At 50.4% G+C, this 48,400-nt stretch carries 51 protein-coding genes; 45 read left to right on the plus strand and 6 right to left on the minus strand.

What is annotated here, in order from left to right; translation table 11 throughout:
- Positions 1–352 precede the first annotated feature (352 nt).
- The 12 genes from ahpC (at position 353) to dhaM (ending at position 10,694) form a co-directional block, all read left to right on the plus strand.
- Complete coding sequence (gene ahpC, locus LIZ87_RS17460) at positions 353–919, plus strand: alkyl hydroperoxide reductase subunit C (protein ID WP_227148643.1); 567 nt, start codon at positions 353–355, stop codon at positions 917–919.
- A 19-nt stretch (positions 920–938) separates the two neighbouring features.
- Entirely contained in the window at positions 939–1,598 is a 660-nt protein-coding gene (locus LIZ87_RS17465) for a thioredoxin family protein (RefSeq protein WP_178317098.1), read from the plus strand.
- A gap of 401 nt (positions 1,599–1,999) precedes the next feature.
- Positions 2,000–2,569: a glycerol-3-phosphate responsive antiterminator gene (locus tag LIZ87_RS17470; protein WP_227148644.1), complete on the plus strand. Its 570-nt coding sequence runs from the start codon at positions 2,000–2,002 to the stop codon at positions 2,567–2,569.
- Positions 2,570–2,658: 89 nt separating this feature from the next.
- On the plus strand, positions 2,659–4,155 hold the full coding sequence (gene glpK, locus LIZ87_RS17475; RefSeq protein WP_178315978.1) for a glycerol kinase GlpK: 1,497 nt from the start codon (positions 2,659–2,661) through the stop codon (positions 4,153–4,155).
- Positions 4,156–4,290: 135 nt separating this feature from the next.
- Entirely contained in the window at positions 4,291–5,004 is a 714-nt protein-coding gene (locus tag LIZ87_RS17480; RefSeq protein WP_227148645.1) for an MIP/aquaporin family protein, read from the plus strand.
- 104 nt (positions 5,005–5,108) lie between these two features.
- Positions 5,109–6,548 carry an NAD(P)/FAD-dependent oxidoreductase gene (locus LIZ87_RS17485; RefSeq protein WP_227148646.1) on the plus strand — a complete coding sequence of 480 codons (1,440 nt, stop codon included), beginning with the start codon at positions 5,109–5,111 and terminating at the stop codon, positions 6,546–6,548.
- A 20-nt stretch (positions 6,549–6,568) separates the two neighbouring features.
- The gene (locus LIZ87_RS17490; RefSeq protein ID WP_227148647.1) at positions 6,569–7,831 is read left to right on the plus strand and encodes an NAD(P)/FAD-dependent oxidoreductase; all 1,263 of its coding nucleotides are present in this window, start codon (positions 6,569–6,571) and stop codon (positions 7,829–7,831) included.
- A gap of 3 nt (positions 7,832–7,834) precedes the next feature.
- On the plus strand, positions 7,835–8,191 hold the full coding sequence (locus LIZ87_RS17495; RefSeq protein WP_178316547.1) for a DUF1667 domain-containing protein: 357 nt from the start codon (positions 7,835–7,837) through the stop codon (positions 8,189–8,191).
- 202 nt (positions 8,192–8,393) lie between these two features.
- Positions 8,394–8,585 (plus strand): hypothetical protein, encoded by a 192-nt coding sequence (locus LIZ87_RS17500; RefSeq protein WP_178316548.1) that lies wholly within the window; start codon positions 8,394–8,396, stop codon positions 8,583–8,585.
- Positions 8,586–8,667: 82 nt separating this feature from the next.
- On the plus strand, positions 8,668–9,654 hold the full coding sequence (dhaK, locus tag LIZ87_RS17505; RefSeq protein WP_227148648.1) for a dihydroxyacetone kinase subunit DhaK: 987 nt from the start codon (positions 8,668–8,670) through the stop codon (positions 9,652–9,654).
- A 32-nt stretch (positions 9,655–9,686) separates the two neighbouring features.
- Positions 9,687–10,310: a dihydroxyacetone kinase subunit DhaL gene (gene dhaL, locus LIZ87_RS17510; protein ID WP_227148649.1), complete on the plus strand. Its 624-nt coding sequence runs from the start codon at positions 9,687–9,689 to the stop codon at positions 10,308–10,310.
- Between the two features lie 3 nt (positions 10,311–10,313).
- Positions 10,314–10,694 (plus strand): dihydroxyacetone kinase phosphoryl donor subunit DhaM, encoded by a 381-nt coding sequence (dhaM, locus tag LIZ87_RS17515; protein WP_227148650.1) that lies wholly within the window; start codon positions 10,314–10,316, stop codon positions 10,692–10,694.
- A 314-nt stretch (positions 10,695–11,008) separates the two neighbouring features.
- Here the strand turns inward: dhaM and LIZ87_RS17520 are convergent, their stop codons facing one another.
- The 3 genes from LIZ87_RS17520 to LIZ87_RS17530 all read right to left on the minus strand — a co-directional run bounded on the left by LIZ87_RS17520 (position 11,009) and on the right by LIZ87_RS17530 (position 12,666).
- Entirely contained in the window at positions 11,009–11,323 is a 315-nt protein-coding gene (locus tag LIZ87_RS17520) for an AzlD domain-containing protein (protein ID WP_178315190.1), read from the minus strand.
- On the minus strand, positions 11,316–12,032 hold the full coding sequence (locus LIZ87_RS17525; RefSeq protein ID WP_178315192.1) for an AzlC family ABC transporter permease: 717 nt from the start codon (positions 12,030–12,032) through the stop codon (positions 11,316–11,318). The genes LIZ87_RS17520 and LIZ87_RS17525 overlap by 8 nt, the downstream gene beginning before the upstream one ends.
- A gap of 109 nt (positions 12,033–12,141) precedes the next feature.
- Entirely contained in the window at positions 12,142–12,666 is a 525-nt protein-coding gene (locus LIZ87_RS17530; protein ID WP_178315194.1) for an ECF transporter S component, read from the minus strand.
- 266 nt (positions 12,667–12,932) lie between these two features.
- Here LIZ87_RS17530 and LIZ87_RS17535 point away from each other — a divergent pair, with 266 nt between their 5' ends.
- Positions 12,933–13,877, plus strand: a complete 945-nt coding sequence (locus LIZ87_RS17535; protein ID WP_178315196.1) for an AEC family transporter — start codon at positions 12,933–12,935, stop codon at positions 13,875–13,877.
- 93 nt (positions 13,878–13,970) lie between these two features.
- Here the strand turns inward: LIZ87_RS17535 and LIZ87_RS17540 are convergent, their stop codons facing one another.
- Positions 13,971–14,978: an asparaginase gene (locus LIZ87_RS17540; protein ID WP_227148651.1), complete on the minus strand. Its 1,008-nt coding sequence runs from the start codon at positions 14,976–14,978 to the stop codon at positions 13,971–13,973.
- A 279-nt stretch (positions 14,979–15,257) separates the two neighbouring features.
- Between LIZ87_RS17540 and LIZ87_RS17545 the strand changes: the two genes are divergently transcribed.
- The 8 genes from LIZ87_RS17545 to ilvC all read left to right on the plus strand — a co-directional run bounded on the left by LIZ87_RS17545 (position 15,258) and on the right by ilvC (position 22,029).
- Entirely contained in the window at positions 15,258–15,680 is a 423-nt protein-coding gene (locus LIZ87_RS17545) for an NfeD family protein (protein WP_178315361.1), read from the plus strand.
- 60 nt (positions 15,681–15,740) lie between these two features.
- A complete protein-coding gene (locus tag LIZ87_RS17550) occupies positions 15,741–16,691 on the plus strand; it encodes an SPFH domain-containing protein (RefSeq protein ID WP_178315363.1) in 951 nt (316 codons plus the stop codon).
- Between the two features lie 158 nt (positions 16,692–16,849).
- Positions 16,850–18,235, plus strand: coding sequence for an MATE family efflux transporter (locus tag LIZ87_RS17555; RefSeq protein WP_227148652.1), 1,386 nt, complete (start codon positions 16,850–16,852; stop codon positions 18,233–18,235).
- A 76-nt stretch (positions 18,236–18,311) separates the two neighbouring features.
- Complete coding sequence (locus tag LIZ87_RS17560; protein ID WP_178317100.1) at positions 18,312–18,494, plus strand: HPr family phosphocarrier protein; 183 nt, start codon at positions 18,312–18,314, stop codon at positions 18,492–18,494.
- A 252-nt stretch (positions 18,495–18,746) separates the two neighbouring features.
- Positions 18,747–19,580 (plus strand): NAD(+) diphosphatase, encoded by an 834-nt coding sequence (gene nudC / locus LIZ87_RS17565; RefSeq protein ID WP_227148667.1) that lies wholly within the window; start codon positions 18,747–18,749, stop codon positions 19,578–19,580.
- 30 nt (positions 19,581–19,610) lie between these two features.
- A complete protein-coding gene (locus LIZ87_RS17570; RefSeq protein ID WP_178314451.1) occupies positions 19,611–20,279 on the plus strand; it encodes an HAD family hydrolase in 669 nt (222 codons plus the stop codon).
- Between the two features lie 104 nt (positions 20,280–20,383).
- Positions 20,384–20,887 carry an acetolactate synthase small subunit gene (gene ilvN, locus LIZ87_RS17575; RefSeq protein WP_178314463.1) on the plus strand — a complete coding sequence of 168 codons (504 nt, stop codon included), beginning with the start codon at positions 20,384–20,386 and terminating at the stop codon, positions 20,885–20,887.
- A gap of 122 nt (positions 20,888–21,009) precedes the next feature.
- Entirely contained in the window at positions 21,010–22,029 is a 1,020-nt protein-coding gene (gene ilvC, locus LIZ87_RS17580; RefSeq protein ID WP_178314465.1) for a ketol-acid reductoisomerase, read from the plus strand.
- A 136-nt stretch (positions 22,030–22,165) separates the two neighbouring features.
- Here the strand turns inward: ilvC and LIZ87_RS17585 are convergent, their stop codons facing one another.
- On the minus strand, positions 22,166–23,047 hold the full coding sequence (locus LIZ87_RS17585) for a LysR family transcriptional regulator (protein WP_178314467.1): 882 nt from the start codon (positions 23,045–23,047) through the stop codon (positions 22,166–22,168).
- A gap of 176 nt (positions 23,048–23,223) precedes the next feature.
- Between LIZ87_RS17585 and leuC the strand changes: the two genes are divergently transcribed.
- The gene (gene leuC / locus LIZ87_RS17590) at positions 23,224–24,486 is read left to right on the plus strand and encodes a 3-isopropylmalate dehydratase large subunit (protein WP_227148653.1); all 1,263 of its coding nucleotides are present in this window, start codon (positions 23,224–23,226) and stop codon (positions 24,484–24,486) included.
- A gap of 207 nt (positions 24,487–24,693) precedes the next feature.
- Entirely contained in the window at positions 24,694–25,191 is a 498-nt protein-coding gene (gene leuD, locus LIZ87_RS17595; protein ID WP_178315932.1) for a 3-isopropylmalate dehydratase small subunit, read from the plus strand.
- Here the strand turns inward: leuD and LIZ87_RS17600 are convergent.
- Positions 25,166–26,047, minus strand: a complete 882-nt coding sequence (locus LIZ87_RS17600) for a LysR family transcriptional regulator (protein ID WP_227148654.1) — start codon at positions 26,045–26,047, stop codon at positions 25,166–25,168. The genes leuD and LIZ87_RS17600 overlap by 26 nt on opposite strands.
- A gap of 151 nt (positions 26,048–26,198) precedes the next feature.
- Here LIZ87_RS17600 and LIZ87_RS17605 point away from each other — a divergent pair, with 151 nt between their 5' ends.
- From LIZ87_RS17605 to LIZ87_RS17710, 22 genes are all read left to right on the plus strand, one after another.
- Positions 26,199–27,476, plus strand: coding sequence for an L-cysteine desulfidase family protein (locus tag LIZ87_RS17605; protein WP_227148655.1), 1,278 nt, complete (start codon positions 26,199–26,201; stop codon positions 27,474–27,476).
- 329 nt (positions 27,477–27,805) lie between these two features.
- The gene (gene hydF, locus LIZ87_RS17610; RefSeq protein ID WP_227148656.1) at positions 27,806–29,095 is read left to right on the plus strand and encodes a [FeFe] hydrogenase H-cluster maturation GTPase HydF; all 1,290 of its coding nucleotides are present in this window, start codon (positions 27,806–27,808) and stop codon (positions 29,093–29,095) included.
- Positions 29,096–29,353: 258 nt separating this feature from the next.
- Positions 29,354–30,493: an N-acetylglucosamine-6-phosphate deacetylase gene (gene nagA, locus LIZ87_RS17615; protein WP_227148657.1), complete on the plus strand. Its 1,140-nt coding sequence runs from the start codon at positions 29,354–29,356 to the stop codon at positions 30,491–30,493.
- 259 nt (positions 30,494–30,752) lie between these two features.
- Positions 30,753–31,220: a ribosome maturation factor RimP gene (gene rimP, locus LIZ87_RS17620; RefSeq protein ID WP_178313142.1), complete on the plus strand. Its 468-nt coding sequence runs from the start codon at positions 30,753–30,755 to the stop codon at positions 31,218–31,220.
- Positions 31,221–31,265: 45 nt separating this feature from the next.
- Positions 31,266–32,426, plus strand: a complete 1,161-nt coding sequence (gene nusA, locus LIZ87_RS17625) for a transcription termination factor NusA (protein WP_178313143.1) — start codon at positions 31,266–31,268, stop codon at positions 32,424–32,426.
- A gap of 36 nt (positions 32,427–32,462) precedes the next feature.
- Positions 32,463–32,735: an RNase P modulator RnpM gene (rnpM, locus tag LIZ87_RS17630; RefSeq protein WP_178313144.1), complete on the plus strand. Its 273-nt coding sequence runs from the start codon at positions 32,463–32,465 to the stop codon at positions 32,733–32,735.
- A complete protein-coding gene (locus tag LIZ87_RS17635; protein WP_442912246.1) occupies positions 32,695–33,060 on the plus strand; it encodes a L7Ae/L30e/S12e/Gadd45 family ribosomal protein in 366 nt (121 codons plus the stop codon). Before rnpM ends, LIZ87_RS17635 begins: the two co-directional genes overlap by 41 nt.
- Entirely contained in the window at positions 33,047–36,184 is a 3,138-nt protein-coding gene (gene infB, locus LIZ87_RS17640) for a translation initiation factor IF-2 (RefSeq protein ID WP_227148659.1), read from the plus strand. Before LIZ87_RS17635 ends, infB begins: the two co-directional genes overlap by 14 nt.
- Before the next feature lie 55 nt (positions 36,185–36,239).
- Positions 36,240–36,623, plus strand: coding sequence for a 30S ribosome-binding factor RbfA (rbfA, locus tag LIZ87_RS17645; RefSeq protein ID WP_178313288.1), 384 nt, complete (start codon positions 36,240–36,242; stop codon positions 36,621–36,623).
- Entirely contained in the window at positions 36,620–37,585 is a 966-nt protein-coding gene (locus tag LIZ87_RS17650; protein WP_227148660.1) for a DHH family phosphoesterase, read from the plus strand. Before rbfA ends, LIZ87_RS17650 begins: the two co-directional genes overlap by 4 nt.
- A 152-nt stretch (positions 37,586–37,737) precedes the next feature.
- Positions 37,738–38,739, plus strand: a complete 1,002-nt coding sequence (truB, locus tag LIZ87_RS17655; protein WP_227148661.1) for a tRNA pseudouridine(55) synthase TruB — start codon at positions 37,738–37,740, stop codon at positions 38,737–38,739.
- Between the two features lie 38 nt (positions 38,740–38,777).
- A complete protein-coding gene (locus LIZ87_RS17660; protein ID WP_227148662.1) occupies positions 38,778–39,737 on the plus strand; it encodes a bifunctional riboflavin kinase/FAD synthetase in 960 nt (319 codons plus the stop codon).
- Between the two features lie 389 nt (positions 39,738–40,126).
- Positions 40,127–40,960: a carbohydrate ABC transporter permease gene (locus tag LIZ87_RS17665; protein WP_178316770.1), complete on the plus strand. Its 834-nt coding sequence runs from the start codon at positions 40,127–40,129 to the stop codon at positions 40,958–40,960.
- A gap of 50 nt (positions 40,961–41,010) precedes the next feature.
- Positions 41,011–42,312: an extracellular solute-binding protein gene (locus tag LIZ87_RS17670; RefSeq protein WP_227148663.1), complete on the plus strand. Its 1,302-nt coding sequence runs from the start codon at positions 41,011–41,013 to the stop codon at positions 42,310–42,312.
- Positions 42,313–42,475: 163 nt separating this feature from the next.
- Positions 42,476–43,372: a carbohydrate ABC transporter permease gene (locus tag LIZ87_RS17675; RefSeq protein WP_178316771.1), complete on the plus strand. Its 897-nt coding sequence runs from the start codon at positions 42,476–42,478 to the stop codon at positions 43,370–43,372.
- Between the two features lie 8 nt (positions 43,373–43,380).
- Positions 43,381–44,058: an RraA family protein gene (locus LIZ87_RS17680; RefSeq protein WP_178316768.1), complete on the plus strand. Its 678-nt coding sequence runs from the start codon at positions 43,381–43,383 to the stop codon at positions 44,056–44,058.
- A 21-nt stretch (positions 44,059–44,079) separates the two neighbouring features.
- Complete coding sequence (locus LIZ87_RS17685) at positions 44,080–44,739, plus strand: RraA family protein (protein WP_178316767.1); 660 nt, start codon at positions 44,080–44,082, stop codon at positions 44,737–44,739.
- A gap of 34 nt (positions 44,740–44,773) precedes the next feature.
- Complete coding sequence (locus LIZ87_RS17690) at positions 44,774–45,409, plus strand: RpiB/LacA/LacB family sugar-phosphate isomerase (RefSeq protein WP_178316766.1); 636 nt, start codon at positions 44,774–44,776, stop codon at positions 45,407–45,409.
- A gap of 23 nt (positions 45,410–45,432) precedes the next feature.
- Positions 45,433–46,242 (plus strand): transketolase, encoded by an 810-nt coding sequence (locus LIZ87_RS17695; protein WP_178316765.1) that lies wholly within the window; start codon positions 45,433–45,435, stop codon positions 46,240–46,242.
- Between the two features lie 2 nt (positions 46,243–46,244).
- Positions 46,245–47,180 carry a transketolase family protein gene (locus LIZ87_RS17700; RefSeq protein WP_227148664.1) on the plus strand — a complete coding sequence of 312 codons (936 nt, stop codon included), beginning with the start codon at positions 46,245–46,247 and terminating at the stop codon, positions 47,178–47,180.
- A gap of 27 nt (positions 47,181–47,207) precedes the next feature.
- Positions 47,208–47,906: a FadR/GntR family transcriptional regulator gene (locus LIZ87_RS17705; RefSeq protein WP_227148665.1), complete on the plus strand. Its 699-nt coding sequence runs from the start codon at positions 47,208–47,210 to the stop codon at positions 47,904–47,906.
- Between the two features lie 184 nt (positions 47,907–48,090).
- On the plus strand, positions 48,091–48,309 hold the full coding sequence (locus LIZ87_RS17710) for a helix-turn-helix domain-containing protein (protein WP_227148666.1): 219 nt from the start codon (positions 48,091–48,093) through the stop codon (positions 48,307–48,309).
- Positions 48,310–48,400 lie beyond the last annotated feature (91 nt).

Genomic DNA, 48,400 nt, shown 5'->3' on the forward strand with positions numbered 1-48,400 from the left:
GCAGCATCTCTGCTTTTTAATTATTCAGTTGTAACACATGTATTGTAATCCTACACCGTGCCATGAAGCGCAGGTAGAATCCTGTTGTCTTATCAGAAAACATGTGCTACAATCGAATTAATTCAGAAAATACCACACCCCACAGCAAGCTTTTCTACATGAATACAGCCGCACAGCGGCATAGAGACAAGGCAGGCTGAGGGGTATGTCATTTTACTATGCAAGTCCCGCCGCCGGATAGGCGGCACTAAGTTCAGGTATGCCCAATGTGCCCACCAGACTTTCATGGTGCGGTGGCGCGTGTGCCTGCTGGGCGCATGCAGGCTTACCATCTCAGGAAAGGAGCGTTTCTATGGAGAATCTTATTAACAAAATGGTAGAGGATTTTAAAGTACAGGCATACCACAAGGGCAGCTTTGTGGAAGTGACCCGTGAGAATATTCTGGGACACTGGTCTGTATTTTTCTTTTATCCTGCTGACTTTACCTTTGTATGTCCAACGGAGCTGGGAGATCTGGAGGACTTCTACCAGGAGTTCAAGGAGCATGACTGTGAGATCTATTCCGTGTCAGAGGACACCCATTTTGTCCACAAGGCCTGGGCAGATGCGTCAGATACGATCAAGAAAATCGAGTACCCCATGCTGGGAGACCCGGCAGGAAAGCTGGCAAGGCAGTTCGGCGTCCTGGTGGAGGAAGAGGGACAGGCCCTTCGGGGAACCTTCATTGTGAATCCGGAGGGGAAGATCAAAGCTTATGAGATCCACGATATGGGGATCGGAAGAAATGCCGAGGAGCTTCTGCGCAAGGTACAGGCAGCGAAATTTGTGGAGGAGCACGGAGATCAGGTATGTCCGGCAAAGTGGAAGCCGGGAGAGGAGACGCTGACACCCAGCCTGGACTTAGTAGGCCTTTTGTAGGGCAGGAGAAGGAGGTACTATGATTGATCTTATGACCATTCCCGGAGAAAGCAGTCTGATCGATGAAGCATTAAAATCCCAGCTTTCCGGCATTTTCGGGAAAATGGAGGGACAGGTGGCAATAAAAGCCATTGTGGATTTGTCCAGAGAAAAGGACAGCCAGATGGCGGCATTTTTAAACACCATTGCTGCCTTAAGCCCGAAGCTTGAGCTCACTCTCTATGGACCGGAGGATGAGGACAGGCCCATGGAGCTTGATGCTTCCCATCTGCCTGTAACAGGGCTTTATAAGGATGGAGCTTATGGCCGCGTTTCCTTCCACGGCATCCCTGGAGGCAAGGAGATGAATGCTTTTGTGCTGGCAGTCTACAATCTGGCAGGCCCTGGGCAGGAGGTGCCAAAGGGCGTGAGAAAGAAGATTGACCGTTTAAAGAAAAGGACAAATATCAAGGTCTGCGTCTCTCTGGCCTGCCATCACTGTGCAGGAGTGGTTGCGGCCTGCCAGCAGATAGCGATCCTGAATCCCAATATTGAGGCGGAGATGATCGATGCAGCTCTCTATGAAGACCTGATAGCCCAATATAAGATCGAACGGGTTCCCATGATCATTTTTAATGACAAAGAGATCCATATGGGAGGCAAGACCATAGAAGAAATACTGGCTTTGTTAAAAAAATAACAAAAATACGTGCAAAAATAAAGCATTTTTATAAAAAATGTACAATAATGTTCAAAAATGTAAACCAATATTTGTCATAAATACAAGAAAAATATTTGACCTATTGAAAAAACCTGTGCAATATGCTATATTGGTTACAGATGAATAAGAGTGCTGAGAGAAAGAGAGCATAGTTGGACGGCAGAGATGTTGATTTAAAACTATGCTCTTTTTGTATATTTAAAAAGTGTACTCTCGAAATCTCTTTGTGCCCGATTTTGTGAGATGATTTTTTGTCAGCTGTGCTCAAATTTATGAGGCGTACGTTGATTAAATTTGGGTGCAGCTGGCGGAAAATCAGCCGTAAAAGCGGGGGCAAGGGAGATTCCGAGAGTACGCCAAACCGGTAAAGGAGGATATTCATGGATCAGAGGTTTTATGATCTGATGGAAGCAAATCCGGTGATTGCTGCGGTAAAGGATATGGAAGGACTTGCGGCCTGCTGTGAGAGAGAGGAGATCAAGATCGTTTTTGTCCTTTTTGGGGATATCTGTAATATCAGCTCCATTGTAAAGAGGATCAAAGATGCAGGAAAGATTTCCATGGTCCACATTGATCTGATCACAGGCTTAAGCGGCAAGGAGGTTGCAGTTGATTTTATCAAGGAGAACACAAGAGCGGATGGCATCATTTCCACAAAGCCGGCCCTGATCAAACGGGCAAGGGAGCTGTCCCTCTACACGACGCTTCGCGTGTTCGTGCTGGACTCCATGGCTTTTGAGAATATTGAAAAGCAGATGAGCGTTGCCAGGCCGGATGTGATCGAGATCCTGCCGGGGCTGATGCCAAAGGTTATAAAACGTGTGTGTAAGCTGGTAAGGGTGCCAGTGATCGCAGGCGGGCTCATATCGGATAAGGAGGATGTGATGGCAGCCCTGTCAGCCGGGGCCATATCCGTATCTACAACGAATCCAAAGGTATGGCTGATGTAAACGGTACTGACTGTCTCGAAAGGGGTACTGAGGCAGGCGAAATAAATGATACATATGGAGTGTATCAACAATCAAAAGGAGGGTTTTATATGGCGAAGTATGTAATGGCACTGGACGCGGGAACAACAAGTAACAGGTGTATCCTTTTTAACGAGAAAGGTGAGATGTGCAGCGTTGCCCAGAAGGAGTTTACCCAGTATTTTCCAAAGCCAGGCTGGGTAGAGCATGATGCAAATGAGATCTGGTCCACACAGCTGGGCGTTGCAGTGGAGGCAATGTCAAAGATCGGGGCTTCTGCAGAGGACATTGCAGCCATCGGTATCACCAACCAGCGTGAGACCACCATTGTATGGGATAAGGAGACAGGGGAGCCTGTATACCATGCGATCGTATGGCAGTGCCGCAGAACATCCGAATATTGCGACAGCTTAAAGGAAAAGGGACTGGTGGATACCTACCGCGCAAAGACAGGTCTTGTGATCGACGCCTATTTCTCAGGAACAAAGTTAAAATGGATCCTTGACAATGTAGAGGGCGTGAGAGAGCGCGCAGAGAGAGGCGAGCTGCTGTTCGGAACAGTGGAGACATGGCTGATCTGGCGGCTGACAAAGGGCCGCGCTCATGTGACAGATTACTCCAACGCATCCCGCACCATGCTGTTCAATATCAATACCTTAGAGTGGGATGATGAGATCCTGGCAGAGCTGAACATTCCGAAATGCATGCTGCCGGAGGCAAAGCCATCCAGCTGTGTATACGGCGAGACAGATCCCCAGTTCTTCGGAAGCCCGATCCCGATCGGAGGAGCGGCAGGAGACCAGCAGGCAGCACTCTTCGGCCAGACATGTTTTGAGCCAGGCGAGGCAAAGAACACCTACGGAACAGGCTGCTTCATGCTGATGAACACAGGTGAGAAGCCCGTATTTTCCAAGAATGGCCTTGTTACCACCATTGCATGGGGACTGGAAGGAAAGGTTACATACGCATTAGAGGGCTCCATCTTCGTTGCAGGCGCAGCGATCCAGTGGCTCCGCGATGAGATGCGGCTGATCGACTCTGCACCGGACTCTGATTACATGGCAAGAAAGGTAAAGGACACCAATGGATGCTATGTGGTTCCTGCATTTACAGGATTGGGCGCACCTCACTGGGATCAGTATGCAAGAGGCGCTATCGTGGGCATCACCAGAGGCGTGAACAAGTACCACATTATCCGTGCAACCCTGGATTCCCTGTGCTACCAGACAAACGATGTACTTCAGGCTATGAAGGCTGATTCCGGCATTGAGCTGGCAGCTCTGAAGGTAGACGGCGGTGCCAGCGCCAACAATTATCTGATGCAGACACAGGCCGATATCATCAATGCTCCTGTAAACCGTCCGCAGTGCGTAGAGACCACCGCAATGGGAGCTGCCTATCTGGCAGGCCTTGCAGTAGGCTACTGGTCAAGCAAGGAAGATGTTATCAAGAACTGGGCGATCGACCGCACCTTCACACCGGAGATCAGCGAGGACAAGAGAGAAGAGATGGTAGGCGGCTGGAACAAGGCTGTGAAATGCTCCTACGGCTGGGCAAAGGAAGATTAGGGCCTGGAGAAGGTAAGAAAAAGGAACGAAGCAGATCAATCAACAGGCAGCCTGGATGAGGCAGGATACGGCCTCGGAAAAAGTCTTGGGGAAAGCGTTTGAGGCTGCCTGATCTTTAAGACAAGGGGGTATTATATGTTACCGTATATAGCTGAATTTTTAGGGACAATGTTACTGATCATCTTAGGCGATGGCGTTGTGGCAAACGTGACACTGAACAAATCAGGCATGAAGGGAGCTGGCTCCATCCAGATCACCTTTGCATGGGGCCTTGCGGTTATGATCCCGGCATGTATCTTCGGAGCAGCCTCCGGCGCATCCTTTAACCCGGCTCTTACCATTGCACTGGCTGTAGAGGGGAGCTTTGCATGGGCACAGGTTCCGGGCTATATTGTGGCTCAGTTTGCAGGAGCATTTGTGGGAGCTTGTATCGTATATGCACTGTTTAAGGATCAGTTTGACGCAACCGATTCACCGGCTACAAAGCTGGGCGTATTCTCCACAGGCCCATCTGTTCCCAATATGGGACGCAATATTTTAAGTGAAGCGATCGGAACATTTGTACTTGTATTTGCGATCAAGGGCATTGGCCAGGTTCCAGGACTTGTGGCAGGCCTTGACAAATTCATTGTTTTCGGAATCATCGTATCTATCGGTATGTCCCTTGGCGGCCTGACCGGTTATGCCATTAACCCGGCCCGTGACTTAGGTCCCCGTCTGGCCCACTCGATCCTTCCGATCAAGGGAAAAGGCGATTCCAACTGGGGCTATGCACCCGTTGTCATCATTGGACCTATTGTAGGTGCAGTTGCAGCAGTTCTGCTGTACAATGCGATTCCATGGGCATAAGGCTGGTCTCAATTTAATATAGATTGCGAGAGCGGAGCGGGGCAGAAAAGGTATGGGGATATACCGCGTCTGTCCCGCATCTTTATAGGAAAGGATTGAAAAATATGTATGATGTAATCATTATCGGGGCAGGTGTGTCCGGAGCAGCCGCAGCCCGTGAATTGTCCCGGTATCACGTAAATGCCTGTGTTCTTGAGAGGGAGGAGGATGTTTGCTGCGGTACATCCAAGGCGAACAGCGCCATCGTACATGCAGGCTTTGATGCAGCGGAAGGTTCCCTTATGGCAAAGCTCAACGTGGAGGGCAACCAGATGATGCCGGAGCTTTCAAAGGAGTTGGATTTTCCTTTTAAACAATGCGGTTCCTTTGTGGTATGTCTCGATGAGGAATCCCTGCCGGGTCTCTACGCTCTCTATGAGCGCGGTGTGAAGAACGGTGTAAAGGATATGGAGGTTATCACAGATAAAGCCAGGATACATGAGATGGAGCCCAATCTGGCAGATGAGGTAGTGGCAGTCCTCTATGCACCTACGGCCGGAATCGTATGCCCCTTCCATTTAAATATTGCTCTGGCAGAGAATGCTTATACCAATGGCATTGATTTTAAGTTCCATACAGAGGTCCGGACCATTGAGAAGATGGAGGGCGGCTGGCGCCTTCAGACCAGCCAGGGAACATACGAGACAAGGTATGTGGTAAATGCAGCCGGCGTTCATGCAGATAAGTTTCACAACATGGTAAGTGCAGAGAAAATCCATATCACCCCGCGCCGCGGAGACTACTGCCTGCTGGACAAGAGCGCAGGAAGCCATGTGTCACGTACCATATTTGCCCTCCCCGGCAAGTACGGCAAAGGTGTCCTTGTGTCCCCCACTGTCCATGGTAATCTGATCGTAGGGCCCACAGCCATTGACATCGAGGATAAGGAGGCCACGGCTACCACGAGAGCCGGACTGGATGAGGTGATCACAAAGGCCGGAATGAACGTAAAGGATCTGCCCATGCGTCAGGTCATCACCTCCTTTGCAGGCTTGAGAGCCCATGAGGACAACCATGAATTTATCATCAAAGAGCTGCCGGATGCTCCCGGCTTTGTAGACTGTGCGGGAATTGAATCCCCGGGCCTTACCAGCTGCCCGGCGATCGGAAAAATGGTGGCGGAGATCCTGAGAGAAAAGCTTTCGCTCACGCCAAATCCTGACTTTAAGGGAGAGAGAAAGGGGCTTCTTGACCCGGATACCCTGACAAAAGAGGAGAGGGCAGAGCTCATCAGGAAGGATCCGGCCTACGGCAATATCATCTGCCGCTGTGAGATGGTGACAGAGGGAGAGATCCTGGATGCTATCCACAGACCATTAGGCGCAAAGTCCTTGGACGGCATCAAGCGGAGGACGAGAGCGGGCATGGGACGGTGCCAGGCAGGCTTCTGCAGCCCCAGGAGCATGGAGCTCCTTCACAGGGAGTTAGGCATTCCCATGACGGAGATCACAAAGAGCGGCGGGGCTTCAAAGATTGCAGTTGGAACCAACAAGGACAGGATATAGAAAGGGGCGGCGGATTTCAGATGAGAGAATATGATATCGTCATAATCGGCGGCGGTCCTGCGGGTCTCGCTGCGGCAGTTGCAGCCAGGGATAATGGGATCGAGAGTATTTTGATCCTGGAGCGCGACAAGGAGTTAGGAGGGATCTTAAACCAGTGTATCCACAATGGTTTTGGACTCCACACATTTAAAGAAGAGCTGACCGGGCCTGAATATGCAGCGCGTTTTGCTGCCCAGGTATTTGCGAGGAACATTGAATACAAGCTGAACACCATGGTAATGGACATCAGTCCCCAGAAGGTGGTGACAGCCATGAATCGGGAGGAGGGCCTGTTTGAGATCCAGGCAAAGGCCGTGATCCTGGCAATGGGATGCAGGGAGCGTTCCAGAGGAGCACTTAACATCCCAGGCTACCGTCCGGCAGGCATCTTTTCAGCCGGAACAGCACAGCGTCTGGTAAATATGGAGGGCTACATGCCAGGCAGGGAGGTCGTGATCCTGGGATCAGGCGATATTGGCCTGATCATGGCAAGGCGCATGACGCTGGAGGGCGCAAAGGTGAAGGTAGTGGCAGAGCTCATGCCTTACTCCGGCGGACTTAAGAGAAATATCGTCCAGTGTCTGGATGACTACGGCATCCCGTTAAAGCTGAGTCACACGGTGGTGGATATCCGCGGAAAGGAGAGGCTGACCGGGATCACCCTGGCAGCTGTGGATGAAAAGGGAAGGCCCATACCGGGCACAGAGGAGGATTATGACTGTGACACCCTGCTTCTGTCTGTTGGATTGATCCCTGAAAATGAGCTTTCAAACGGCATGGGCGTGGAAATGAGCCGCGTGACCTCCGGTCCGGTTGTAAATGAGAGCCTGGAGACAAGCGTGGAGGGCGTCTTTGCCTGCGGCAACGTGCTCCATGTACATGACCTGGTGGATTTTGTTTCAGAGGAGGCAGCAGCAGCCGGAAAGAACGCAGCCAAATATGTGAAGGGGGCAGGCACAGGCAGCGGTCATGTGATAGAGTTAAAGGCTGTGGACGGCGTGCGCTATACCGTTCCCTGCACCATTGACCCGGAGCGGATGGAGGATACTCAGATCGTGCGCTTCCGTGTTGGCAATGTGTTTAAGAACTGTGCGATCGGCGTATACTTTGACGATGAGCAGGTCATGAAGAGAAAGCGTCCCGTTATGGCTCCCGGAGAGATGGAGGAGATCAAGCTGGAAAAAGGAAAATTACAGTTGCATCCCGGACTTAAGACAATTACAATAAAGGTAGAGGAGGTATAGGCCATGGAGAAACGAGAGCTTATTTGCATTGGCTGCCCAATGGGCTGTCCCCTGACAGTGGAGTTGGAAAATGGGGAGATAGTGAGCGTTTCAGGCTATACCTGCAAGCGGGGGGATGTATACGCGAGAAAGGAAGTTACCAACCCCACCAGGATCGTGACCTCCACCGTGATGGTGGAAGGCGGACGGGCGGACATGGTATCAGTGAAGACAAAAGAGGATATTCCGAAGGATAAGATCTTTGCGTGTGTGAAGGCCTTAAAGGGAATCACCGTGAAGGCGCCTGTCCATATCGGAGATGTGATCCTTAAGGATGTAGCAGGAACAGGAGTAGATATTGTGGCCACAAAGGATGTATGATGCGCCGCAGTGTGTAGGCAGATAGAAGGCTGGCAGCCGTTTTCGGGGCCCGGCGCCTTGTCAGGCTCAGAGCGTGTTTGGGAATTGTTTTCCGTCATATGCGCCCTGGTGAGCCGGGGCGCATAAGGCTTCGGCGGCGGCCGGCTTCCTGTGGTTAGACCTGCATGCGCCCATCGGTTGATGTAAAAAAGGAGGCATTTTTATGGAGAAGAAGCTGGATATCAACAATATGAATGGTATGACAGAGGATGAAGACAGAACCTGCGGCTTAAATGACATGAACTGTGTCAGTGAGAACGAGGAAAAGACCTGTGGTTTAAATGACATGAACTGTGTTGGCGAGGAGGAGGAGAAGACCTGCGGCTTAAATGATATGAACTGTCTGGGAGAATGAAATATCCCGCAGCAGGCATGACGCCTGGCTCTCTGCTTTCAGGAGATCACAGAAACATAAATAAGGAAGGGGGTTCTATATTATGAAGAAATTTATCAATGACGTAGCGCTGGTGGAGGATCAGATGATACAGGGTATGGTTAAGGCTTATCCGGGTTATCTGAAGAAGCTGGACTGCGGCAACGTGGTAGTGCGCGCTAAGAAAAAGGAGGGAAAGGTTGCACTGATCAGCGGCGGCGGAAGCGGTCATGAGCCGGCTCACGGGGGCTACGTGGGGACAGGCATGCTGGATGCTGCTGTGGCAGGAGCGGTATTCACCTCCCCGACGCCGGACCAGATCTACGAGGGCATCAAGGCCATTGCCACAGACGCAGGCGTGCTCATGGTGGTGAAGAACTATACCGGCGATGTCATGAATTTTGAGATGGCTGCGGAGATGGCAGAGATGGAAGGCATTTCCGTAAAATATGTGGTGACAAATGACGATGTGGCAGTGAAGGACAGCCTCTATACCGTAGGCCGCCGGGGAGTGGCAGGTACTGTATTTGTACACAAGATCGCAGGCGCAAAGGCAGAGGAGGGAGCTTCCTTAGAGGAGGTCCAGGCAGTTGCACAGAAGGTCATTGACAATGTAAGGAGCATGGGAGCTGCCATCGAGCCCTGTACGGTTCCGGCAGCAGGAAAGCCCGGCTTTGAGCTGTCTGACGAGGAGATGGAGGTTGGCATCGGCATCCACGGAGAGCCGGGAACCCACAGAGAACCCATGAAGACCGCAGACGAGACCGCGGATATGCTTCTGGCACAGATACTGGCCGACATTGACTATTCCGGCAGAGAGGTGGCTGTGATGATCAACGGAGCAGGCGCAACGCCTCTTATGGAGCTGTTCATCATCAACAACCGTGTGGCAGATGTACTGGCAGAAAAGGGCATCCATGTGTACAAGACGTTCGTGGGCGAGTATATGACTTCCATTGAGATGCAGGGCTTTTCCATTTCCCTGCTGCGCCTGGACGAGGAGCTGAAGGCCCTTCTGGACGCTCCTGCGGATACACCGGCCTGGAAGTAACAAGCTGTAATTGAAAAGGAGAGGGAAACATCATGGCAGACAGCAAAAAAGTATTGGAGATCATAAAAGCGATCGGGCTTGAAATGGAGGCCCATAAGGGCTATCTCACAGAGCTGGACCAGCCCATCGGAGACAGTGACCATGGCATTAACCTGGCAAGAGGTTTTGGAGCAGTGGAGCAGAAGCTGCCATCCCTGGAGGGAAAAGACATTGGAACCATTCTGAAAACCGTTGGCATGACCCTGGTATCTACGGTGGGAGGCGCTTCCGGCCCTCTCTACGGCACTGCCTATATGAAAGCAGGCATGGCTGTGGCAGGAAAGCTGGAGGTGGACAAGGCAGATTTCCTGACCCTCATGGATGCCGCCATCCAGGGCGTGGCCCAGCGAGGAAAGGCAGAGACTGGGGAAGCCACAATGTTAGATGCCATGGTGCCCTCCCTGAAGGCCATGAAGGAAGCTGACGCCCAGGGAAAAGACGTGAAGGAAATGCTTGCAGCAGGCATAGAGGCAGCCTGGGCAGGAGCAGAGTCCACCAAGGACATGATAGCAACCAAGGGCCGTGCAAGCTATGTGGGAGAGCGCGGACTGGGCCACCAGGATCCGGGGGCTACCTCTTATTCCTACATGCTGCAGGTGATCGGAGAAAGGATATAACAAATGGTAGGTTTTGTGATCGTATCCCACAGTGAACAGCTGGCCCGGAGTGTGGTGGAACTCACCGCCCTCATGGCTCCGGATGCCAGGATCGCTCCTGCAGGAGGACTGGAGGACGGAGGCTTTGGCACCAGCTTTGAGAAGATACAGGCAGCCATTGAGTCCGTATATTCAGATGACGGGGTGCTGGTGCTGATGGACATGGGAAGTGCAGTTATGACAACAGAGATGGTGATCGAAACCTTTGAGGGCCAGAAGGTAGAGATGGTGGACTGCCCCTTAGTGGAAGGCGCGGTAGTGGCCACCATTGATGCGGTGGGCGGCATGAACTTTGAGGAGATCAAGGCGGCCTTGGCTTTGGTGGGGACACAGAAGAAGTTTTGATCCTGCGTAGCAAATAGTTGTGCGCAAGAGCCTGAGAGACCGGCTCTAATATCGAACAGGGAGCACAGGCATCTGCCATAGACGGCAGGCCTGGCTCCCTGTTTTTGCTGCCAGACGTAACTACTCAGCCTGCGGCTGTGTAGTTACGGAATCCGGCTCATTTTAAGTTCACCTACGGTGAAGGAGCCGGATTCTTCTCGCCCACAACTCATTCTTACGGTCTTTGCAGTAAATGCAAAGACCTACACTGAGCGTTACCGCCAGACTGCTGTGGATACAGTCTGACAGCAGGCTTTTGCAGTGTGGTACAGCAGCTAGACGATCACCAGCTCCAGAAGGAATACCACCCCGCAGGCAGCCAGGGAAACCTGGAACAGGCTTTTTTTCATGTAAGCCAGAACTGCCGCAACAGCCAATGCCGCTGCCCCGGACCAGACAGAGGACGTGGCATAGAGAACAGCCGGAAAGGTCATGACGGAAAGGGTGACATAGGGGACATAATATAGGAAGGATTTTATGTAAGTATTTTTGATCTCCTTCTTGATCAATGTCAGAGGCAGCAGGCGGATAAGATAGGTGACGGCTGCCATCACGAATATATAGAGATAGATGCGAAGGGAATCATGCATGGTCTTCTTCCTCCTTTACCGGGAATGCATAAGCGGCAGCTCCTGCAACGAGAACCGTCAGGAGGATGATCTTGAAGCCTGAGGATATGCCGTTTAACAGGGGTACCACCGTAAACAGGAGGCTTAAGGCCATGGAAACCAGTATCACGCCTGTCAGTACCCTGTTTTCTTTGGCCGGAGGGATCACCACCGCCAGGAACATGCCATAGAGCGCTACATTCAGAGCGCTTAAAAGACGGTCAGGCAGGAGGCTTCCGGAGACTGCTCCCAAAAGGGTACCCAGGGTCCATCCCGGTACTGCCGCACATATAAGACCATAGCTGTAAAATGGGCTTAAGGTTCCCTCACGGCATACAGATACACCGAATATCTCATCCGTTACTCCATAGGAGATGAGAAAACGGTGAAAAAATGGCATATTGTGGTCCAGCTTCTGGGAAAGAGAGCAGGACATCAGGCAGTAACGCAGGTTGATGACCAGCTGGGCCGCCGCCATTTCAAAAAAAGGCGCACGGGCAGCAATGATGCCCAGGGCCGCAAACTGGCCTGCACTGGTAAGATTGGTAAAAGACATAGCCACAGATTCCAGGGCAGTGAGCCCGGCGCCTGCGGCCATGATGCCAAAGGTGAAGGATACGGCCAGATATCCCAGTCCAATGGGGATCCCGTCCTTCAGTCCGTTTTGAAATTGGATTCTCTTGTCGTTCATTGTTACCTTCTCCATAGATAAAGTGCGGCCTTAAAAGGCGCATATCCCATTATAGCAGGAAATTCAGTATTGTAAACGGCAAATCGAAAAATAAAGCTGTGGGCAGCTGCTACCTGCTGCTTCCCATTGCCATGGCCATGGGACGGCTTAAAAGGGGATACAGGGCGCAGGAGATCACAAGTCCGCTGATGCCCTGGATGATATTGGCAGGAACGCTTGCAAGGGCGGCTCCCAATCCATAGAGAAAGATCTCACACAGGCAGTAACCTCCGGCAACCACAATGATGTCGATCACGCCGCAGGCCGCTACAGCAGCAAACGCATTTTTGCCATTGGACATAAGGCTTCTGAACAGGTGGGCTCCCAGCCATGCAATGATGCCCTTGATGGCAAAGGTAATGGGAACATAGATAAAATAACCGCCCAGAAGATCCGCCATACAGGAGCCGATACCGGCTGCCAGAAATGCAGTAACAGGGTCAAGAAAAATGCCGCAGAGAATGACAATGGCATCTCCGGGATGGATGTAACCTCCTGTTCCGGGGGTGGGAATACGAATGGACATGGTAGCAACACAGGCTAAGGCGGCAAACAATGCAGCCAGGACTAATTTTTTTGTAGATAAACGCTCCATATGGAAGTCTCCTTTCTGATTTTATGTGATGCATGTTGTATCACATACTATATAGGAAAAATGGACCGAATAAAATAGCCAGTTGAGTAAAATGTAACCAGTCCAGCCGTATTGTGCCTGCCGGGAAGACGATGGGAAGCGATGGCGGAAAAATGCAGAAACTCAAGAACAAAGAATCTTGACAAATAAAAGCAGAAGCGTATAGTGAAAGATAGTCTGGCCTGGGGACAGGTCCGGGAATGGAAGAGATAAGGGGAGATCAAACAATGGAGAATCTGATATTCAGTCTGAATGCCACAATGCCCGTATTCCTGCTCATGGTGCTGGGAGCATTTTTCCGAAGGGTGGGGCTGATCGACGGCAAATTTGTAAACGGCATGAACCGCTTTGTGTTCAACGCCTCCCTTCCGGTGCTGCTGTTTGAGGATCTGTCCACCTCTGATTTCGCCGAGGTGTGGGATGGCCGGTTTGTGCTGTTCTGCTTTGGAGCCACCCTGCTGGGAATCGGCCTTGCGGCGCTTCTTTCCATGGGCCTTAAGGAGAAGGCCATCAGAGGGGAATTTATCCAGGCATCCTACCGGAGCAGTGCGGCGATCCTGGGTATTGCCTTTATCAAGAATATATACGGAAATGCAGGTATGGCCCCTCTTATGATCATAGGAAGTGTCCCTCTCTACAATGTGATGGCTGTGGTGGTACTGTCCTTTACCAGGCCGGACAGCGGGGCACTGAATGCAGATACATTAAAGAAGACCCTGAAGGGGATCGCGGCCAACCCGATCATACTGGGGATCCTGGCCGGGCTGGCCTGGTCTCTTATGGGGATCCCGCAGCCTGCCATTATGACAAAGACCATATCCAGCCTGGCAAATGTGGCAACGCCCCTGGGCCTTATGGCGATGGGAGCCGCCTTTGACTGGAAGCAGGCCGGGGCAAAAGTAAAGCCGGCTCTGGGGGCCAGCTTTTTAAAGCTTGTATGCTTCTGCGGTATCTTTCTTCCGGCGGCAATTGCCTTCGGCTTCCGGGAAGAGCAGCTGGTGGCGATCCTGGTGATGCTGGGTTCGGCTACCACCGTGAGCTGCTATATCATGGCGCGCAACATGGGCCACGAGGGCGTGCTCACCTCCAGCGTAGTGGCTCTCACCACCTGCGGGAGTGCCTTTACCCTGACTTTCTGGCTGTTCCTGATAAAGAGCCTGGGGCTGATCTGAAGCTGATCTGGACCGCAGGCCTGAGTTTTCGCCTGCTGCACGATGTTCCGGCTGTTTTCCCGCCGGATGCAGCGCAGGGCCGGAAAAGGGTGCTTAAGTGTTCTTCCAAAGGACATCCCGGTTGATGGTCTGATAGAACAGGGAACGGATCTTTTCCGGATCCCTCGTCTGGCCCAGGATCCACATGGTCTTTGTGACTGCGGCCTCCAGAGTCATGTCGTAGGCCTCCAGCAGGCCGAACTCCTGCTTGATATTTTTACCCACCTCATACACAGACATGTTGCTGCCTTCGTTTGTCACCTGGGTAGTCATGACAACGGTCTTGCCCAGGCTGGTCCAGCGGGAGATGGCCCGGTAATAATCCCCTTTCTCATAAGAGGGCAGCCCGCCCACGCCGAAGGACTCAATGATGACAGCGTCGTAGTGCTCTGCCATGTAGTCTAACAGGGAGGCGTCGGTGGAGGGGATCAGCTTTAAGAGCCCCACATTGGGATTTAGGTCATGGTAGAAGGCCACAGGCTCTGTCACCCGGTCCTTGTCGTCCAGATAGAATAAAATGTGGTCCTCCTGTATCATGGCAATATAGGGGAAGTTGATGCTGGAAAATGCATTATAGCTCTTTGTGCGCTCCTTTTTCCCGCGCGTTCCCGCAATGGCCTTTCCGTCAAACACGAGATTGATCCCATGGGCCCTGCCGCAGGAGGCAAAACGCAGGCTGTCTGCCAGATTGGTGCGCGCATCGGTATTTTCCATATCAATGGGCTTCTGGGCACCGGTGATGACAATGGGCTTTTTGGAGTTCTGGATCAGGTAGGAGAGAGCCGCAGCCGTGTAAGCCATGGTGTCTGTGCCGTGGGTGATCACAAAGCCGTCGTACTCCTCATAATGCTCCTCAATAGCTCCTGCCATGGAAAGCCAGTGGGCAGGCTGTATATTGGTGCTGTCAATATTGAGGATCTGAATGCTGTCAATCTCACAAAATTCCCGGCTTCCGGGTACATAGGAAATGATCTCGTCCGAGGTGATGACAGGCTTTAAGCCGTTTTCCGTGCGCTTGCAGGCAATGGTGCCGCCTGTACCCAACAGGAGTATTTTTTTCATAAATTCCAGTTTCCTTTCTTTTCCAATTTATTCTACTGCATATACAATTTGCTTTTGCTTACAATTATATTAAGAACTTTCTAAGTTTTCAATCCCTTCATTGGTTTTTACAGATAAGTATGATAGAATAATGAGTAAGAATGAATACCTATAAAACCTACATGTGCCCGGCGGATCTACGCGCTGCCACACCATAAAAGACTGGCGGGCACATTTGGCATACCTGAACACATGCCGCCTGACAGCGGCGGGATTGTCAGAGAAAAGGAGGGAAAGACTATGCTCATACTGTGGCTTGCTGCGTTTGTGGTATTTCTTGCGGCGGAGGCGCTTACGGTGTCTCTGACGAGTATCTGGTTTGCAGGAGGAGCCCTTGCCGCGCTGGTGGTGGAGGTCTGCGGAGGCGGATATAGGCCTCAGCTTGCGGTGTTTGTGGCGGTGTCCTTTCTTCTGTTCATGCTGGTGCGGCCCTATGCCGCCAGATATGTAAAGGCCAGGAAGACAGACACGAATGTGGACAGTCTCATAGGACGCAAGGCTGTCGTGAAGGAGCGGGTGGACGCGGGAAGCGGCACCGCTATCCTGGCAGGAGAGACATGGCTTGCGCGGGCTGCCAAGGAGGGTGATGTCTTTGAGCCTAACACGGTAGTGCGCATCAAGGCGGTGAGCGGCGCAAAGCTTTTAGTGGAAAAGGAAGGGTGATGCCGCCCTCAGGCGACATTTCCGTTTAGAAAGAAAACAAAAGGAGGATATTATATGAACATATTTGCTGCAATCGGAGGTTTTATGGCATTTATCATTGTCGCTGTCATTATCCTGGTGATCCTTTCAAGCTGTATCAGGGTGGTTCCCCAGGCACAGGCTCTGGTGGTGGAACGTCTGGGAGCTTATCTGGGCACCTACAGCGTGGGGATCCATTTCCTGATCCCCTTTATTGACAGGGTGGCAAAGAAGGTGAATTTAAAGGAGCAGGTGGAAGATTTCCCGCCGCAGCCCGTGATCACAAAGGATAATGTTACCATGCAGATCGACACTGTGGTCTTCTTCTTTATCACGGACCCCAAGATGTATGCTTACGGCGTGGAGCGTCCACTTCTCGCCATTGAGAACCTGACAGCCACAACACTGAGAAATATCATCGGCGACCTGGAGCTGGATGAAACGCTGACCTCCAGGGAGACCATCAATGCGAAAATGCAGGAATCCCTTGATATTGCCACTGACCCATGGGGCATCAAGGTGACAAGAGTAGAGCTTAAGAACATCATTCCTCCGGCTGCCATCCAGGAGGCCATGGAGAAGCAGATGAAGGCAGAGCGCGAGCGCCGTGAAGCCATCCTTCGGGCAGAGGGCGAGAAGAAGTCTATGATCCTGGTGGCAGAGGGCAACAAGGAGTCTGCTGTGCTGAATGCAGAGGCGGAAAAGGAAGCAGCCATCCTTCGGGCAGAGGCGGAGAAGGAGAAGCAGATCAAGGAGGCCCAGGGCCAGGCAGAAGCCATCCGCACTGTGCAGAAGGCGGCAGCAGACGGTATCCGCTACATCAAGGAGGCAGGGGCAGACGAGGCTGTGCTCCATTTAAAGAGCCTGGAGGCCTTCCAGGCAGCGGCAGACGGAAAGGCAACAAAGATCATCATCCCCTCTGATATCCAGGGACTGGCAGGCATGGTGAAATCCATCGCTGAGATCGCAGCAAAGGATGAGGGCAAGAGGTAGAGCCGGCACAGAGGAAAAGTCAGAGAGAAATCCTCTGGACAAACAGAACAGAATGATATAGGATAAAATGAGAGAGAACGGTGCTCATCGGAAACATGCTTCCGATGAGTGCCTTTTGTTCCTATAAAGAAATTTACAGCAGATGTGAGGGAGTGGACATGGAACAGGAAAAGGCAAAGGTTAACCGCATTACGGAAGGCAGCATTTTTGGACAGCTCCTCTTGTTTTTCTTTCCAATATTGTTCGGAACTTTTTTTCAGCAGCTCTACAATACCGCAGACGCCATGGTGGTCGGCCGTTTTGTGGGAAAGCAGGCTCTGGCCGCAGTAGGGGGTACTACCAGTACGCTGATCAACCTTTTAGTGGGCTTTTTTGTAGGCCTGTCCAGCGGTGCAACAGTCGTTATTTCTCAGTTTTACGGGGCGAAAAAAAGTGATAAGGTCCACTGGGCAGTGCACACCTCCATTACCTTTTCTGTCATAGGCGGCATTGTGTTCATGCTGATCGGGATCATCGGCTCCCCCTTTGCCCTGCGGGCCATGAAGACGCCGGAGGATGTGCTGGGCCATGCGATGATCTACATACGGATCTATTTTCTGGGGATGACTGCCAATCTCCTGTACAATATGGGAGCCGGTATCCTGAGGGCAGTGGGAGATTCCAAGCGGCCCCTGTATTTTCTGATCACCAGCTGTCTGATCAACATTGTCCTGGACGTGCTCTTAGTAGCAGTGCTGCGGCTGGGAGTGGCAGGAGCTGCCATCGCCACCATTTCCTCCCAGCTTGTGAGTGCGGTTCTGGTGATGACAGCCCTTATGAGAACAGATGATATGTACAGGCTGGAGTGGAGAAAGCTCCGCATTGATAAGCGGATGCTGGGGCGGATCGTTCGGATCGGCGTTCCGGCGGGGATGCAGTCTGTCATGTACAATATTTCCAATATCATCATCCAGGCCGGGGTGAATACCCTGGGCACGGACAATGTGACTGCCTGGGCCACCTACGGGAAGGTGGACGGCCTCTACTGGATGATGATCAATGCCCTGGGGATATCGGTCACCACCTTTGTGGGGCAGAACTATGGGGCAGGACGCATTGACAGGGTGAGAAAGGGAGCGGGAGCCTGTATGGTGATCGGTGTGGTGCTGACAGGGATCGTAGGAAGCGCCCTTTACTGCTGGGGCCATTTGCTGGTAAGCCTGTTTACCACAGATGCCCAGGTGCAGTCTATCTGCATCAAGCTGATCAATTTTATGGTTCCCACCTTCTTTACCTATATTACGATCGAGATCCTCTCCGGTACCCTGCGCGGGGTGGGGGATGCCTGGATGCCTCTGATCATCACAGGGATCGGCATTTGTGCTGTGCGCGTGCTCTGGATCACCTTTGCCCTGCCGCATTTCCACCATATCCTGGGGGCGGCCTTCTGCTATCCGCTGACCTGGAGCCTGACAACGGTGGCATTTATCATTTATTACCAGTGCTTCAGCAGTCTGAAACGCATAAGGCTGAAATCAATATTGAGGTATTGCCTCGGAAGATGAGGGTTCAGAAAGCAGCATGTATAAACCCTGAAAAAATGGCAAGACTCCGTGTATGAGAATAACAGGAGGTATTGCGATGACAACGAGGGAAGTTACATTTGGTTCCGTGGAGGAGATCAAGAGATTTGTAAACCAGGCGGAAAAGTACCATGAGGATGTGGATGTTTGCTGCGGAAGCTGCATGGTAGATGGAAAATCCCTGCTGGGTGTGATGAGTCTTGGGATCGGGAAAAAGCTGAATGTAGTGATACATGACTGAAAACAGAAAATCAAGAAAATATGTTGGCTCTTCAGGCGATATTGTGATATAATTTCCGCAAATGTGAACCTGTATTGGGGCCTGACAGACGGTGCAGCAAAATGCCTGGCCCTGAGCAGCGGCCAGGTATTTTGCTGCCAGGAAAGCCAGGAGAGCCTGTCCGGCACGTCAAGGCCAACGCACTTATTTTTCCGCATGCTGCACCGCAGATTCCGGGCGGCAGGATGGCATGATAGAAAGGATGACAGAAAGATGATACAGGATATTGCTCCCCATACATACGACCCCATGTACCACGATCAGACACCGAAGGAGGAGGACTACCTCCTGCATTATGAATACAACAAGGTCATGCTCTTAAGAGAAGGAGATGGCTGCAGGCTTCCAACCTTCCGGGATCTGAGGGGGGAAGGTGATTTTGACCAGTCGGCTTATTATCTGTTCTCCATTGACAGCAGGGCTTATTTTCTGGTGACGGATATGAGCATGCCGGAGTTTGGCGGCTATGTGATGGAGCCGCTGACGATTTTCAGAAGCTTTTCTCCCCTGCATCAGGCCTTTGCAGGGATCACCGGAAGCCAGATCTACCGCTGGAGACAGAGCCGCAGGTTCTGCGGCGGCTGCGGAAGGGAGATGGAGCCCAGCCATAAGGAGCGGGCCATGGTCTGCCCAGGCTGCGGGCAGACGGAGTATCCGAAGATCAGCCCGGCGGTCATTGTGGCGATCAGGAATAAGGACAAGCTCCTCATGTCCCGCTATGCCAGGGGAAGCTACCGCCGCTATGCCCTGATCGCAGGCTTTGTGGAGGTGGGAGAGACCTTTGAGGATTGTGTGCGCCGTGAGGTGATGGAGGAGGTTGGCTTAAAGGTCAAAAACATCCGCTACTACAAAAGCCAGCCCTGGGCCTTCTCTGACACGGAAATGATCGGCTTTACTGCGGACTTGGACGGTGATGACACCATACATCTGGAGGAGGAAGAGCTTTCAGAGGCCGGCTGGTACACGAGAGAGGAAGTGCCGGATTACGGACCTCTGATCAGTGTGGGCCATGAGATGATGAAGGCATTTAAGGATGGAAAAATATAGCATGATGGAAGGAAAGGACCATAGAGTGAAATGAAGCGGAAGAACTACATATTATTTGACCTGGACGGCACGCTGACCGACCCGAAGGAGGGCATTACAAAGTCGGTTCAGTATGCCTTAAGGCATTACGGGATCCAGGTGGAGGACCTTGACAGCCTGATCCCCTTTATCGGCCCGCCGCTGGTGGACAGCTACGAAAAATATTACCATTTTTCCCCGGAGCAGGCGCTGGAGGGAGTCTATATTTACAGGGAATATTTTAATGAAAGAGGCTGGCTGGAAAATAAGGAGTATGCAGGCATCAGGGAAATGCTTTCTGCCCTCAGGCTTGCCGGAAAAAAGCTTTATGTGGCAACCTCAAAGCCGGAGGTCTTTGCAAAGCGGATATTAGAGCATTTTCATATGACGGAGTATTTTGATTCTATCGGCGGAGCCTCGGAGGATATCTCCAGGGTGAGGAAGGCAGATGTGATCCGCTACGTGCTGGAGAAGAACGGCATCCCACAGGATGAGGAGACCCTGGCATCTATTATCATGGTAGGAGACAGGGAACACGATGTGCTGGGCGCAAGGGAGTGCGGCATAGAGTGCGTGGGCGTCCTCTATGGATATGGATCCAGGGAGGAGATGGAGGCCTGCCGTGCTGGTTATATTGCAGAAAACGTGGAGGATTTAAGGGATCTTCTTCTGCGGGTATAGGGAACACCATAACTTAAACTCATAATAACCATTCCTATTATGCAATTGACAAATAGAATATTGGTTGCTATGATTAAGATTAATATATGAGAGGGTGAAGAGATATGGATGACAGAATTGTGTTATCATTGCTTGTAGACAATACTGCCGGTGTGCTGGCCCGTGTAGCCGGGCTGTTCAGCCGCCGCGGTTACAATATTGAGAGTCTGACCGTAGGTGTGACTGCTGACCCGCGGTATTCCAGGATGACGGTGGTGTCCCTGGGAGACCAGACCGTACTGGAGCAGATCAAGAACCAGTTAAACAAGCTGGAGGATGTAAGGGATATCAAGGAGCTGCAGCCGGACCGCTCTGTTTACAGAGAGCTTATGATGATCAAGATCCGGGCAAATGCCAGCGCCCGCCAGGATGTGAGCGCGATCTCCAACATTTTCCGTGCAACGATCGTAGATGTGGGCAAGGATTCCATGACCGTTATGCTGACAGGAGACCAGTCAAAGCTGGATGCCCTGATCAACCTGCTGGAGGATTATGAGATCCTGGAGCTGGCCCGCACAGGACTGACAGGCCTGGAGCGCGGATGCGAGGATGTCCGCTACCTGCCATAGGCTTTTGCAGAGCCGTATGAAAAAGCGCTTAAGGGGGCGGCCAGTGGCGGACTTGAGAGTCGTCGGTCTTGCCGTCTTAAACATATATTCTATTTAAAAGAGGTTTCAAGGAGGATAAAAAAATGGCAAAGATCTACTATCAGGAAGATTGTAATTTATCTTTACTGGAAGGAAAGACAATCGCTGTCATCGGTTACGGCAGCCAGGGACATGCTCATGCGCTGAACGCAAAGGAGTCCGGATGCAACGTGATCATTGGTCTGTATGAGGGAAGCAAGTCCTGGGCAAAGGCTGAGGCACAGGGCTTTGAGGTATATACCGCAGCAGAGGCAGCTAAGAAGGCTGACATCATCATGATCCTGATCAACGATGAACTGCAGGCTGACATGTACAAGAAGGACATCGAGCCCAATCTGGAAGAGGGCAATATGCTGATGTTCGCACACGGCTTCAACATCCATTTTGGATGCATCAAGCCTCCGAAGAATGTTGACGTGACCATGATCGCACCAAAGGGACCTGGCCACACGGTTCGTTCCGAGTATCAGGCAGGCAAGGGTGTTCCCTGTCTTGTAGCTGTTGAGCAGGATGCAACAGGCAAGGCACTTGATATGGCACTGGCTTATGCACTGGCTATCGGCGGCGCAAGAGCAGGCGTTTTAGAGACCACTTTCCGTACTGAGACAGAGACAGACCTCTTTGGCGAGCAGGCAGTTCTGTGCGGCGGCGTATGCGCTCTGATGCAGGCTGGTTTTGAGACTCTGGTTGAGGCTGGCTATGATCCAAGAAATGCATACTTTGAGTGTATCCATGAGATGAAGCTGATCGTAGACCTGATCTACCAGTCCGGCTTTGCAGGCATGAGATATTCCATTTCCAACACTGCTGAGTACGGCGACTACGTAACCGGACCAAAGCTGATCACAGAAGAGACAAAGAAGACCATGAAGAAGATCCTTGCAGACATTCAGGATGGTACCTTTGCAAAGGAATTCTTATTAGATATGTCCCCAGCAGGCCGTCAGGTACATTTCCAGGCTATGAGAAAGCTTGCTGCTGAGCATCCTTCCGAGAAGATCGGTGAGGAGATCAGAAAGCTGTACAGCTGGAACAACGAAAGCGACAAGCTGATCAACAACTAAACGTTGGCAATGAGCAGTGCGGAATCGAGCGTGCACTGCGGAGCCGAAGATAGAGAAAAATCCCTGCGGAGGGCCAAGATCACCATTTCCGCAGGGATTTTTTGTCTCACTCATCTCTCCAAAAAATGGACAGCTGCTAATACAAAAACTCCAAAAAAGTTTTCAAAGCCAAAGCCTGGTTTGCAGGATGATAGGCAAAGCCGATGGTCCTGCGGTGGATGGGGATCTCCAAAGGGATTTCGATCAATGTCCGGTTGTCCAGCTCCTTCTGTACCAGCTCCTTGATAACACAGGCAACCCCCAGGCCGATCTTGGCAAACTCGATCAGCAGGTCCATGGTGGTGACCTCCAGGATCTGGTGGGGATAGATGTTGTTCCCAGCCATGTACTCGTCCACATGGTGGCGCGTCATATTGCTGGTATCGAGAAGCATGATGTTCCCCGTCTCAAAGAGATTGGTATCCCGCCCTTCCCGCAGGTAAAGATTTTCCAGGTAGGTGGGAGTGGTGACAAAGATATCCTGTATGTCCATCACCGGGATAAAGGAGAGATCCTTGCGCAAAGAGGGCTCTGCCACAAGTCCAAGATCCAGTTTCTGCTGCTCTAAGCGGGACAAGGTCTGGGCAGTGGCCTGGCTTTCGATGGTGACTCTCATATGGGGATACTGGTCAATAAAGGTTTTCAGATAGGGAAGCAGGATATACTTGCAGAGGGTATTGCTGACCCCGATGCGGAGGTGTCCGATGTCAAACTCCTGGATGCGCTTTAATTCCTGCTCTCCCCGGCTTAAGGCGTCAAAGGCCTCCCTGGTATGCTCAAAGAGGATCTCCCCCTCGGCAGTCAGCTGCACGCCTCTGGAGCTGCGGGTAAAAAGAGAGAGCCCCAGGCTGTCCTCCAGCTTGCTGATAGCCTTGCTGATAGCCGGCTGGCTGATGTAAAGCTCCTTTGCAGCTTTGGAAATGTTTCCGGCCTTTGCCACCTCGTAAAAAATCTTATATTGCGACAGATTCTGCTCCATAAAAATCCCCCTACATGATATAACAATTATTCATATATCCCATTCATATTATGTATTTTTATTATAACAGTACATATGCTAAAATGTAAAGCACAGATGAGAGAAATCCAGACAGAATTAATTTTATGAAGAAAAGGGCGAAAAAAAGCCCGGAAAATAGAAGGAGGAAATACATTATGGGAATGACCATGAGCCAGAAAATATTGGCTGCCCATGCAGGACTTGCAGAAGTAAAGGCAGGACAGCTGATCGAGGCGAATTTGGACTTAGTGCTGGGAAATGATATCACATCTCCCGTTGCGATCAAAGAGATGAAGAAAATGGACAGGAAGACCGTATTTGACAAGGAAAAGATCGCCCTTGTCATGGACCATTTTATCCCTAATAAGGATATCAAGTCCGCAGAGAACTGCAAATGCTGCCGTGATTTTGCCTGTTCCCATGAGATCAGCAATTATTTTGACGTAGGTGAGATGGGCATTGAGCACGCGCTGCTGCCGGAAAAAGGCCTGGTAGTGGCAGGCGATGCTGTGATCGGGGCAGACTCCCACACCTGTACATACGGAGCGTTAGGCGCATTTTCCACCGGCGTTGGAAGCACGGATATGGCAGCAGGCATGGTGACGGGCAAGGCCTGGTTCAAGGTGCCTTCCGCCATCAAATTTGAGTTAGTAGGAAAGCCCTCCAAATGGGTCAGCGGCAAGGATGTGATCCTGCACATCATCGGCATGATCGGTGTGGACGGCGCGCTGTACCGCTCCATGGAGTTTACGGGAGAGGGCATTAAGAACCTGACCATGGACGACCGTTTTACCATCTGCAACATGGCAATTGAGGCAGGCGGAAAGAACGGCATCTTCCCGGTGGATGAGGCTGCAAAGGAATATATGAGGGAGCACTCCAAACGCGAGTTTACCGTATACGAGGCAGATGAGGATGCGGAGTATGACGAGACCTATGTGATCGATCTGTCCGAGCTGAAGCCGACCGTATCCTTCCCGCATCTTCCCTCCAATACAAGAACCATCGACAAGGTGGGAGACGTGAAGATCCACCAGGCGGTGATCGGCTCCTGCACCAACGGACGTATTGACGATATGAGGATCGCGGCTGAGATCTTAAAGGGACGCAAGGTGGCAAAGGGCGTGCGCTGCATCGTGATCCCTGCTACCCAGGCCATTTACCTTCAGTGCATCAGGGAAGGACTTTTAGAGATCTTTATCGAGGCAGGCGCAGTGGTGAGCACACCCACCTGCGGACCATGCCTGGGCGGATACATGGGCATCCTGGCAGAGGGCGAGAGATGCATTTCCACCACCAACCGTAACTTTGTAGGGCGTATGGGCCATGTGAATTCTGAGGTATATCTTGCAAGCCCTGCAGTTGCCGCAGCCAGCGCAGTGACAGGAAAGATCTCCTGCCCATGCGAGCTGGACTAAACCTGCATGCGCCCGGCGGGCGCATTGGGAATACCTGAACTTAGTGCCGCCTATCCGGCGGCAGGACTTTTATAGTAAACCTGCATGCGTCCAGCGGGCGAACGCGCCACCGTACCGGGAAAGTCTGGTGGACGCATTGGGAATACCTGAACTTAGTGCCGCCTATCCGGCGGCGGAATTTTCATAGTAAAGGAAGGAGAGAAGAAAATGAAAGCATGCGGACGTGTTTTTAAATATGGCGATAATGTAGATACGGATGTCATCATCCCGGCGCGCCACCTCAACATGACAAGCGGAGAAGAACTGGCAAAGCACTGTATGGAAGACATTGATAAGGAATTTGTGAACAAGGTGCAGAAGGGGGATATCATCGTTGCCAACAAGAACTTTGGCTGCGGTTCCTCCCGTGAGCACGCACCCCTTGCCATCAAATGCGCAGGGATCAGCTGCGTGATCGCAGAGACCTTTGCAAGGATTTTTTACCGCAATGCCATCAATATCGGCCTTCCCATTGTGGAGTGCGTGGAAGCAGCAAGGGCCATTGAAGCCGGAGATGAGGTGGAAGTGGACTTTGACAGCGGAGTGATCACCAACAAGACAAAGGGCGAGAGCTATCAGGGACAGTCCTTCCCGCCATTTATGCAGAAGATCATCACAGCCGGCGGACTGGTGAATTATATTAATGAAAATCCTGTGCAAGCTTGAAAAAGGCTGCCATTTCCCTGGTTACCCATTTATCCTTGTGGTATACGATCTGCCTCCAGATATGCAGATGGAAATCCACTACCGGAAGGGCGGAAAGCCGCCCTTCCAGTATATCCTGTCGGATGGTGAACTCCGGCAGGAAGGAAACACCCAGGCCGCTGCGCAGCAGATTAATGATAAAATCTGTGTTGCCGATCTCAAGAAAGGGCTTGATCTCCTGCCCGTGAGCTGCCAGATACTGGTCTAAAATGAACCGGTAGCTGGCATTTTTTTCTGTCAGGATAAATGGTTCTGTGATGACCTCCTGAAGCCTTAAGTCCCCGCGCTTTGTATAGGGATGTTCCGGAGCTGTGACAAATACCACCTCCTCCTGCTTTTCCAGAACCTTTACCCATTTGCTGTCGTACATGCGCTTGTCCAGGAAATATACGATGTCAATGGCATTGCTGTTCATCATATCCAGCAGGGCTCCGGGAGAATCCGTGATGATGCTGACGTTGACCTTCGGATAGAGTCTGTGATATTCCATGAGAAGGGGAGGAAAAATAGATGCACAGACGGACTCGATGGCCCCCAGGCACAGACGTCCCGTCAGCTCAGAGGTGCCGGCCACAGCGTCCTTTGCCCTGGCAATATCCCTTATGACCGCAGAGGCATATTCGTAGAAGACGGTTCCATGGTGGGTAAGGGTAGTCTGCTTGCCGATACGGTCAAAGAGATGGACGCCCAGCTCATTTTCCAGCTGCTTGATCTGGATCGTGACAGCGGCCTGGGAGTAGCCCAGCTGGTTTGCTGCCTTGGAAAAGCTTTTTAACTGTGCAACCTGAAGAAAGGTGGAGATTTCGCGAAGTTCCATAAGTTCCTCCTATAAAAATTTTTAAAGTATATCATAAAAACGTTAAATTTTACATTCATGTATATTTATGGTACAGTATGGATAAAGAGAAATCAAGTGATTTCAAGAGCATTTTCCAGAAAAAACGAGCGAGAAAGGAAAAAGTGGAGCTATGGAGAAGTCAGATGTAAGGTACAACGCGTATATCGACATTTTAAAGGAGGAGCTGGTGCCGGCTATGGGATGTACGGAGCCCATCGCCCTTGCCTATGCAGCTGCAATGGCAAGACGGGTACTGGGGCAGGTGCCGGAGAAGGTAGTGATCGGGGCAAGCGGAAGTATTATCAAGAACGTGAAATCTGTTATTGTTCCCAACACAGACCATTTAAAGGGTATATCGGCAGCTGCAGCCGCAGGCATCATTGCAGGAGATCCTGACAAGGAGCTGGAGGTCATTGCACAGGTGACACCGGAGCAGATCGCAGGGATGAAGGCATTCCTGGAGCAGGCCGAGATCGAGGTAGAGCACGTGGACAATGGGATCACCTTTGACATCATTGTGACTCTTTACAAGGGCGAGTCCTACGCAAAGGTCCGCATTGCCAATTACCACACCAATATTGTTCTGATCGAAAAGGACGGCAAGATCCTGGAGGAGACAGAAGTACAGGGCGAGACAGAGGAAGGCCTTACAGACAGAAGCCTGCTCAGCATGGAGGGTATCTGGGACTTCATCAACTCCGTGGACGTGGAGGATATCAAGGAAGTTCTTGACCGTCAGATTTCCTATAATATGGCAATTGCAGAGGAAGGCATCCGCGGCGATTACGGCGCAAACATCGGCTCCGTGCTTCTGGACATGGAGGGAGATAATGTGCGTGTAAGGGCAAAGGCTATGGCTGCTGCCGGCTCTGATGCGAGAATGAACGGCTGCGAGCTTCCTGTTATTATCAATTCCGGAAGCGGAAACCAGGGTATTACTGCTTCTGTTCCGGTTATCGTATATGCAAAGGAGTTAAAGGTCAGCGACGAGAAAATGTACCGCGCCCTGGCGCTGTCCAACCTGACAGCCATCCACCAGAAGACCCCCATCGGCAGACTGTCTGCATACTGCGGTGCAGTAAGCGCCGGAGCCGGAGCAGGCGTTGGTATTGCTTATCTGAACGGCGGCGGCTATGCTGAGATCACCCACACCGTAGTGAACGCCCTTGCCATTGTATCCGGCATCATCTGTGACGGCGCAAAGGCATCCTGTGCAGCAAAGATCGCTTCCGCTGTAGAGGCAGGTATCCTGGGCTACAACATGTATGTGAGAGGGCAGCAGTTCCGCGGCGGCGACGGCATTGTCATGAAGGGCGTGGAGGCTACTCTGAAGAATGTAGGGCGTCTCGGCAAAGAGGGTATGAAAGAGACGAACGAAGAGATCATTAAGATGATGATCGGAGAATAAGAGGTTAAGAACCTGATTTTGTGAAGGGTTGAGGGAAAACAGTCCGGCGTGAATGCCGGGCTGTTTTGTTGCGTGGAAACTTAAGTGCGGCATAGCTTGCAATGAGCGGAAAAAGGGGAGTATAATAAGATCAGCAATCATACAAGGTACTCTCGGAATCTCTCCTGCACTCGCTTTTGCGGCTGATTTTCCGCCGGCCGTACCCAAATTTCATCAACGTACGCGCCGCGTACGCCTCAAAAATTTGGGCACAGCTGACAAAAGATCATCTCACAAAACCGAGCACAAAGAGACTCCGAGAGTACATTACAGCGAAAGGGAGGATCAACATGGGAATGAACAATACGCCTGCCTCAGACAGGATACATATTGGCTTCTTTGGAAAGAGAAATGCGGGAAAATCCAGCGTTCTCAATGCAGTGACAGGGCAGAACCTGGCAGTGGTCTCTGACGTGAAGGGGACCACTACGGATCCGGTCTATAAAGCGATGGAGCTTCTGCCTCTGGGCCCGGTGATGATGATCGACACACCAGGCATTGACGATGAGGGAGAGCTGGGAGCCTTAAGGATGAAGAAGAGCTATCAGGTGCTGAACAAGACGGATGTGGCTGTGCTGGTGGTGGATGGGACAGCCGGGCTGTCAAGGGAGGATGAGGAGCTTCTTTGCAAGATCCGGGAAAAGAAGATCCCCTGTGCCATTGCCTGGAACAAGGCAGATATGGAGAAGGCCGGGGAGACGGAAGGAACGGAGAGGACCGGCTTAGAGACCGGAACAGCAGGAGGGGAAGAAAACGCTGCAGGGTGCAGCGCAGAGCCCGGAGTTCTGGATGGTATCCCGGTCCTGCCGGTCAGCGCTGTCACAAAGGAAGGCATCCGGGAGCTGAAGGAATGTCTTGCCCGTCTGGGACAGACAGAAGAAAATGACCTGCGGATCGTAGGGGATCTTTTGTCTCCCATGGATTTCGTGGTGCTGGTCGTTCCCATTGACAAGGCGGCTCCTAAGGGGCGGCTGATCCTTCCGCAGCAGCAGACTATCCGCGATGTGCTGGAGACAGGCGCTACCGCTGTGGTGGTAAGGGACAGTGAGCTGAAGGAGACGCTGGAAGGCCTGGGAAAAAAGCCGAAGATGGTGATCACAGACAGCCAGGCCTTTGGAAGAGTCTCCGCCGACACCCCGGAGGACATCCTGCTCACGTCCTTTTCCATCCTGTTTGCGCGGTATAAGGGGGAACTGGAGCCCATGGTAGAGGGCGTCAGGGCGCTGGATGAGATCCGGGACGGGGACAAGATCCTGGTGTCTGAGGGCTGTACCCACCACAGGCAGTGTGATGATATCGGAACCGTGAAGCTGCCGCGGTGGATCCGTGAATATACAGGCAAGGAGCCGGAATTTGTCTTTACTTCAGGAACCGAGTTCCCCGATGACGTAACAGAATATAAAATGATCGTCCACTGCGGTGCCTGCATGCTTAATGAGAGAGAGGTAAAATACAGGATGAAATGCGCAAAGGACCAGGGCGTTCCCATGACAAACTATGGGATCACCATTGCTTATATCCATGGGATCTTGAAACGCAGCCTGGAACCCTTCCCGCAGATCGAGGCACTTTTGGAATAAAAAATAAATTTCAAATATAGTTTTATATTGAAAAATATTTCCTTTATGATATACTGAAACTAACAGAGTAAACCTGCATGCACCCGGCAGCGGCAGGACTTTTATAGTAAACCTACATGCGTCCAGCGGGCGGACGCGCCACCGCACCGAGAAAGTCTGGTGGACGCATTTGGCATACCTGAATACATGCCGCCTGTCCGGCGGCAGGACTTTTATAGTAAAAATGTGTGTTTCGTTTCAGAAAGGAAGGAAAAGAGCATGAGGATACAGGGAAAGCGCGTATGGATCGCGGGACAGTTTATGGCAGCCCAGCTGGTGCTGGAGGATGGGATCATCCGCCAGGTTCTGCCCTATGGCAGTGAGCCTGCAGATCAGGATTACGGAGATCACAGGATCGTTCCGGGCTTTATCGACATCCACACCCACGGAGCTTACGGGTATGATACCAATGACGGCACTCCTGAGGGCCTGCGGGACTGGATGCGGCGGATACCGGAGGAGGGAGTGACCTCCATTCTTCCCACCACTGTGACCCAGATGCCCGATGTACTCACAAAGGCTGTGGCCAATGTGGCGGCTGTGGCAGAGGAGGGATACGAGGGTGCCCAGATCCTGGGTATTCATTTTGAGGGCCCATATCTTGATATGGATTATAAGGGAGCCCAGCCGCCTGAGGCTATTGCAAAGCCCTCTGTGGAGCAGTTTAAGGAGTATCAGAAGGCGGCAAAGGGTATGATAAAGTACATCACCCTTGCACCGGAGCAGGACAGGGACCATGCCCTCACGCGTTACTGCGCCTCCCATGGCGTGACAGTCAGCATGGGGCACTCCGCCGCTTCCTATGAGGAGGCCCTTATGGGGATCGCAAACGGCGCCACCTCCATGACCCATGTGTATAACGGTATGACGCCCTATCACCACAGAAAGCCGGGCCTTGTGGGAACAGCGTTCCGGGTCAGGGATATTTACGGTGAGGTGATCTGCGACGGCTGCCATTCCCATCTGGCAGCGCTGAACAATTTCTTCACAGCCAAGGGACGGGATTTTGGCATCATGATCAGTGACTCCCTGCGAGCAAAGCACTGTCCTCCGGGAGGAAACTATCAGCTGGGCGGCCATGATATCGAGATCGGGGAGGACGGCCTGGCAAGGCTTAAGGGAACCACCACCATTGCCGGAAGCACCCTGGCTATGAACAGGGGATTAAAGATCCTTGTGGAGGAGGCTATGGTTCCCTTTGATACGGCTTTAAACTCCTGCACCATCAATCCGGCCCGCTGTCTGGGGGTGGATAACAGAAAGGGAAGGATCGCTGCAGGCTGTGATGCGGATCTTGCTGTTCTGGACCGCGATTACCAGATCATTCAGACCTGGTGCAGGGGAAAGGCCATGCTGTAGTAGCTGCTTTCATTCATAAAAACGTAACCGTTCAGACGGCTGCCGGGAGGGCGTCTGGCGCTCCGGCCGCCTTTTCGGCAGCTGTCTGAACTGTTACAAAAAAATCAAGAAAATCCTTGAAAATGCTTGCATTTCCAGCCATAAAGTGCTATAGTACCAATGATAACTAATGTAGACGATGATAAAGAGTGGACAGCAGTCCACTCTTTCGCATTGTAAAGGGGCATTTGTCCCAAAGGAGAAGAAAGGTGGTGGAAAAATGGCAAAAAAAGAAAACTATGAAAGCCGTGTGGAAGCATACCTCCTGCCTCTTATGGAAGAACATCATTTTGAACTGGTGGATGTGGAATATGTAAAGGAAGCCGGAACCTGGTATCTGAGAGCTTACATTGACAAGGAAGGCGGCATTGCCGTGGATGACTGTGAGGTCATAAGCCGAAAGCTGGGAGATTGGCTGGATAAAGAGGACTTCATCGATGAAAGCTATATCCTGGAGGTCAGCTCTCCGGGGCTGGGCCGTCCTTTGAAGAAGGAAAAGGACTACATCCGCAGCATGGGAAAGGATGTGGAGATCAGGCTTTACCGCCAGATCGATAAGCAGAAGGAATTTACCGGGGCCTTAAGTGCATACGATGACAAGACGGTAACGATCACCGTGGATGATGGAAGCCAGATGGTGTTTGAGAAGGCGAATATCGCACTCATACGTCTGGCACTGGATTTTTAAAAGTTTGAAACCATTTAGCCTTGGGGCAATGATAGGAGGATAAACATGAACAAGGAACTGTTAGAGGCAATGGAAATATTGGAGAAGGAAAAAAATATCTCCAAGGATACCATGATCGAGGCGATAGAAAATTCCCTCATCACTGCCTGTAAGAACCATTTTGGGAAGGCCGACAACGTGAGAGTTTCCATGAACAGGGACACAGGTGATTTTGCAGTTTATGCAGAGAAGACCGTTGTGGAGCAGGTAGAGGACGACGTGATGGAGATCAGCCTGGCAGATGCGAAGATGCTGAATCCCAGGAATGAATGCGGCGATGTTGTGCAGATCCCGCTGGACTCCAAAAAGTTCGGACGTATTGCAACACAGAACGCAAAGAACGTGATCCTGCAGAAGATCCGTGAGGAGGAGCGCAAGGCCCTCTACAACGATTACTATACCATGGAGAAGGACGTTACCACCGGTATTGTGCAGCGCTACCTGGGCAGAAATGTGAGCATCAACCTGGGCAAGGTAGACGCCATCCTAAATGAGAGCGAGCAGGTAAAGGGAGAGACCTTCCGTCCAACGGAGCGCATTAAGGTGTATATCCTGGAGGTAAAGGATACGCCGAAGGGCCCAAGAGTATCCGTATCCAGAACTCATCCGGACCTTGTAAAGCGCCTGTTTGAGTCAGAGGTGGCTGAGGTGCGCGACGGCACAGTGGAGATCAAGGCCATTGCCAGAGAAGCAGGCTCCAGAACAAAGATCGCAGTAAAATCCAACGACTCCAATGTGGATCCCGTAGGCGCATGCGTAGGCCTTAACGGAGCCAGGGTGAATTCCATTGTAAACGAACTTAAGGGTGAGAAGATCGACATCATCAACTGGGATGACAACCCGGCCTACCTGATCGAGAATGCCTTAAGCCCGGCCAAGGTCATCTGCGTTGTAGCCGATGAGGAGGAGAGGGAGGCACAGGTGATCGTGCCTGACTACCAGCTGTCCTTAGCAATCGGCAAGGAAGGACAGAACGCAAGGCTGGCAGCAAGGCTTACCGGCTTTAAGATCGATATCAAGAGCGAGACTCAGGCAAAGGAGATGGGCCTCTTTGAACAGATGGGCCTCCAGTACGGAGATGCTCCTGCTCCTGAATATGAGGAGAGCTATGAGGAGCCGGAGGACTACCAGGATTATCAGGAAGACTACCAGGAAGACGAACAGTAGGGGAAAAGGGACTCCCAAAGGTTAGGAGTGATATCAGTGAGCATGAAGAAGATTCCGCTCAGGCAGTGCATTGGCTGCGGTGAGATGAAGAGTAAAAAGGAAATGATAAGAGTGATAAAGACCGCCGAGGATGAAATTCTGTTGGATGCCACAGGCCGGAAAAACGGCAGAGGCGCTTACCTGTGTCCATCGATGGAATGCTTTCGCAAGGCCGTAAAGGGCAAGGGCCTGGAACGCTCCTTCAAGATGGCAATTCCCAAAGAGGTATATGAGACTCTGGAAAAGGAGATGGAAGAATTTGGAAAATAAAAAGAAGCTGTTAAGCCTGATCGGACTTGCCACAAGGGCCAGGAAGGTGGTCAGCGGAGAATTTTCAACAGAACGATCGGTCAAGAGCGGAAGATCCCATATAGTGATCGTATCAGAAGAAGCATCCGATAATACGAAGAAGATGTTTACCAATATGTGTACTCACTACAGAGTCCCAATCTATATGTTTGGCACGAAGGATGAACTTGGGCACGCCATGGGACAGGAATTTCGGGCATCCCTGTCTGTGGAAGATGCAGGGTTCGCAAAGTCAATGGCAGGACTAATGAATAGTAATGGAGGTAGTTTGAATGAGAGTAAGTGAACTGGCAAATGAACTGGGAAAGACCAGTAAGGAAATCATAGAGATCATTAAGCAAAAGGACAATTCTGCTGCTTTGTACGCTGCATCCAATGTGACAAGGGAGCAGGAGAATATTGTAAGGTCCTCCGCGGCTCAAAAAAAGGAGGCACCAAAGGCAGCAGCTCCAAGGGCAGAGCAGCCAAAGAGCGAGGGCATGAGAACGGAGGCAGCCAGAGCAGAGGCACCAAAAGCGGCAGAGGGAGCACCAAAGACAGAGCCGGCAAAGAAGAAGCTGACAGCTGTCTTCCGTCCTCAGAATGCACAGCAGCAGATCAAGCGTCCGGTGCCGCCAAAGCCACAGCCATCCCAGGCAGCGCGCCCTGGACAGCAGGCAGCAGCAAGACAGCAGCAGGCAGCGGGGGCCGCAGGTACGGTGCGCCCGCAGGTTCAGGCACAGGAGGCGCGTCCGGTCAAAGAGGAGGCGGCTGCTCCGGCAGCTGTCCAGGCAAATGTGCCTGAGACACGCGAGGCTGTAAAGCCGCAGCCAGCTCCCCAGAGCGCTCCGGAGGCAAAGAGCCAGGAGGGCTACCAGGTAGCCCAGGCCAGCCGTGAGACCGGCCGCAGCCAGGGAGATTATCAGGGAAACCGTGACGGGAGAAGCCAGGGAGGCTACCAGGGGAACCGCGATGGCGGAAGAAGCCAGGGAGAGTACCAGGGCAGACGTGATGGCGGAAGGCCACAGGGAGACTACCAGGGAAGCCGCGATGGCGGAAGAAGCCAGGGAGGCTACCAGGGGAACCGTGACGGAAGAAGCCAGGGAGAGTACCAGTGCAGACGTGATGGCGGAAGGCCCCAGGGAGACTATCAGGGAAGCCGTGACGGAAGAAGCCAGGGAGGCTATCAGGGAAGCCGCGACGGCGGAAGGTCCCAGGGAGGCTACCAGGGAAGCCGTGACGGCGGAAGAAGCCAGGGAGGCTATCAGGGAAGCCGCGACGGAAGAAGCCAGGGAGGCTACCAGGGAAGCCGCGACGGCGGAAGAAGCCAGGGAGGCTACCAGGGAAGCCGTGATGGCGGAAGGCCTCAGGGAGGCTTTGGAGGAAGGCCCCAGGGCGGCTATCAGGGCCGTGGAGGCGAGGATAAGGACAGAGATACAAGAGACAGCAGGAACAGCCAGGGCAGCCGCCGCACAGGAGGCCGCGACAGCGGAAAGATGTCCTTTGATACCCCGATCCAGGCAAAGCCTACCAGCAACCGCCAGAATAAGACTGCGCATAAGAATGACCGCTTTGACAAGCGCGACAGAGAAGAGGACGGCAAGAAGAAAGCACCAAAGACAGGAAAGGGCGCATTTATCATGCCTCAGCCTAAGAAGGAGGAGGCAAAGGTAGAGGATATCAAGACCATCACCCTGCCGGAGAGCCTTACCATCAAGGAGCTGGCTGATAAGATGAAGCTGCAGCCTTCCGTTATTGTAAAGAAGCTGTTCTTAAAGGGACAGATGGTAACCTTAAACCAGGAGATCGATTACGACCAGGCAGAAGAGATCGCCATGGAGTTTGATGTCCTCTGCGAGAAGGAAGAGAAGGTCGATGTGATCGCAGAGCTCTTAAAGGAGGAGGAAGAGAGCGAGGAGAATATGGTTCCCAGATCACCGGTAGTCTGTGTAATGGGCCATGTTGACCACGGCAAAACCTCCCTGCTGGATGCGATCCGCCAGACAAATGTGACAGCACGTGAGGCAGGCGGCATTACCCAGCATATCGGTGCTTCCGTTATTGAGATCAATGACAGAAAGATCACATTCTTAGATACACCTGGACATGAGGCCTTTACCGCTATGCGTATGAGAGGCGCACAGTCCACCGATATCGCCATTCTGGTGGTGGCAGCAGACGACGGCGTAATGCCCCAGACGGTAGAGGCGATCAACCATGCAAAGGCAGCTGGAGTAGAGATCATTGTTGCCATCAACAAGATCGATAAGCCCAGTGCAAATGTAGAAAAAGTAAAGCAGGAGCTGACAGAATATCAGCTGATTCCTGAGGATTGGGGCGGAAGCACGATCTTCGTGCCTGTTTCCGCGCATACAAAGGAGGGTATTACGGACCTTCTGGAAATGGTCCTGCTCACAGCTGATGTGCTGGAGTTAAAGGCCAACCCCAACCGCAAGGGCAGAGGCCTTGTGATCGAGGCAGAGCTTGACAAGGGCAAGGGACCTGTTGCCACCGTTCTGGTGCAGAAGGGTACCTTAAAGGTGGGCGAGACTATTGCAGCCGGAGCCTGCTACGGCAAGATCCGCGCTATGATGGATGATAAGGGACGCCGCGTAAAGGAGGCAGGTCCATCTACACCTGTTGAGATCCTTGGCTTAAACGATGTTCCGAATGCAGGCGAGGTATTTGTCGCTACAGAAAACGAGAAGGAGGCAAGAAGCTTTGCCGAGACCTTCATTTCCGAAGGCAAGAACAAGCTGATCGAGGATACAAAGCAGAAGCTGTCCTTAGACGATCTGTTCAGCCAGATCAAGGCTGGCAATGTGAAGGAGCTTCCGATCATTGTAAAGGCAGACGTACAGGGCTCCGTGGAGGCAGTGAAGCAGAGCCTCATGAAGCTGTCCAACGAGGAAGTGGTTGTAAAGGTGATCCACGGCGGCGTAGGCGCGATCAACGAGTCAGACGTTTCCCTGGCATCTGCATCCAACGCGATCATCATCGGCTTTAATATCCGTCCTGATGCGACTGCCAAGTCCATTGCAGAGCGCGAGAAGGTAGATATCCGCCTGTACAAGGTCATCTACCAGGCAATCGAGGATGTGGAGGCAGCCATGAAGGGCATGCTGGATCCGATCTTCGAGGAGAAGGTCATCGGACACGGCGTGATCCGCCAGCTGTTCAAGGCCTCCGGTGTTGGTACCATTGCAGGCTCCTACGTACTGGACGGAAAGTTCCAGAGAGGCTGCAGCTGCCGTATCAAGAGAGCGGGAGATCAGATCTTTGAAGGACCTCTGGCCTCCTTAAAGAGATTTAAAGACGATGTAAAAGAAGTGGCTGCAGGCTACGAGTGCGGCCTTGTATTTGAAAAATTCAACGACCTTCAGGAGGACGATGAGATCGAGGCTTATATCATGGTAGAGGTGCCGAGATAGTACGCCCTGCCATCAAAGCCGCCTTTATCCTGAAGGAATGATAGAAAGGAATACCATGCGTAAAAACAGCATTAAAAACACAAGAATCAATATGGAGGTCCAGAGGGAGTTAAGCGAGATCATCCGGGCAGGCATCAAAGACCCCAGGATCCATCCTATGACCAGTGTGGTTGCAGTAGAGGTGACACCGGATCTGAAATACTGCAAGGCTTATATCAGCGTCCTGGGAAATGAAGATGCGGCAAAATCCACCATCGAAGGCCTTAAGAGTGCAGAAGGCTATGTACGCCGGGAGCTTGCCAGGCGGATCAACCTGCGCAATACCCCGGAGCTGCGCTTCATACTGGACCAGTCCATTGAATACGGTGTAACCATGTCAAAGCTCATAGATGAGGTGACAAAAGATCTTCATGAAACCGACGAGGAGGAGATTGAATGACGGTTCTGGAACAAACGCTGCAGACAGCAGCTTCCGTCGCTATTCTGGGCCATGTGCGCCCGGACGGCGACTGCCTGGGGTCCACCCTGGGACTGTACCATTACATCAAGACCAATTATCCCGATATCCCTGCTGCCGTATATCTGGAGCAGGCTTCTCTCAAATTCAGCTATTTAGAGGGATTTGAGGAGATACGCCACGAGACGGATGGGGAGGTCTATGACCTCTGCATCTGCCTTGACAGCAGCGACACGGAGAGGCTGGGGCAGTTCTCCTGCTATCTGGAGCGCGCAGCAAAAAGTCTGTGCCTGGACCACCACGTAACCAATCTTGGCTATGCACAGACCAATGTGGTGGTGGCAGATGCCAGCTCTACCTGCGAGGTGCTCTATGACCAGCTGGATGATGGAAAGATCGACAAGGCGATCGCAGAGTGTCTCTACACAGGGATCATCCATGATACAGGCGTATTCAAATACTCCTGTACCTCTGCCCATACCATGGAGATCGCAGGAAAGCTGATGGCAAAGGGAATTGATTTTGGCGCCATTATCGATAACAGCTTCTACAAAAAGACCTATATCCAGAATCAGATACTGGGCCGGGCCTTATTGGAGAGCATCACCTTTTTCGATGGAAAATGTATTTTCAGTGCCATCCGTGAAAATGAAATGAAGTTCTACGGCGTAGACGGAAAGGACATGGACGGCATTATCGACCAGCTCAGGCTCACAGAAGGGGTGGAGGTGGCAATCTTCCTCTACCAGACAGGAGCCCAGGAGTTCAAGGTCAGCCTTCGTTCCCAGTACATTGTGGACGTGAGCAAGATCGCGGCCTTTTTCGGCGGCGGCGGTCATGTGAGGGCAGCAGGCTGCACCATGTCAGGCAGTATCCATGACGTGATCAACAACCTGTCCTTACATATTGAGAAGCAGCTTGCGCCGGAGAGTACGGAAGAATAGTAACTGTTCAGTAGGTCTGCGCACTTGCTGCGCTGACCATAAGATAACCTGGGCCAGAAGGCAAAAATCCCATCGGCAAAGCCGATTTTAAATGGATTTTTGCTCGTAACTGTGAGGGTACTGAACAGTTACGAGAATAAGGAATAGAAGTAATGTATCACGGAATCATCAATGTATACAAGGAGCCGGGCTACACCTCCCACGATGTGGTGGCCCGGCTCAGAGGGATTTTAAAGCAGAAAAAGATCGGGCATACAGGCACCCTTGACCCAGCGGCCGAGGGTGTCCTTCCCGTGTGCTTAGGAATGGGCACCAGGCTCTGCGACATGCTGGCAGACAGGACGAAAACGTATGAAGCAGTCCTGCTGCTGGGAGTCGCCACGGATACCCAGGATACCACAGGAGAGATCCTGAAGGAGAACAGGGAGGAAGCCCTGGCTCTGGAGGAAGGGCAGGTAAGGGAAGCAGTTTTGAGCTTTCTGGGAGATTACGCTCAGATTCCTCCTATGTATTCGGCACTAAAGGTAGATGGAAAGAAGCTCTGTGACCTTGCAAGAGCGGGAAAAGAAGTGGAGCGCAAACCCAGAAATGTCCAGATCCTGGACATTTCCATCAAAGAGATATCCCTTCCCAGGGTGCGCATGAGCGTGACCTGCTCCAAGGGCACCTATATCAGGACGCTCTGCCATGACATCGGCATCAAGCTGGGCTGCGGAGGAGCCATGGAACACCTTATCCGCACCAGGGTGGATCGCTTTCAGGCAGAGGACAGCCTGACATTAGATGAGATCGAGAGGCTGCGGGATGAGGGGACAGTAGGGGAGCGCATTGTTCCGATCGAGGAGGCTCTCGCTTCTTACCGGCCCCTGATCTGCCTTCCGGAGGGGGACCGGGCTCTGCACAATGGAAATCCATGCTTTAAGCCTCAGATCGACTGGGAGAGGACGGCAGGGCTGGGGAACAGCCAGGGATCCGGCAACGAGGCTGCCCGTGAATGCCTTCAGAATGGCTGCAGGTTCCGTCTTTACGACAGCGCGGGAGTATTTGCCGGGGTTTACGAATATCAGCAGGAGAAGCACTGGCTGAAGCCCTGGAAAATGTTCTTTTCGCCGGAAACAAAAATTGCACAGAAGAGCCCCAAGGACGGACTCTAGGTGCTCATAGCGAAAACAATGAAAGAGGATCCGCTGATATGAAATATATAGCAGACACCACAGAATTTCATATAGACGAGCCGACCATTGTCACCCTGGGCAAATTTGACGGCAGACACAGAGGCCACCAGAAGCTTCTGCTCACCATGAAGGACTTAAAGAAAAAGCTGGGATATGCCACGGCTATTTTTACCTTCAGCACGGCCCCGTCCTTTGGGGCTGAGAAGGGTCCCCAGACAGTGATAACCACGAATCTGGAGCGCCGTGACAATATGGAGAAAATGGGTATTGATTATCTGGTGGAATACCCCTTTACCGATGCCACCAGATGCATGGCGCCGAAGACCTTTGTAAGGGATATTTTGTCAGGCCGCATGCATGCCAGGGCGATCGTGGTAGGGCCTGACTGCAGCTTTGGATATAAAGGAGAGGGAAATGCAGCCCTTTTGGAACAGCTGGCAGATATCTACGGTTATGATCTTTGCGTCATTGAAAAGGAAAAGGATCATGAACGGGATATCAGCAGTACCTATATCAGGGAGGAGCTGGACAAGGGAAATGTGGCAAAGGCCAACCTCCTTTTGGGACAGCCCTATGCCATACACGGAGAGGTGGTCCACGGAAACCACATAGGCGGCCCCCGCCTGGGCTTCCCCACAGCCAACATCATCCCTCCCGCTGCCAAACGCCTGCCCAAATTCGGCGTCTACGTTTCCAGGGTGCTGGCAGAGGGCACATACTACAGAGGAGTAACCAATATAGGAAGAAAGCCCACCATAAAAGGTGAAAACCCAGTGGGAGTGGAAACCTATCTATTCGATTTGGACAAGGACATTTATGGAAAATGGATCGAGGTCCAGCTCCTGGAATTTGACCGGGGAGAACAGAAATTCAACTCTCTGGAGGAGCTGAAGCACCGCATAGAAAAAGACAAAGAATTTGCTGCAGAATATTTCCTGGCTCACCCGGAGGTTTATTTGGGGCCGGTGAAAAGGTAGAAGCGGCAGATGAAAAGAGAAACTTGTTGATATAAGAACAACCCCGCCATAGAGATGTGGCGGGGTAATTTTATGCTTTATTTTTCTTCCTTCGCAAAAATACACCCCCTCCATTTGGCGATTTTGGCGAAATCTGCTGTGGGTTTCTGGATTGAATATGGCAAAGCTGAAAACGAAAAGATGCCGAAAAACCAAAATAATGTGCAAAATATACAAAAAATTAAATATATTTTATGCAATTTATATCTTTAAAAAAACGAAGATATTTTATAAAATAAAGATACATTACCTCATGACGTCATACAATCTGACGTCATGAGGTTAGAACAAAAGCAGAACAGCATGTTTTTCAGGAAGAAAGTCATAATACAATAGCGAAAGGGAATGGCATGAAGAAAAAAGTAAGAGTCATCGTACAGATCATGATAGGAGTTGTTTTATTGATCATTACCCTGTTTCCTATTCTGTGGATGTTGGGATTGGCTATACGTCCAATGGATGAACTGGTAGGTAAGATTTATCTGTTTCCAAGACAGATAACATGGGAACATTTTATGAGCCTGTTCGTTAAAAAGAATTTTGGCATGGCATTAAAAAACAGTGCCATTACTACCTTGGTCTCACTTGTGATTTCACTGGCATGCGGATTGACATGTGCTTATATTCTGGCGAGATCGAGGTTTAACATAAAAACGAAGAAGCTGATGACATACTGGATACTTCTTGTCCGTGTACTTCCTCCGATCACATTTGCCATACCGCTTTATATTTTGTTTTCAAAGGCGAAGATGCTGTCTTCGTTAATGCCTGTAATAAGCGCCTGCATTTTTATCAATATTCCGTTGACAGTATGGTTTATTATCAGCTTTTTCCAGGATCTTTCCGTGGAAATTGAAGAAAGTGCACAGATTGATGGAGCAACGGAGTGGCAGCTTTTCAGAAAAGTAGTTTTACCCCTTGTTTTACCGGGAATTGCCGCAATCTCAATGCTGTCGTTTATATATGCCTGGAATGAGTATACATATTCAGTTATCTTTATTCAAAGCTCAAAAGAGTATACGGTTCCCATTGCATTATCAATCTTAAATACAGAGGATAATGTAACACAATTTGGTCTGGTTGCAGCGGGCGGAATTGTATCACTGTTGCCTATGGCTGTTTTCATAACGTTTGCCCAGAAATATCTGATATCTGGTCTGAGCAGCGGAGCAGTAAAGGAATAGGCAGTAAAAACAAAAGTAATTATAAAATAATATAAAGAAGGGAGTTACATATGAAGAAGAGATTAGCAACATTAGCAATGGCAGGTACGATGGCAGCGTCGGTCATGATGACCGGATGCTCATCAAATGAAGCGCCGAAGGAAGAGGCAAAGGCAACAGAGCAGGCAGGCGGACAGTCTGCAGAGGCAGCAGCGGAGCAGGCTTCGGATCAGGAAAAGGCAAAGCTTACACTTGTGTTGAGGGCAGGCTCCTATACGGATGTCATGAAAAATCTGGCCCCGGCTTTTGCAGAGGAGCATAATTGTGAGTTTGAATTTTTGGACCTGGGATTTTCAGATATGTACCAGAAGATCGCGCTGGATTCCCAGAACAGTGAAGGAACATATGATGTGCTGATGATCGATGGAAGCTGGCTGACAGAATTCCTGGAAAACGATACAGTTGCTAATTTGTCCGATATGGGGTACAGCTTAGATCCTGATTTTATTCCGTTGGCATCGAAAGGTGGTATGGATGACGATGGAAAGGTTTATGGAGTCCCATTTTATGGAAATGTCATGATACAGTTCTATAATAAGCAGGTATTAAAGGATCTGGGATATGAGACAACACCTGATACATGGGAAGGCATACTGGAAGTGGCTAAGAAGGCAAAGGAAGCAGGAAAAGAGGGGTACCTCCTGCGAGCACAGGCAGGTGAGAATATTCTGACAGATATCTTCCCCATTCTTCTTGCACATGGAGGACAAGTACTGGATGAAAATAACAATGTAACCATTGATACCCCGGAATTCAAGAAAGCATTGGAATTCTATATGACACTGAAAGAATATGGAACCATCATGGATAAAGATGACATTGTGGCAGCCGTGCAGTCCGGCAATGGAGCAATGAGCCTTGACTGGCCGGGATGGTATACCCCATTAGAAGCTGATACCAGTGCTTTTAATCTTATTCCGAGAAAGGTTGGGGCAAATGACCCGGAATATGCATCCAGCATCTATGGACTGTGGTATCTTGGCATTCCGGAAAATTCAAAGAATAAAGAGCTGGCATTGGAATTTATTAAATATATCACAGACGCCGAGCAGCAGACAGCATCTGTACAATACGGAGGCGTTCCTACCAGAACCAGTGTTTATGAAAATCCGGATATCATAGCTCAGAGTCCTAATTTGGAATATGTATATCAGGCGTTAAAAGAGGCTGTTTACAGACCTAGGATCAAGCAGTGGACAGAAATTACAGTTACATTGGGCACAGAGTTAGACAATGCAGTACAGGGCGCAAAATCTGTGGAGGACGCACTGAAGGATGCACAGACAGCTTGTGAACAGATCATGAGTAATTAAGCAATGATGTCTGGAGCTGCCTTACAAAAAGACGTGTCTTTTTCGAGGCAGCTTCAACATTGCTGTGAAAAGTCCCGCCGCCGGATAGGCGGCATAAGTTCAGATATGCCCAATGCGCCCGCCAGACTTTTATGGTGTGGCAGTACGTTCGCCCGCCGGGCGCATGAAGGTTTTGAAAGGAAGAAGTATGCGAGAGAGAAAAGGTGTTTCACGAAGAACGTTTGCTATATTAATGGAATCTCCCACGATCATTATTTTGACGATTCTTAGTATATATCCTCTGGTATATACCTTGTATTATTCCCTGACAAATTATTACTATATTTCCAAAGACAAAATGAGTTTTGTTGGATTGAAAAATTATATTGATTTGTGGAAAAATCCATATTTTATCAGGGCAGTCATCAACACAATCAAATTTACCATAGCCTGTACGTTCCTTGAGACAGCACTGGGTGTGGCAGTCGCGGTGTATGTTAATGGTTTGAAGTATTTTAAGAAAACAATGCGGACTATCATACTGCTTCCGAATCTTCTTCCGCCTGTTACAGCAGCGCTTATATGGAAGATCATGCTTTCCAATAATTATGGGATCATCAATGAGTTTTTAAGATTTTTGCATCTTCCGGTATATAATTGGTTTTTTGACACCAGAACGGCAATGCCGGTTATTATACTGATCGACGTGTGGCAGTGCATGCCTTTTGTATTTCTTTTGATCTATGCATCGCTGCAGACAGTTCCTCAGACTCTTTATGAGGCGGCAAAGATAGACGGTGCCAATAGTTGGCACGAATTTCGATATATAACAGTACCTTGTGTCAGCGGAGCGATTGGCTTATGTTTGCTGCTGAGAACGATCGATTCCTTCAGGATGTTTGATAAGGTCAATATTCTTACCGGAGGCGGTCCGGCCAATACAACATCTACGATCACGCAGTTTATTTACACATACGGTATCAAGAGCCTTAAATTTGGCTATGGCTCTGCAGGAGCAGTAGTAATGGCAGCAATCGTATTATTGCTTTCTGTTCAATACATAAAAAAATCTATGAAATGAGGAAAATTATGACAAACGAAGAAAGATTAAAAATTTTTGAAGAGGTTGACCCGGGGTGTATTACAGATGCACTTATCTGCTTTAAGATCGGTGCATGGATGCAGGGAATTTTTCCAGTCAGCAAAAAGGCAAAAATATATGGGAGAGCAGTAACTGCCAGATTTGAGACGGTATCCGATCCTGATGAGATATTAACTCCCTATGAGGTAATAGAAATGGGAGAGCCAGGAGATGTCCTGGTATGGAATGTGGATATGGATGCGAACATCATGGGAGAAAATATCTTCCATTTCGTTTTGGGCCATGGACTTAAGGGCGTTGTGCTGGAGGGAAAAATAAGAGATATCAATGAGATTGAAGAAATTGGAGGCTGTGTGTTCTCCAGAGGCCCGGCAGCTTATTCCGCACCGGTCAATTTCCGCCCTACGAAGAACACAGTGAACATACCGGTAACTGTAGGAGGGGTAGTGGTCCGGCCTGGAGATTATATTTGCGGAGATGCCAATGGCCTGATGGTAGTGCCCCAGGAGTATGTAGATGTTGTTTTGGAGCAGGCGAAGCTCAATATGGTATGGGAGAAAGAGCTTGAAGAAGCTATTAAAGCAGGATATACCTCAGAGCAGATGAAAGAGGTATATGGCCATTTGAAAAAAATAGATATCAATGGAACTGAAATAAAAAGGTAAAAGCGAGAGGGGAAGAGAACGATGACCGAACAGGAGAGGTTAAAGATTTTTCGTGAGATCGAGACAGGAGCAGTAACGGATGCCATGGTGCAGCATCAGGTCGGATGCTGGATGAAAGGAATTTTTCCCACAGAACCAGGTATGAAGATTTATGGAAGGGCCAGAACTGCACAATTTAGCTATGTTGTTCCTCCGGATAAAGAAATCAATCAATTTGAAATCATTGAGAGATGCAAGCCGGGAGAGGTCATGGTATGGAACGTACCTTCAGAGGCAAATATTTGCGGTGAAAATATCATGCATTTCCTGGGAAATCACCAGCTGAATGGACTTATTATCGATGGGTATACAAGAGATGTGGAGACAATTAAAGGAATGGGAATCCCTCAGTTTACGAAGGGAGCTGCGATTGCACCTGCGCCGCGGAATTGCAGAGTTGTGGCCCGTGATCTGGATGTTCCGGTTAATTGCGGCGGAGCAGTAGTCCAGCCAGGAGATTATATATTTGGGGACAGTGATGGTGTGCTTGTTGTTCCTGAAGAGCACATAGATTTAATACTGAATCAGGCTGTTCTCAATATGGAGTACGAAAAGAGGATGGAGCAGGCAATCAATGAGAATGCAGATTCATCTGCAATTGCTGAAGTGTTCAAAACAAAGGTTTTATATAAAGAAAACTGATGATATCATCGAAAAGCTGAGACAGGAGGAGCTTATGAGAATCGCATTGATCAATGAAAACAGTCAGGCAGCGAAAAATCCGCTTATCTGTGAAACCTTGAAAAAGGTGGTAGAGCCTATGGGGCATGTGGTGGACAATTATGGTATGTACTCTCCCCAGGATGAAGCTCAGCTGACCTATGTACAGGTAGGTATTTTAGCTGCAATTCTTTTAAATTCCGGGGCAGCAGATTATGTTATTACGGGATGCGGTACAGGTGAGGGAGCTATGCTGGCCTGCAACAGCTTTCCGGGAGTATTGTGCGGACATGTGGTAGATCCCAGTGATGCATTTATGTTTGCGCAGATCAACGATGGCAATGCAGCAGCCTTCCCCTTTGCCAAAGGATTTGGCTGGGGAGCAGAGCTGAATCTGGAATATGCGTTTGACAAGCTTTTTGGATCAGGACACGGAAATGGATATCCTCCGGAGCGGGTGATTCCCGAACAGAGGAATAAAAAGATCCTGGATGAAGTAAAGAAGCATACCTATGTGGATCTGATCGATGGGCTGAAATGTTTGGATCAGGAACTCTTAAAGGGTGCTGTGGCAGGCCCGGAATTTTCTAAGCTGTTTTTTGCCAATTGCAAGGATAAGAAAATAGAAGAATATGTCAGAACTCTTCTATAAGTTGGAAAGACTGGAGAAGAAAAATGGATAGTATTAATTTAGAGAAGGTCTGCAGGGCAGTGCGCCGTGACATTATCAATATGACGGCAGATGCATCATCCGGTCATCCTGGGGGCTCCCTGTCTGCAGTAGAGATGATAACCACATTATTTTTCAAAAAAATGAATATTGATCCGGCGGATCCCAAAAAGCCTGACCGTGACAGATTCGTATTGTCAAAGGGGCATGCAGCCCCCTGTTACTATGCGGTATTAGGAGAGAGGGGATACTTTGATAAGGCGGAATTTAAGAATTTCCGTCAGCTCCACAGCATACTTCAAGGCCATCCGGATGCAAAGAAATGCCCTGGGGTCGATGCTTCCACAGGATCTTTGGGACAGGGGATTTCTATTGCAGTGGGAATGGCGCTTGGAGCCAAAAAGTTAGATCACAGCAATGTCAAAGTATATACGCTCTTAGGGGATGGCGAGCTTCAGGAAGGCCAGGTATGGGAGGCGAGCATGGCTGCCGCCCATTATCAGCTGGACAATTTGACGGTTATGATCGATCATAATGGCCTTCAGATCGATGGTACAAACGATCAGGTGATGAGCCTGGGAGATATTCGGGCAAAATTTGAAGCTTTTGGCTTCCACGTATTGGAGATTGATGGAAATGATCTGAAACAGGTATCTGCAGCGTTGGAAGATGATACCAAAGGAAAGCCAACATGCATTCTTGCAAATACGGTCAAGGGCAAGGGAGTATCCTTTATGGAAAATCAGGTGGGCTGGCATGGGAAGGCCCCCAGTGAAGCAGAGCGTCAGCAGGCTTTAAAGGAATTGGAGGATTGACCATGAGTGAGATGAAAGCAATACGCGTTGCCTACGGAGAGGCACTGGCTGAATTAGGTGAAAAAAATGAGAAGGTCGTGGTTCTGGATGCAGATCTGGCCCATGCCACTATGACGGCTATCTTTGCTGCAAAATTTCCTGAACGCTTTTTTAATGCAGGAATTGCAGAGGCAAATATGGTCGATATGGCAGCAGGCTTATCTACTATGGGATATGTTCCGTTTGCAAGTACCTTTGCCATATTTGGGGCAGGCAGGGCATATGACCAGGTTAGAAATGGATGTGCATATCCCCATTTTAATGTGAAGCTTGGCATGACTCATGCAGGAATCACCTTAGGAGAGGACGGAGGAAGCCATCAAGCAATAGAGGATATGGCGTTAATGCGTGCCATTCCCGGCATGACGATCATTGTTCCCTGTGATGCCTCAGAAACTCACAGGGCAGTAGAGGCTGCCTCGCAGGTGGACGGCCCTGTATATTTGCGCCTGGCCCGTCTGCCATCCCCTGTATTTGAGGAAGAGATGCCCTTTCAAATAGGAAAGGCCAACATTTTAAAGGATGGAACGGATGTAGCTGTGATCACCTGTGGAATCATGGTAGCAACGGCATTGGAATGCGCAAAGAAGCTGGAGGAAGAGGGGATTTCAGCAGCCGTTATCAATATGCATACAGTAAAGCCGATCGACAGGGAATGTATACTGGAATATGCGAAAAAGTGCGGCAGGATCCTGACGGTAGAGGAACACAGCGTCATTGGCGGATTGGGTGATGCAGTAGGTGATATACTTCTTTCAGAGGGCTGCAATATCGTATTTAGGAAGATCGGAGTGCAGGATCGGTTTGGACAGTCCGGAAAGCCGGAGGCTCTTCTGGAAGAATATGGATTAGATGAAAAACAGATATATGCTCAGATAAAGGAGGTATACAGCAGGTAGTCTCCGAAAGAAGAAAGGCGGGTATAAATGATAGAAGCGGTAAAAAGGCTTTCGATTGCCCAGCAGGTAGTAGAGGGAATGAAAGACTACATCATGTCAGGGGAAATACAGGTAGGGAATAAGCTGCCAACGGAGAAGGAACTTTGCACGCGTTTCAAAGTGGGAAGAGGAACGATACGTGAAGCACTATGTACCCTTCAAGCTCTGGGATTTGTAGAAATGCAGCCGGGAAAGGGAGCATATGTGGCCAGTGTAAAGGAACCCAGCAAACATGACCTGACCCAATGGTTTGTAGAAAATGAAGTAAAGGTCAAGGACGTGATCGAGGTGCGCAATGTCATTGAGCCTCTGGCAATCAAGCTTGCAATGCAGCGCACCGGAGATGAAGAGAAAAATAAACTTCAGGAAATTCATCAAGGCATCATAGAGGCAGTGGAGAATGATGATATTCTGCAGATCAGCCGGTGTGATGAGGCTTTTCACACGTATATTGTTGAATGCAGTAAGAACAATATGCTGATCAGTATTGATAAGCATATTTCAGAATTCCTGAAGAATTTCCGAAGCAAGACCTTCCGCATCCCTCACAATGTTCAGAATGTGGTACCCGCTCATACAAAGATTATTGATGCATTCCTGGAAGGGGATATTGATAAGGCACAGAGATGCATGGCAGAACATATAGAAAAAATAGCAGAGGATCTGGAACTGAGTAAGGATTATTAGTTAACATGATCAGCCAGGGGATAAAACATGATGAAAAATGTTCACCCTGACTGATTTTGTTGTTTTTCAGGCAGAGGAAAATTCAATCATATAACATATATTCATAATTACGAAGATACCCAATCTGCAAAATCCTGTTTATGCTTAATTTGAAACTAAAAATAAAAGCATACAGGACAAAAGCATGATTGATTATTCCCCATTTTGGAAAACATTAGAGCAATCAAAGGAAAATTGGTACACATTGACAAAGAAGCACGGATTATCGGACAGCACTCTTCACAGGCTGAAATATAATAAAGACATTTCCATGAAAACAGTGAATGACCTCTGCCGTATCCTGGAGTGCAAGATTGAAGATATCGCCGTGTATGTGCCTTCGGAAAATGACCAGAAGCTATGATGCGGCGGCAAAATGCCAGTAAAAAAAGAAAAAATCTGTAGGTTTGTCAAACATTTGTTACACTGACTGCAAATAATTCTTTAGCACCTGA

This window comes from Lacrimispora sp. 210928-DFI.3.58, assembly GCF_020554865.1.
Taxonomy (GTDB): Bacteria; Bacillota; Clostridia; order Lachnospirales; family Lachnospiraceae; genus Enterocloster.

Excerpts from the sequence above, each read along its gene's own strand:
- ahpC (WP_227148643.1), top strand. The coding sequence starts at position 353 with ATGGAGAATCTTATTAACAAAATGGTAGAGGATTTTAAAGTACAGGCA.
- LIZ87_RS17465 (WP_178317098.1), top strand. The coding sequence starts at position 939 with ATGATTGATCTTATGACCATTCCCGGAGAAAGCAGTCTGATCGATGAA.
- LIZ87_RS17470 (WP_227148644.1), top strand. The coding sequence starts at position 2,000 with ATGGATCAGAGGTTTTATGATCTGATGGAAGCAAATCCGGTGATTGCT.
- glpK (WP_178315978.1), top strand. The coding sequence starts at position 2,659 with ATGGCGAAGTATGTAATGGCACTGGACGCGGGAACAACAAGTAACAGG.
- LIZ87_RS17480 (WP_227148645.1), top strand. The coding sequence starts at position 4,291 with ATGTTACCGTATATAGCTGAATTTTTAGGGACAATGTTACTGATCATC.
- LIZ87_RS17485 (WP_227148646.1), top strand. The coding sequence starts at position 5,109 with ATGTATGATGTAATCATTATCGGGGCAGGTGTGTCCGGAGCAGCCGCA.
- LIZ87_RS17490 (WP_227148647.1), top strand. The coding sequence starts at position 6,569 with ATGAGAGAATATGATATCGTCATAATCGGCGGCGGTCCTGCGGGTCTC.
- LIZ87_RS17495 (WP_178316547.1), top strand. The coding sequence starts at position 7,835 with ATGGAGAAACGAGAGCTTATTTGCATTGGCTGCCCAATGGGCTGTCCC.
- LIZ87_RS17500 (WP_178316548.1), top strand. The coding sequence starts at position 8,394 with ATGGAGAAGAAGCTGGATATCAACAATATGAATGGTATGACAGAGGAT.
- dhaK (WP_227148648.1), top strand. The coding sequence starts at position 8,668 with ATGAAGAAATTTATCAATGACGTAGCGCTGGTGGAGGATCAGATGATA.
- dhaL (WP_227148649.1), top strand. The coding sequence starts at position 9,687 with ATGGCAGACAGCAAAAAAGTATTGGAGATCATAAAAGCGATCGGGCTT.
- dhaM (WP_227148650.1), top strand. The coding sequence starts at position 10,314 with ATGGTAGGTTTTGTGATCGTATCCCACAGTGAACAGCTGGCCCGGAGT.
- LIZ87_RS17520 (WP_178315190.1), bottom strand. The coding sequence starts at position 11,323 with ATGCATGATTCCCTTCGCATCTATCTCTATATATTCGTGATGGCAGCC.
- LIZ87_RS17525 (WP_178315192.1), bottom strand. The coding sequence starts at position 12,032 with ATGAACGACAAGAGAATCCAATTTCAAAACGGACTGAAGGACGGGATC.
- LIZ87_RS17530 (WP_178315194.1), bottom strand. The coding sequence starts at position 12,666 with ATGGAGCGTTTATCTACAAAAAAATTAGTCCTGGCTGCATTGTTTGCC.
- LIZ87_RS17535 (WP_178315196.1), top strand. The coding sequence starts at position 12,933 with ATGGAGAATCTGATATTCAGTCTGAATGCCACAATGCCCGTATTCCTG.
- LIZ87_RS17540 (WP_227148651.1), bottom strand. The coding sequence starts at position 14,978 with ATGAAAAAAATACTCCTGTTGGGTACAGGCGGCACCATTGCCTGCAAG.
- LIZ87_RS17545 (WP_178315361.1), top strand. The coding sequence starts at position 15,258 with ATGCTCATACTGTGGCTTGCTGCGTTTGTGGTATTTCTTGCGGCGGAG.
- LIZ87_RS17555 (WP_227148652.1), top strand. The coding sequence starts at position 16,850 with ATGGAACAGGAAAAGGCAAAGGTTAACCGCATTACGGAAGGCAGCATT.
- LIZ87_RS17560 (WP_178317100.1), top strand. The coding sequence starts at position 18,312 with ATGACAACGAGGGAAGTTACATTTGGTTCCGTGGAGGAGATCAAGAGA.
- nudC (WP_227148667.1), top strand. The coding sequence starts at position 18,747 with ATGATACAGGATATTGCTCCCCATACATACGACCCCATGTACCACGAT.
- LIZ87_RS17570 (WP_178314451.1), top strand. The coding sequence starts at position 19,611 with ATGAAGCGGAAGAACTACATATTATTTGACCTGGACGGCACGCTGACC.
- ilvN (WP_178314463.1), top strand. The coding sequence starts at position 20,384 with ATGGATGACAGAATTGTGTTATCATTGCTTGTAGACAATACTGCCGGT.
- ilvC (WP_178314465.1), top strand. The coding sequence starts at position 21,010 with ATGGCAAAGATCTACTATCAGGAAGATTGTAATTTATCTTTACTGGAA.
- LIZ87_RS17585 (WP_178314467.1), bottom strand. The coding sequence starts at position 23,047 with ATGGAGCAGAATCTGTCGCAATATAAGATTTTTTACGAGGTGGCAAAG.
- leuC (WP_227148653.1), top strand. The coding sequence starts at position 23,224 with ATGGGAATGACCATGAGCCAGAAAATATTGGCTGCCCATGCAGGACTT.
- leuD (WP_178315932.1), top strand. The coding sequence starts at position 24,694 with ATGAAAGCATGCGGACGTGTTTTTAAATATGGCGATAATGTAGATACG.
- LIZ87_RS17600 (WP_227148654.1), bottom strand. The coding sequence starts at position 26,047 with ATGGAACTTCGCGAAATCTCCACCTTTCTTCAGGTTGCACAGTTAAAA.
- LIZ87_RS17605 (WP_227148655.1), top strand. The coding sequence starts at position 26,199 with ATGGAGAAGTCAGATGTAAGGTACAACGCGTATATCGACATTTTAAAG.
- hydF (WP_227148656.1), top strand. The coding sequence starts at position 27,806 with ATGGGAATGAACAATACGCCTGCCTCAGACAGGATACATATTGGCTTC.
- nagA (WP_227148657.1), top strand. The coding sequence starts at position 29,354 with ATGAGGATACAGGGAAAGCGCGTATGGATCGCGGGACAGTTTATGGCA.
- rimP (WP_178313142.1), top strand. The coding sequence starts at position 30,753 with ATGGCAAAAAAAGAAAACTATGAAAGCCGTGTGGAAGCATACCTCCTG.
- nusA (WP_178313143.1), top strand. The coding sequence starts at position 31,266 with ATGAACAAGGAACTGTTAGAGGCAATGGAAATATTGGAGAAGGAAAAA.
- LIZ87_RS17635 (WP_442912246.1), top strand. The coding sequence starts at position 32,695 with ATGAGACTCTGGAAAAGGAGATGGAAGAATTTGGAAAATAAAAAGAAG.
- infB (WP_227148659.1), top strand. The coding sequence starts at position 33,047 with ATGAGAGTAAGTGAACTGGCAAATGAACTGGGAAAGACCAGTAAGGAA.
- rbfA (WP_178313288.1), top strand. The coding sequence starts at position 36,240 with ATGCGTAAAAACAGCATTAAAAACACAAGAATCAATATGGAGGTCCAG.
- LIZ87_RS17650 (WP_227148660.1), top strand. The coding sequence starts at position 36,620 with ATGACGGTTCTGGAACAAACGCTGCAGACAGCAGCTTCCGTCGCTATT.
- truB (WP_227148661.1), top strand. The coding sequence starts at position 37,738 with ATGTATCACGGAATCATCAATGTATACAAGGAGCCGGGCTACACCTCC.
- LIZ87_RS17660 (WP_227148662.1), top strand. The coding sequence starts at position 38,778 with ATGAAATATATAGCAGACACCACAGAATTTCATATAGACGAGCCGACC.
- LIZ87_RS17665 (WP_178316770.1), top strand. The coding sequence starts at position 40,127 with ATGAAGAAAAAAGTAAGAGTCATCGTACAGATCATGATAGGAGTTGTT.
- LIZ87_RS17670 (WP_227148663.1), top strand. The coding sequence starts at position 41,011 with ATGAAGAAGAGATTAGCAACATTAGCAATGGCAGGTACGATGGCAGCG.
- LIZ87_RS17675 (WP_178316771.1), top strand. The coding sequence starts at position 42,476 with ATGAAGGTTTTGAAAGGAAGAAGTATGCGAGAGAGAAAAGGTGTTTCA.
- LIZ87_RS17680 (WP_178316768.1), top strand. The coding sequence starts at position 43,381 with ATGACAAACGAAGAAAGATTAAAAATTTTTGAAGAGGTTGACCCGGGG.
- LIZ87_RS17685 (WP_178316767.1), top strand. The coding sequence starts at position 44,080 with ATGACCGAACAGGAGAGGTTAAAGATTTTTCGTGAGATCGAGACAGGA.
- LIZ87_RS17690 (WP_178316766.1), top strand. The coding sequence starts at position 44,774 with ATGAGAATCGCATTGATCAATGAAAACAGTCAGGCAGCGAAAAATCCG.
- LIZ87_RS17695 (WP_178316765.1), top strand. The coding sequence starts at position 45,433 with ATGGATAGTATTAATTTAGAGAAGGTCTGCAGGGCAGTGCGCCGTGAC.
- LIZ87_RS17700 (WP_227148664.1), top strand. The coding sequence starts at position 46,245 with ATGAGTGAGATGAAAGCAATACGCGTTGCCTACGGAGAGGCACTGGCT.
- LIZ87_RS17705 (WP_227148665.1), top strand. The coding sequence starts at position 47,208 with ATGATAGAAGCGGTAAAAAGGCTTTCGATTGCCCAGCAGGTAGTAGAG.
- LIZ87_RS17710 (WP_227148666.1), top strand. The coding sequence starts at position 48,091 with ATGATTGATTATTCCCCATTTTGGAAAACATTAGAGCAATCAAAGGAA.